We start from the raw sequence: 57,671 nt of genomic DNA, 5'->3' as shown, positions 1-57,671 counted from the left end.
CTTCAACACTTGGACAGTATCTTGGACCGATCCCTTCGATAAGTCCTGAATACATAGCTGATTTATCAATGTTATTTCTAATAATTTCGTGCGTCTTCTCGTTTGTGTAAGTTAAATAACATGAAATTTGCTTATCAAGTTTAACATTTGAACGCGATGAGAAAGCTAAATAAGTATCATTAAGTTCTTCTTTTTCAACTTTTGAAAAATCGATTGAATCAGCATAAACTCTAGCAGGTGTTCCAGTTTTTAATCTTTGTAAATCAAAACCTAACTTAGCAAGCGATCGTGATAATTTTGGTGTTGTTTTTTGATTATCAGGTCCTGAAATTTTAATTTCATCACCTCTAAGAATTCTTGAGTTCATATACGTTCCTGTTGTGATAACTAAAACTTTAGCATCTAAGATTGAACCATCTTCCATTTTGATCGCTTTAAATTGGTTATTATCATCAACAAGAATATCCTCAGCAACTCCTTCAATTAAAGTTACATTTTTGTGATTTTGTAACGCTTCTAAAATAAGTGCTGAATATTTTTCTTTATCAATTTGAGCTCTCATAGCTCTAACTGCAGGACCTTTTGATTCATTAAGCATCTTAATTTGAATCATTGCTAAATCTGAAAAGTAACCTTGAACTCCACCAAGTGCATCAATTTCACGTGTAATAATTCCTTTAGCAGGTCCACCAATTGATGGGTTGCAAGGCATCATAGCAACTTTTGAAAGATCAAAAGTGATAAGAGCTACTTTGTGCCCCATATTCGCTAAAGCAAAAGTTGCTTCAACTCCAGCATGACCTCCACCTATAACTATTGCTTCAAATTCTTTTTTGTTCTCTAAAATACCTTTATTATTCATAGTTTCATAATTTTAATTTATTTTTTAATTTTTAAAAATCATAAAATTAGCTTATTTTATGGTCTAAATCCATGTTTTTCATTAAATATCTCAATTAAAATAACAAAATTAATTAAAAAATGAGCAGACTTTTAAATCTGCTCATCTAAATAATTTTAATTAATTAATCATCATACTCATCGACGATTTCTTCATCTGATTCACTTGGAAAATCATCTGGCTCGATGTTTCTTGTGAATTTACAGTTAGGGAAGTTTTTGCAAGCAATGAATGGTTGATTTTTCTTGTTATATCTTTTAACTAAGATACCATCATCTTCAGGACAAGTTGTATCCAATTGTTCTAACTTGAATGTGTAAGGTGTAATTTTACCTTGTGCATTATCAAATTCAACAAGGAAGTTATCTCAAAAATCTTGCATAACTTCATTTTTAGTGATTTCATCTTCAGCAATTTGGTCTAATTCTTCTTCAACGTGTGCTGTATAACTTTCATTAATAATATTAGGAAAAGCAGCGATTAAGTTTTGTAAGATAATTTCACCAAATTCAGTAGGATGTAATGCACCATTGTTCAATTCAACAAAACGTCTGTCTTTAACAATTTGCACTGTTGAAGCAAATGTTGATGGACGCCCAACTTTGATGTTATCAAGCGCTTCAATAAGTGTCCCATCATTATATCTTGGTGCTGGTTTTGTTTCATGATCACATAAGATAAACTCATCAACTTTAACTTCTTGATCAATTTCGTAATTTGGATCAACTTGTTCAGATTCTTTACCTGTTACAACATAGTAACCATTAAATTTAATTGTTGAATAAGAATTTTTAAATGTGTATTTATCATTTACATAAGTATATTGAACACTTGTTCTAATTGGTTGCTTAATTAAAGCTTGAAGTGTTGTATCATAGATTAATTTGTAAATTCTTACATCATTATCTTCCATTTTTGGATAGTGAATTTGAACTTGTTCAGGTGTTAATGAAACATCTGATGGTCTAATAGCCTCGTGGGCATCTTGATCTCCACTGAATCCTTTAATTTCATCAGCAATATAATCTTCACCTCACTTATTTTTGATAAATTTATGTGCATCATCAATAAACGATTGAGATAAACGTGTTGAATCTGTTCTCGGGTAAGTAATTAAACCGTTTTCGAAAAGTTTTTTAAGAATGTTCGTTGTTGAATTAGATGAAAATGGTGATTTTTTATATAAAACAGCTTGTTTGAATGGTTGAATTGCTCCAACTTTTCTATCAGAAACTTTTTTGTTAGTTACTTTTAAAACTTTAGGAGCTGACTCAAAGTATTCTTTGATTACATCAACTTCTGAACTGTAAATTCAGTTTTTTCTATCTGATTCATTAGCTTCATTGTGATATGCAGCTAAAACAGGATTCTTATTTAATTTAGCATCAAGAGTAAAGTATTTTTCAGGAATAAATGCTCTGATTTCTTTTTCTCTATCAACTATTAATTTAAGAGCAATTGATTGAACTCTTCCTGCTGTAGGTTGACCTGGTGTATTTTTGAATTTATATCTTAATAAATAAGATAATCTAAATCCAATAATTCTGTCAAGCATTCTACGACTCTTTTGAGCATTAACAAGAGCGTCATCAATAATTGTTGGATTATCTAAGGCTCTTAAAATAGCATCTTTAGTAATCTCATTATATTTAATACGTGAGTATTTTTCTGTGGGTATTTTTAAATAATCAACTAATTGGTACCCTATAGCTTCTCCTTCACGGTCAGGGTCAGTTGCTATATAAACGTGTTCTGCTTCATTTGTTGCTTTTTTAAGCTCGTTGATAATATTTTTCTTTGTATTATCAGCTGTATAAAGAGGTTCTCAAGTATCAAAATCGATACCTAACGAATAAAGACCAGAAATCTTCATTCTAAGGAAATGACCTACAGATGCAATAACACTGTATTCATCTCCAACATATTTTTGAATTGTCTTAACCTTTGTAGGTGACTCGACAATAATTAATTTTTTCTTCAAGGTTGTTGCACTCATATTGGAAAATATATACTTTTTTTAGAAAATCAAAAGCATTTAAATTATTCTGCTTATATTAATTATTAATATTTTAATAATTAGGAAATATAAAAATTTTTACATCACACAACAATAGAACAATCTTTTAAAACTTTAGATTTTTTATATGTTAAAATATACTAACTATGGAATTAACTATGTATAACTCTTTAATGCAAATTAAAAATAAGCATGATGAATTAGAAAAATCTTTACAAGATCAGGAAATAATTTCTGACATTAAAAAATACACAAAAATTAATAAAGAAATTAACTCAATTAAAGATATTGTTGAAGCATTTGATAAATACCTTGAAGCTGAAGCTAACTTAGCAAATGCAAAAGAAATGTTAGGTGAATCAGATGAAGAATTGGTCGCTCTTGCAAAAATGGAAATTAATGAAGCTGAAAAAACAATGGAAGCTTTATCTGAAGATCTTAAAATCTTAATTCTTCCAAAAGATGAAAACGATGAAAAAGACGTTATTGTTGAAATTCGTGGAGCAGCTGGTGGTGATGAAGCTAACATTTTTGCAGGTGACTTATATAGAATGTACACAAAATGAGCTTCACAAAATGATATGAAAACCACACTTTTAGATGCATCAGCATCTGAAGCTGGTGGATTTACTTTGGTTACATTTGCTGTAAAAGGTGACAGACCATATTCAAAACTTAAATTTGAATCAGGTGTTCACAGAGTTCAAAGAATTCCTGCAACCGAGACTAAAGGTAGAGTTCATACTTCAACAGCAACAGTTACAGTTATGCCTGAAATTGATGATGATATTCAAGTTGAAATTAAATCTGAAGATATCAGAATTGACGTTTACCGTTCATCAGGAAACGGTGGTCAATCAGTTAACACAACTGACTCAGCAGTTCGTATTACACACTTCCCGACTGGAATTGTTGTAACTTGTCAAGAAGGTAAAAACCAAATTCAAAACAGAGAAATCGCAATGAGAGTTCTTAAATCAAAACTTTACGACATTGAGTTGCAGAAAAAACAAGCAGAAGAATCAGGTTACAGAAAATTAGCTGGTTCTGGTGCTAGAAGTGAAAAAATCAGAACATATAACTATCCTCAAGATAGAGTTACAGACCATAGAATTTCATACTCTACAAGTTTACTTCCTGTTATGGAAGGAAAACTTAATCCTATTATTGATGCATTACTTACAGAAGAACAAAACGAAAAAATCAAAGAAGCTGGAATTTAATGCCTACAAGAGAAGATTTATTATTAGAAAAAAGAAGATATGGTTTAGAACAAACTGTATCTTCTTTTGAATTAGAACAACTTCAAAAAGGAATGCCAGTTCAAAAAATAATGGGTTATGTTGAATTAGCAGATGTAACTATTGATGTTTCTAAAAAGGTTTTAATCCCTAGATACGAAACAGAAGAACTAGTTATATTAGTTAATTCAGAAAATAAAAAACAAAATTTAGATGTTTTAGACTTATGTACTGGTTCAGGTTTTATTGCAATTGCTCTAAAAAAAGCAAATCCAACTTGAAATATAACTGCATCAGATATAGATTCTGAAGCGATTGAGCAAACTAAAATAAATGCACAAAAAAATGATGTTACAATTAACATCATTCAATCAGATATGTTTGAAAACATCAATCAAAAATTTGATTTAATTGTTTCGAATCCACCTTACATTCAGGAAACTGAAATATTAGATAAATCAGTCACTGATTGAGAACCACTTCACGCATTATATGCAAAAGATGATGGATTTTATTTTTATGATCTAATAATTAACAATGCAGAAAACTACTTAAAACCAGGTGGAAAAATCTATTTTGAAATCAATCCATTTCACATTAAATATTGAGAAAAATTACAAGAAAAATATAAAATTACTATACATAAAGATATGAGTTCTAAAAACAGGTTTGCTGTTATAGAATTTGACTAAAAGGAGAAAAAATGAAAAAAACAGTATTAATTGTTATTGATGGTTTAGGTTTAAGAGAACAAACACAAGGTAATGCATTTGCATTAGCTAACACACCAACATTTGATAACTTATTTACAAATTATCCAAATTCACTTATTCAAGCTTCAGGTCAATATGTAGGATTACCAGCAGGACAAATGGGAAACTCTGAAGTAGGACACTTAAACATTGGAGCTGGAACAGTTGTTTACACAGGGCTTTCATTAATTCAAAAAGCTCTTGATGATAATACATTTAAATCAAATGAAGCTTTTGTAACTGCATTTGATGATGTTAAGAAAAATAATTCAACATTACACTTAATGGGGCTTTTATCACCTGGTGGAGTTCACTCACTTGAAAACCACTTATTTGAATTAATTGAAGCAGCACACGAACACGGAGTTAAAAATGTTTCAGTTCACGTTTTTGGAGACGGTAGAGACGTTGCTCCTAAATCAATTATTCCTTCACTTGAAAAATTAGTTGCATTATGTGACAAATATGGATACCACATCGCATCTATTTCAGGAAGATTTTATGCAATGGATAGAGACTCAATGTTTGATAGAGTTGATAAAGCATACGATGCTATTTTAGGTTTATCAGATGTTAAATTTAACAATGTAATTGATTATGTAAACAAACAATATGCAGAAGGAATTACAGATGAATTCTTTGTACCTGCTATTAATCAAACACTTCCAAAAAGTGACTTTGTAAAAGATCACGATTCAATTATCTTCTTTAACTTCAGACCTGACAGAGCAAGACAATTAACACACTTATTTATTGGTTCACCATTATATCCAAACAAACCAGCTCATCCAGTTGTAATTAACAAATTTGTCTCAATGATGAAATATGAAGGAATTGACACAATTGTTGCATTCAAAGAAATGGAAATCAATATGCCAATTGGTAGAGTTTTAGAATTAGCTAACTTAAATCAATTAAGAATTGCTGAAACTCAAAAATATGCTCACGTTACATACTTTATGGATGGTGGAAACGATATTGAATTTAAAAATTCAAAACGTATTATGGTTGACTCACTTAAAGTTGAATCATATGCTGATGCACCAGAAATGTCTGCAGAAGGAATTACAGACGAATTATTAGCAAATGCATTAAATTATGATGTAACAATTATGAATTACGCAAACCCTGATATGGTTGGACACACAGGGAACTTAAAAGCAGCTATCAAAGCAGTTGAATTCTTAGATTCACAAATTAAAAGAGTTATTGAATGAGCTGAAGCGAATGATGTTACAGTATTCATCACAGCTGACCACGGAAACGCTGAAATCACAGAAGATGAAAATGGTAAACCAGCTACAAAACATACATCAAGTCCAGTTATGTTAATTTGTACAGATAAAAACGTTAAATTAAAAGATGGAAAATTAGCTAATGTTGCACCTACTGTTTTAGATTACATCAATATTTCTAAACCTAAAGAAATGGATGAAGAATCTTTATTAGTTAAATAATTAAATTAAAAAAGTTTAATTAACTACTCTATTGTTATGTCTATAATTAGATATACTCAGTAAGCTTAATAAAACTTTTACGCCTATATAACACACTTAAAAGTACATTTAGCACAAATCTTAAAGGTACTAAATGTACTTTTTATTTGATTAAATTAGTTAATTTTAGTGCTTAATCACAATAACAAAAACAGAAATAATTCATATAAAATTTACACACAAAAAATAGAATAACTATTTTGATAAATAAAAGCTAGACTAAAATAAAATAAAATACTTATAAAATAAAATTTTAATTTTATTTTAGTAATAAACAAAAAGAAAGGATGATTATGGCTGACAAAAATAGAAAAAGAAAATTCATTATTGGTCTAATACTTGGTGGTGTTGGTGCTGCAGCATTAATTGGTACTGGAGTTGGATTAGGATTAAGCAAAAAAGAAGCTCCCACTCCTGCTCAACCAGTTGACAAGCAACCTGCTAAAAATATTGTTGCTAATTTATCAAACTTAACTCAAGTAAAAAAAGATGCAATTTATAAACAAATTAATGATACTGCTGATAAAACTACAATTGATAATATTGTAAACAACTCAAGAGACTTAAATGAATTAGCTGCTAAATTAAATGAAGCTAACGAAAAGCAAAAATCTGAAGCATACACAAATGCATCAGCTGAGCAAAAACAAAAATTTAACGAAGCTAAAAAGGCTCTTGAAGATGCTATTGCTGCTAAAACTGATTTAACTACACCGGTTGAAAACAAACAAAGCTTAATTGATGCATTAAATGCTGCTAAAGAAAAATTAAGTTCATCTACTTCATCAGAACAACCTACTAACCCTGGAAATAGTGATGGTGGTGCAACAGGTGAAACAAACCATGGAGAAAATCCATCTAATCCAGATCAAGAAAATCCAAGTTCAGGTGAAAGTGGAGGAAGCAATGAAACCCCAAGTAACCCTAATGGAGATGAAGGTTCAACAGGTTATGAAGAACCAGCAACTGGAGAAGAAACCCCATCACAACCTACTACATCAGAAAGAATTCTAGAACCTGAATATCCACCAGTTGATATGTTAAGCGAAGAAGAAACAAACCGTTTAACTGAAAATGCTAAATTCACAATCACAAACCAAGGTTACTTCCCAGAAGAAGGTAAACCAGTTGTATTACAATTTGTCGCTGGAAATGAAGAATTAAAACCAGAACAATTCAAATGATATTCAAATGATAGTGAATTTAGTGTTACTGATAAAGGTACTTTAGAAGTATTTAATAACCAAATCGGTATTGATTCTAACTTCGAACTTGAAGTTATTGGAACATACAATGGTAAAAAATACGTTAAGAAACTTAATGTGGAAATGGTTCACAAAGTTAACCCATTACAAAATGTAAAATTAACTGCATCAAATGATGGATTATTAATAAATAACGCAGCTACAGTTACAGCAAGTAATGTTGATGGCGTAGATTGAGCTAACTCATCTTGATACAGATATACAACATTAATTGAAAATGAACATTCAACTACATTAAATGTAAACAGAGATGGAGACTATTCATTAGTAGTTAAAAATTCAGCTGGTGTAATGTGAAGATTAAAACCAGTTACTATTTCAGCATTACCACTTGCAAATAATACTCAACCATTCAGATCTTTACTTTCAAACAGATTAGACATTGTTTCATATACAGACAAAATCATTGATAGAAAAACCAGACCTTCAATCCAAAAACAAGTTTACGATACAAAATTAAACCAAATGTATTCAAGTTATGGATTCAGATACCCTGGATACGATTTTAACTACGAAAAAGATAACAGAAACTTTGCTGATCGTGCTTTCTTTGAAGTAAATGGTAAAAAACTTAGTATGGGTGAACTTGTTTACAACGAAAGAGTTGAAGGTGTTATTGGTGTAGATGGTTTCACAGGTGAAGGTGCACGTAAATATAGTGATGCAAACTTCATTAAAGAAGAAATCGCGAATAACCGTCTTAAAAAACACCCTGCTGCAGATAAATGATTCGAAAGAGTAGTTACAGATGAAACTCAAACAGTTACAAAAGAAATTTCAATCAACACATCGATGACAGGATACAACGTTATTGGTTTATATGCTCCAGCTGGAGAAGTTATTGAATTTGAAATTAGTGAAGACACATATAAAATTCTTAAAGAATTATATGGAACACCAAATGAAACTACAGGTATTTACAGTGAAGTTCCGTTTGATTTCTATGTAAACAAAAGCTACTGAGACAACTACCCAGCAGACAACACAGGGAAAATTTCTAACCGTTACCCATTTGTTCTATCAAGATTTAGATTTAGATTTAACGAAATTGACCCAGTCACAAGAAGAGTTAAACTTGGTTCACCATTTGGTGGAGCATTATCAATTAACGTTGGTGTAACTCTTAGAGATCAAAATGGTAACCCTGCTCCATTTGACGTTAAAGTTTATAATGCAGTTGAACAACTTCACTATGTTTATGGACAAACAACAAAAGCAGAATGAGATGCACAAATGGCCGCTGTTAAAGCAGGTACAATTAATGCACCTATTATGACAATTCAATCAAACTACACAGGTATAGCAATTCCTTATACATCATCAAGTGCTATTGCTCATGTTAAATTTGATGATATTATCTTCCCTGAAGAAAAAATGCACAAATGAGACAGTTTCTATGAAATGTCATACTTCTGATTCGACTACAACGCACCTAAGTTAGCACTTAACTACTGTGATGACGTTTGAGGAGGAGCTGGTGCTTGAGGTGGTGGATACAATCTTTGAGCTCCAATCGGATGAGCATCACCTTACTTAAAGGGAGCTTCTGACTTTGGATTTGATGATTGAGGAAACTACCACGAAATTAACCATAACTTTCAACCTCACCAAGATCCATTCAATGTAAGAGACCATGGATGAACAAACATTCCATCAGTAATTAACTTATCATTTATTAATGATAAAACAAGACTTCGTGGAATCACAAACCCATCAGGAGACTTTGATGTATACTGAGCTAGATTAGCTAACTCATATTCAATTAACCAAACAAAAGCTGACTGATACGCACTTTACTCAAATATGATTTACACATTAGGACCGGTTAACTTTATTGAATGAGTTAAATCATCAGGAAGAAATGGTTTATACGATAAGAAATTGAAGACAACTTGATACTTATCTAAATACTTCAAATTAAACTTCTACTACGCATTAAAACAATACGCAAGCACAATTGAATCATTACAACGATCAGTACCAACAGTTGATATTGCAAACGACCATAAACCAGAATTTGATGCAGCTATGGCTGAAGCTAATAAAGCTACAGCTGAATTTAAAAAAGTTCAAGCTGACTGAAAAGACTGAAGATTTGAGGGAAGTAAAGAAATTGATCCTAATGGTTACTATGGATATAATGATGCTGACAGACCTCGAAACTTAACAGAAATGGATAAACAATGAGCTCAAAAAGAAAGAGACGCCATTGCTAAATTAAAAGCAACTGGAGATAAAATCAATGAGCTTATGGCTAAATATCCAGATCAAGAAAACATCGAAAGAATGCTTGATATGTTCCAATGACCATCATTTGATTTTGTCGCTAACGTTTTTGCTTGTGGTCAATTCTTATACAACAGTGAGCTAGACAGATTTGAATATACTTCAGATACAGCTCCAGCTTACCAAATTCCAGCAGGACAAGACTTTACATTTGACTTTGCTAATGGAATTAACTCACTTAACTCTAACTTTAGAATTAAAGAACTTAAATTCCCAGCAAGAACAAAATTAGGTGGAAGTTTAGAATTTGATTCATCAGATCCTACAAGAATGAAAGTTATCTATAGAGCAAATCCAGATAAACTTGCAGAAATTGATGAATTTGATATGGAAGTTATTCCGGCTGACTTTGAAAACAAACCAAAAAGATATGTACCTGCTTACAGATACAAAATTAAACTTAGAAACGTAGTTAATCGTCCAATCTTAACAACTTACCAACTTACAGATGTTCAAGTTAACGGATTAAGAACAATTTCACAAATTATGAACTACGTTAAAACAAATAACATTCAACCAAAAGATACTTTTGTTGAAGACTTTGAACAAAGAAAACTTCAAAATCCATTCACAGGTAAAAAACAATTAGTTGAATCTAAGGCAAAATTCATCGCACCTGAAACAGGATCATATAATATTAAAGCTTACTTCTCTAACTGAGGATACATTAAGATTGGTGATGCATTCGAAGGTGAAATTAACTCATCAAATAATGCACTAAAAGAATTTGGTACAGTAACATTACAAAAAGGACAAGTTTACGACCTTACAATCGCTGCTTGAAATGATATTGCATACTCAAGAAGAACATTCTGATTGGAAAAAATCAATGATACAGGTTCAAATACAATCTACGAAATTAACAACTATGCATTAAGTCCAAATCTTCCAGAAGATTGATACGATACACCAAAAAAAATCCAAGAATTATTAACTGGTGAACAATGACAATACAAACCAAGATTTATGCCTACTGATACTAAGAGCGACCTTCAAATTACAAAATTCGCTGGTTCATCTCAAGTTACAAACCCTGTTGCATTAAGCATTAGAGGACCTTCAAATCGTTATATTAATGGTAATACAGACTATAAAGCAATTTACGATCAAATTTACAACACAAAAATTGAAACTTGACAAACAGATAAATTAGACTTTAATATCAAGTTCCAAAAACCTGCCACATTAAGCTTTATGGATATTATTGCTAAAGCTGACTTCCAAAAACAATACCGTCCAACTCATTACACAATCGAACTTAAGAGAACTGAAAAAGTTGAAGTATTCGAAGGTGAATTTATTGATATGCCGGTTGTGTTCAAAACATTAAACTTTGTAGTTGACCCTACAAAAGATACAGAAGGTCTTCCATTAACTAATAGATTAGACTTTGGTGCTATTTATGATGGAATTGAAGAAGTTCATATTACAACAATGAGAGAACCGATCAATGACGACGAAAAAACAAGAAAGCTTAAAGTTACAATCATTAGAGAAATTAAATTTGGTCTTGATACTCAAAACAAGAGAGTATTACCAATTAACAACTCTGAAATTCAATTCTATGGAACATCTTGAGAATTTTTAACAAACGAAAATGATCAAATCAACAACGCAATCAATGGTGTTTCAGCTAAAGTTTCAAAAGCTAACGAATACTTTGAATTTACATTCAACTCAGACGCTATTGACTTATTTGGAAAAACAGGGCCAAATATGTCATCATTTGACGTATACATCGATGATGAATTAGTTCTTGAAAATGTTTCAGCAGTTACAACTGAAGAAACATACAACCACTGTTTATTAACATTATTTACACCTGAAAAATATGACTTAACAAAAGATCACAAAATGAAGATTGTAAATAAAGAAAATAAACCATTATTCTTTAACTACATTTTAACCAAATAAGATGTAATCACATAATTTAGAAGATACCTTATGGTGTCTTCTTTTCATTTACTTTTTTTGACAAAAAATAAAAGAAAAAACCTTCACCACTAGAATGAAAGTTTAAATTTAAAAATTATTTATTTACGTTTTCTACGTTTTTTGTAGAAGACAAATCCAGAGATTGAACCAATTAATGCAAGTAGTCCTGATACACCACCTGCAATTGGACCAACTAAGTTTGAACCACTACTTGTGTTTTCTTTTTTATCTTCTTCTTTAGCAGATTCTTCAGGTTTAGTTTCTGGTTTAACTTTACCATTAAGGGCTTCTGTAGCTTTTTGAAGTACAACTAATTTTTCAGATAAATTAGGAATTTCTGTAGTAAAGTCTTCTTTTGCTTTAATTTCTTCAAAAGCAACTAATGCATTATCAAATGCATCTTTAAATTGTTTATCAGCTTGAATGTATTGCGTTGTTTCTTTCATCGCTTCAGCATTCTCAATAACATCAAATGCACTGTTAACTTCTTTTACATTATTTTTAATACCTTTAATTTTAGAAACTTGATTTAAGCTATTTACTGCTTTTTTAGCAACTTCTTTTTGAGTATCTGATAAGTTTGAAGCAGCTTCGATAGCAGTAAGCGCTTCTTCTTTAGCTGTTTTCAATCTATCAGCACCATTGAGAGCATCGTGAGTTAATTTTAATGTATCTAACTTGTTATCTAAGTTAGGATATAGTTCATCAAAGTCCAGTGTTGTTGTTAAGTCGTTTAAAGCAGTAACTGCATCATCAAATACATCTTGGTTTGAAGCTTGAGTGTATTTGATTTCTGATTCAATTCCTCTAGTAGATTCAACTTTAGCAATCGCTCCATCGATGCTTGAAGCATTTGAAACTACTTTATCAATTCCTGCTTTATCTGATTCAGCTTCTACTAATTTGATAGCTTTTTCTTTTTGAGTTTCTGATAATTTAGGTAATGAGTTAATTTTAGCTATAGCATCTTCTTTTTGAGTTTCAAGTAATTTTTCTTCAACATCAGCAATTGATGTTTTAGCTTCAACTTCATTTTTAGCAGCATCTTTTTGAACTGATGATAAGTTTTCAAGTCCCTCAATAGCTTTAATTACTTCACCTTTTGCAGCATCTAATCTATCTTTACCATTTAATGAACTCTTAGCTTCAGATACAGCTTGTAATTTAATATCTAATTGGTCAAACGGTGTTTCAAAGTCTGTGTAGCTTGATAATCTATCTAATGCAGTTATAGCATTATAAAAGTTTTCTTTAACATCATCTGATGCTTGTTTGTATTGAATTTCTTCTTTTATCACAATTTCATCATTAAGTGTTCCAATACCACTATTAACTTTTTCTACATTAGCAACAATTGCATCAATTTCATCTTTAGTTGCTTTTGAGTTAATTAAAGCTTTAACAGCTGGTTTTTGCACATCATCTGATAAGTTTGATAATGAGTCAATTTTATTTGATGCATCTTGTTTTTTAGCATTTAATAATTTATCAGCAACATTAGCAATAGTTGTTTGTTTTTCAACTTCAGTTTTTGCGTCTCTTTTCTCATCATCTGATAAGTTAGGTAATGCATCAATAGCAGATTTAGCAGCAGCTATTGCAGCATCTAAGTTTTGTTGACCATCAAGTGAGTTGATTGCATTTTTCAGTTCTTCTGATTTGTTTGTGATTTGGTCAATTAGATTTGTTCTAAAGTCCATAATTGACTCAACACCTGATAAGTTGTCAAACGCTGTTTGAGAAGCTTGTTTTTTATCTGCAGGTGTTGTTGATGCTTCTGTAAATTGTGGTTTTAATTTAACATCATTAAATCTTTGAACTTGTTCGATAGCAACATCAACATTTGTTGCATTTGTAACAATGTTTTTTGCTCTTTGAACTGTTGTAGCAGCATCGATTTGACTATTTGCTTCTCTAATTTGTTCTTCTAATAAGTGTGTTAATTTAGTCAATTCAGATTTTGCAGTTTGTCTTGCTGCTTTTAATTCGATTAAAGCATTATTAAGTTTTTCAGCATTGTTTTTAATATCTGCAACTTCTGAAATTGAGTTAGCTGAAGTTATGCTATTTGCAAAAGTATCTTTTTGTTCATTTGATAATTCACTTAAATTAGAAATGAAAATGTTAGCTTGTTCTTTTTCTTTTTTAAGTCTGTCTAATCCATTCAAGTCACCTTTTGAATTCTTAAGAGCTATAACATTTGCATCAAAGTTAGCAGGTAATGTTGAAAAATCAGTTTGCGATTTTAATGGTAATAAACTGTCCAATATAGTATCAAAGTTTGTTTTTCTAGAACCTTCAGCTTCAGTGTAGTTTATTTTTGATTTTTCATATTCAGCTTCTTTAATTTTTGGAAGTGCAGAATCAACTTTTGAATAGTTTCATTGAATTGCATCAATTTCAGTTTTTGTAGTTTTATTATTAATTAATTCAGCTGCTTTTTCTTTTTTGGTTTGTCCTAAGTTAGATAATGAATTAATTTTGTTGATTGCATTTTGTTTTTGAGCTTCAAGTAATTTTAAATTAACTAAATTAATTGTGTTAGCAGCATTGATTGCATCTTGTGCAACTTTTATTGGTTCTCCAGTTAAATTAGTTAATTTATTCAACTCATTTAATGCAGTTGTTCTTGCAGATGATAGTTCAGAATCACCATCAAGATCCTTGATAGCGTTTTTTAAGTTAACTGTTAATCTATCAATATTAGAAATTGTTCTTGTAAAGTCTGAATTTGATTTGATATTGTCTATTGCACTTTTAGCAGAATCAAATGTTTGTTTTTTATTCTTTGCAGCTTCTGTATATGCTGGTTGATTTAATTTCGAATCAGCAATTGAAAGTTGTTCTAATGCAGCATTTAATTTTGTAGCATTAGAAACAATTAAATTTACATCATTTACAGTTTGCGCATTACTAATAGAGGTTTTAGCAGCTGGTTTTTGAACATTGTCTGATAAGTAAGTTAACTTATCAATATTTTTATCAGCATCTGCTTTTGCAGTATCTAATCTTCTTTGACCATCTAAGTTGTTTTTTGCTATCTGCAAGTTCGGTATTGCAGTATCAATATTCTCAATTTCTCTATCAAATGTATTTGAATTTTTAACTGTATTAGCAACTATTTCTGCATTATCATAAGCTTTTTTAAGATCTGTCGATGCTTCTATATAGTTAATTGATGACTTTACAGAATCAAAATTCTTGAGTTGAGCATTAAAGTTGTTTAATTTAATTACATTTGAAACTATTGAATTCACCGCAACTCTATTTGCACATTGTTCAATTGAAGTTTTTGCACTTGATTCTTGTGTATCAGTTAAGTTAGATAAACTATCAATTGTTTGGTTAATAGCTTGATGTTCAAAATTATTTAATTGCTCAACTGCATTTTGCAATGCAGTTGCGTCTGCATAAGATCTTTTTTGGTTAAGTTCGGCAAATTTTTGATCAATAACGCTTTGCTCTAAATATTTAGATGACAAAATAGATTGTCTAATTGAATCTAAATTAGATTGTCCATTTAACATTGAAATAGCAGATTGCATACGTTGTTCAATATCATTAATTTTTATTTCTTGAATTTCTGAAAGTGTTAATTGCTCATTAATTTCAGTAATTAATTGATCAATTTTAGTTGCTCAACCACTATTATCAAGTAAGTAATTGATTTGTGTTTTTTGTTCTTCACATTTTTGTAATGCAGCTCTTAATCTTTCTCTATATAAGTTTTGGTGATATTGTTTTTTCAAGTCTTCAAGTGATTTAATAATTTTAGAGCATTTATCATAATGAGTTTGTAATCTGCTTTTTACATTCGCAAAATCAATAGTTGCATCATTATTAATTGTTTCTTTGATAATAACTTGAATAGATTGAATATTTTGGTTAAGTTCTGCTTTTTTATCTTGGTAGTTAATTTGTAAATTATCTAAATCTAAGTCAGTAACTTTTTGATTGAATAGTCCTAAATAATCCTGAAGATCATTCAAGATTGTTTTTAATCCAGCTAATTTATTTTTCTTCTTGATGTAAATGTTAAGAACATTTTGATATTCAGGTAATTTAGGAATTGTTGTAATTACATCTTGAAATGCTTGATAACTATCTTCTGATAATTTAGATTTGTCAGCAGTTGTTATAAAACTTAATTGAGAATTTCTAAATGGAACTGATGATTTAAATGTGTTTATATCCGTTTTAAGAGCTTCATAAGCATTTTTTAAGTTTGTGATTTTCTTTTGAACTTCAGTTTTATCTGAATCAAATAAGTCAGCTCATTCACCTCTTTGGTCAGTCATTGGTTGAATGATATATGAATTAGCTACACTTACAATTTCATTTTGAATATGAAATCTAATGAAATTTTGGTAAGTTGTATTAGCAAGAGTATCTGAATATGCCACATAACTTCTCCCTATGCTAAGAAGTTTATTTACATATTCTTGATTTCTAGAAACCGTAAGTGTTCCTTCAACATTTAAAATTCTTTTTGGAGTTGGATAGTAAATGTTTGTTGGAGTTTCTTTGTAGAAAACTAATTTGATTGAATCACCTAAAACAAATTTATTAGCTAACTGAATTCTTGTATTTGTATCAGTTATCTTTTTCTTTTCTAAAAGATTATTACCTTTGTAAACTTCAACAAAGTAATCTTTCATCGGTTGGTTTAATTCAATAATCGATGTATTGTCAACTAATTTAGTAACAGGAATCGCATTTAATTGTCTTCCTAAAATTCCACGTTTAATTACTCTTTGACTATACATATAGTTTTTACGCACTATAGCTAATGCAAGGGCATCTCCAGGGAAATCCATTGGCACAATTCCTAAATGTTCTCATTGATCTTCTTTTTGTTGAAGTTTTTTAACAAGTCATTTATTTAAAGCTTTGCTAGTTCATCAAGGTTGCTCACCATTAGATCTTGAAAGGAAGTTAGTCATTATGTCATTGTGAAAATCATTTAGATCTTGATACATGTTTGCCATAGACTCAAATGTTCTCATCTTTACATCTTCTGTTGAATCATATGTATCTTGTCAAATATTTCAGTTATTGCCGTGATCAATGAAAATTCCATAGTTATTATCTGAATAAACTTTGTGGTGAAAGTTATTTACAACAAAAACTTTACCTCTTAGTTCATTAAGTGTTGGGTTCAGATTATTATTACGAGAATCATTTTTGAAGAGAAAATCTTTGAATTTATAAAGATTATCGATTATTGAGTTTCTTCATTTTATACAATCTGTAGCAGATAAATTGCCAACATCTACATTTTCATCTTTTATACGTAAAATGATTGTTTCACTTGAGTGTGCAGTTAAGAATTTTTTACACTCATCTAACACATTTTGTAGATATAAGTTATTCGAATATGCTCCACCGTGATTAACTAAATTGTTTCTATCTAAACGAATATCAAAATAACGAATACCCATTTTCAATTGGGTAGGTAAATTTTTGTACTGTGTTCTAGCTCAAGCAGAACCGAAAAATCATTTAACACCTCTACCATCATACATACCACTATCGTGAGTTCCTGGTATAGAAAGCTCTGAAAGCAATTTATCCCCATCAACATCAGCCATTCAATCACTTAAATTCAATTGTGTTTGTGTATCATCTGAATAAGCTTTATTTTCATCTGTTCAAGAAACACTTTGTTGAACAATTCCTGAAATTGCAGTCAATGAAAGAATCGGAGCTGCTCCGAGAGTTAAACTTGTTATTAATTTCTTAATTCTTTTTTTCACAAATGTACCAACTAACTTAAAATTTGATTAATACTAATAAATTTATAAATAAATTTATTTTATTTTATCTGTCTATTTTAACAAATTCTAAACATTGTACACAATGTCTGATTGTTAAATTTCAAGATTTATTAGCTTATTTAAATTTGATTTACATTTTTTTACTTTTAAGTCTAGTAGACTATTATAAAAGTAAAAAAAATAAGATGCAATTGCATCTTATAAATATGATTTTTTGATTGGGAATTTTTTAGTTAATTCTAAAACTTCTTGTTTAAGTTCATTTAGTTTATCAATTCCATTTTCTGAACTTAACATTTCATAATTTCTAAGTGTGTAATCAATTATGTCGGCTAATTTATCTCATTCTGTGAAATCTCTACTTGTCATAGCAGCAGTTCCGATTCTGATACCACTTGCTACAAACGGTGAAAGTGTATCGAATGGAATTGTGTTTTTGTTTAATGTAATGTTGATTTTACCTAAGATTTCTTCAGCTTGTTTACCGCTAATGTTGTATGTTGATAAAACATCAATCATAAATAAGTGATTGTCTGTTCCACCTGAAATAATTTTTGCACCTTTGTTAATGAAGTTATTACAGAACTTAGTTGCATTTAATCTAATGTTTTTTGCATATTCTTTAAACATAGGTTGCATAGCTTCATAAAAGCTTACAGCTTTTCCAGCTATAGCGTGGAATAATGGCCCACCTTGGTATCCAGGGAATACTCATCTGTCGATTTTTTTAGCAATTTCTTCATCATTAGTCATAATTATTCCACCTCTACCTCCACGTAATGTTTTATGTGTTGTAGAAGTGATAATATCTGCATAACCAACTGGCGATGGGTGTTCTCCAGCAGCGACAAGTCCTGCAATGTGAGCTATATCAGCAAGTAATTTTGCACCACATTTATCAGCGATTTCTCTGAATTTAGCAAAGTCAATTGTTCTTGAGTAAGCTGAATAACCACAAATAATTAAGTGTGGTTTTTCTTTTAAAGCAAGTTCTAAAATTGCATCATAATCTAAAATTCCATCTTTACCTAAATCATATGAAACTGATTCATAGAAAATTCCACTAAAACTGATTTTGTACCCGTGTGTTAAGTGTCCACCTGAACTAAGTGAAAGCCCCATAATTTTTCCACCACTAGGTACAACTGATGCAATAGCAGCAGCATTTGCAACTGAACCTGAATAAGGTTGCACGTTAGCAAATTTAACACTAAAAATAGCTTTTAATCTATCAATAGCAGCTTGTTCAACTACGTCAACATTTTCACATCCACCATAATATCTTCTATTTGGGTAACCTTCACCATATTTGTTTGTTAAAACACTACCTTGAGCTTTAAGCACATCTTCTGAAACATAGTTTTCACTAGCGATTAATTCAATGTGATCTTCTTGTCTTTTTAGTTCATTGTTAATTGCATCTTGAACTAATTTATCTTTTAAACTAATATCTGAATACATAGGTCTCCTAGTTGTTAAAGTGTGAATCTATTTTCTCAATTTGCTCACTTGAACCTGTAATTCTAAGTGTTACATTGTGTGAATTTTCTTTTTTGTAATCATCAATTTGGTCAATGCCGAAACAATCTGAAACTGATTTAATTTGATTAATTTTATCTTGAATGTACTCACCATTTGCAAGTTCAAATGTAAGGTCAAGTGTTTTGTATGGTTCAGTATTAACTGATTGGAATTTTGTTGCTGCTTCGTTGTTTCTCATGTTTTTAATCAGATCTGTGAATAATTCTGCATAGAATGCATTTGTCTTATCAATTGATGGATGAATTTTACCTAATCAACCTAATTCAACTTGTGCACCTGTGTTTTCGTCAATATAAACAATTTTTGCAGATGCATTTGGATGAACTAAAGCATTGTCTTTTAAAGGGACAAATTCTAAATCTAATTTTACAAAATTAATAATATCTTGTTTCATTTCAAAGAATGATTTAGTTGTTGAAGCGAGACCTAAAACTTCATTAGAGTTCCCGATCATTCCTACTTCAAAAATGTTAATTGAGTTTAATTTACGTTTTTGATTGTAATCGACAACTTCTTGCAATGAAACAATAATTGAATTACGTACGTATTCTCTTTCTTTAGAAACGAATGTTAATAAAGGTCCAACAGTTTCTTTTAAGTCTAAAACTTTAAAGTCTGCTTTTTCTTTAGAAACAAGTGTAAATGTTCTAACTTCTGAATAACCCATTCCACTAATAATATTTTTTGTTCTATCTTTTGATTGTGTAATTAATGGAACGTTTTTAACAACTTCTTCTTTAAACTTGCTGTATGAATAGAATCTGAATAATTCTTCCATAACATCTTCAAATAAGTTAACATCATATCTATAGTTAGGAACTTTAACAGTGTCTACTTCAAAGATAAATCCTAATTTACTTAATTGATCTTTAGCTTTGTTAAATTCAACTAATTGATTGTCTAGTTTATTTGAGTAAACTTTTAATTTTTCATTATCAATTTTTATTTCTTTGTAGCTATCAAATTCAAATTCACCAATTGTATTTGAGACTTGTAAATCATTGCAGTATGATCTGATGAATTTAACTGCTAAACTTGCTAATTCGGGTGTAATTGTTCTTGCACCTTGTGCAGCTGAGTTTGAAATTAATTTAAGTTCTTTAGATGAATGTCTAACATCTGTAGACTTAAACACTCCAACTTCAAATAAATAATCATTTGTTTGCTCTGTAGCTTTCGTATCTTCTAGACCCATAGCACAAGCAACTGAAACAGGTTTATTGTTAGCAAAAATTGTTAAAACATTATTTAATTCAACTTCTTTATTTCCTAAAATAACTAATTTTCCTGAATAATAATCTGCACTTAAATTGTTTTCTAATTTTGCAGCATCATAAACGTGAGAAGGCACACCATAGTTAATTAATGTTAAGTTTGTTAAATTAACTGCTCAGTCAAATTTTGTATCGATACCGTGTTTTGCAAGTAACATTTTTTCATATAAAGTTGTTTCTTTTTTACCTTTAATTTCTGTAAATGATAAATGTTGTGCTTTGTTTTTATTAACTGTAAATTGTGTTGTAAATGAACTTGGTGTTTCTTTTAATACGCTTATAAAGTCAGTATCAAAATATGAAGCTAATTCTCTAGCTAAAACATAATATGAGTTCGCATCATTTCTGTTTGCTGTTACTGAAATTTCGATAAGTGTGTCATTAAGACCTAAAAGTTCCATTGCATCATCTTCAAGTGTAGCAAAATCGTTTGGTAAAACTAAAATTGAGTCAGTATATGATAAAAGTGAATTATCATATCCAATTTCAGATCATGCACCGAACATTCCTTGTGATAAAACTCCTTTAATTTCTTTGTCTGCGAAAACAAAATTTCCTTTTGATGCACCTGTTGGGAAGCAAATTGTAAGGTCACCTGGTTTTAAAATTCTATTATTTGTTTGAATTGTGTATTCACCTTGTTTTGTTAAAACTTTAACTACATCTAATTTGTCTGAATTAGGGTTAACTGAAACTTCTAAAACTTTTGCAAATACTAAACCTTTAACGTCAGAGAAAGGTGAAACTGATTCAACTTCTAAACCTAAGTTGTTCAATGCTTTTTCTACTTCTTTTGCATCTAACTTAATATTTGGTAAATATTTATTTAAATGTTTTAAAGATAAAATCATAAATTACTTTCCTCCTTTAGTTAAATCTCATTCGATTGGTTTTACATTATTTTGTTTAAGTTTTTTATTAATAGTTTTAAATAAGTGTGAATCTGCAAAACCTTTGTTGTAACTATATGGACTTGGGTGTGCAAGTTCAACTAAGTTTTTAGGATTAATTGCTATATCTTTAATGAATTGTTGTGCTTTTTTACCTAACGCAACTACAATAACATTAGGGTTTTGCACAACTACTTCCTCAACTACTTTGTGTGTGAAAGTTTCTCATCCTATTTTGAAGTGTGAAGCAGGCTTGCTTTGAGCAACTGTTAAAACTGTATTTAATAATAAAACACCTTGTTTAGCTCAAGAAACAAGTGAAGTTGTTTCTAATTTTGTTTTAGGATAATCTTTTTTAAGTTCCTTAAGAATATTATTTAGTGATGGAGCAAATTTGTCATCGTATGTTGAAAATGCTAATCCATCAGCTAAACCTAATGTGTGGTATGGATCTTGACCTAAGATAATAACTTTAGTTTCATTAACTTGGAAGAATTCAAATGGTTTAAATAAATCCATTTGGTGTGGAAAAACTTTAACTCCATTTGTTTCTTCTTCTTTTAATTTATCTAAAATTTTTGTAAAGTATGGTTTTTGACCTTCTGACTGTAATATTTTTAAAAAACTATCTTTCATTTTTAAATTGCTCCATTATTCTTAAATCATTTCTGTATAAATCTCTTATATCTGTAAAACCGTATTTAATCATTGTGATACGTTCAATTCCAATACCAGCTGCAAAACCGTTAAATGATGAATCAAAACCAGCCATTTCTAACACACTTGGATGAAGCATACCGGCACCTAAAATTTCAATTCATCTATTTTTGTAAAATACATCAACTTCAACACTTGGCTCAGTGAATGGGAAGTAACTTGGTCTTAATCTGATTTCAACGTTTTCTTCTAAAACATATGAAAGTAAATCTTTAAGAGTTCAAATTAAGTTAGAGAATGAAACTTTCCCAACTGTAACAAAGTCAATTTGAGTAAATTGGTGTGAGTGAGTTGCATCATCTTCATCATTTCTGTAAACTTTACCAATAGCAAAAGTTGAAAATTCCTTATTAGGATTTTCTTCAAGAACTTTTGCAGTAATACCTGTATTATGTGTTCTTAATAAAGTTTGTTCTGTAATGTAAAGTGAGTCATGCATTCCTCTAGCAGGGTGATCATCTGGAATATTTAAACGTTTAAAGTTATATTCATCAGATACAATTTCACCATCTTTACGTTCATAGTATCCGTGTTGGAAAAATCAATCTCTTAATCTTTCTTCAACAAGTGTGATTGGGTGTAATGCTCCAGGTTTTAAAACAGAAATTGTTACGTCAATAAATTCTGAATTAATTTTCTTTTCAATTTCAAGTTTTTGAATTCTTTCTTCAGCTAACTTAAAGAAATCTTCATATTCTTTTTTAAGAATTGTAATTTTTTGTCCGATTTCTTTCTTTTGTTCAACTGGGGCTGTTTTTAATTCTTGTTGAAGTTTGTAAATTTCTCCTTCGTTTGAAAATACACTTGCTTTTGCTAATTTAAGATCTTCTAATGAATTAATGTTTTCTAATTTTAAATTCATCTAATCCTCCTTAATTGCTTCCTTGATTTTTTGTCAATATTTTTTGTATTTTTGTTCGTTTTCATTTAATCCAGCAAAATAAAATTCTGCTTTAGATAATTCTTTTGGTAAATATTGCTGATTGACATAATTGTTTCAGTAGTTATGTGGATATTTGTAATCAACTCCATCACCTAATTTAACCGCTGATGCATAATGTGAATCTCTTAAATGTTTTGGTATTTGATAAATTTGTCCTGAATCTAAGATTTCCTCTGTGTTTTCGATTGCAATGTATGTTGAGTTACTTTTTGGTGCCAGTGCAATATCAATAATTGCAAAAGCAATTGGTAATTTTCCTTCAGGCATTCCTAGCCGCTCAAAAGCTTCAATTGCATTTAGCACTCTTAAGCTTACATTCGGTGAAGCGTGACCAATATCTTCATATGACGCACAAATCATTCTCCTGAATAATCCATCAACATCTCCACTTTTTAAAATTAACATCCCATAATATAGTGCAGCATTTACATCTGAACCTCTAAGTGATTTGTGAAATGCAGATAAATTGTTGTAATGTGCGCTTGAATTCAAATCACTGTAGAAGTTAATATTTGGAATAACTTGTTTCAGTTGCTCTTTAGTAATTTCTACACCTGGATCAGAACATAAAATGAGCATATGTAAATTGTTAATACTTAATCTTAAGTCTCCTGAAGAAAATCTAGCTAAGTTTTCTAGAACGTCCATACTAATTAAATAGTTAGGAAAACTTTCTTTAACAATTTGATTAAGTTTCTCTCCGATTTCATCTTCTGAAATCTTAAAAAACTGCACAATTTGCATCCTACTTCTTAGAGCAGGCACAACTTTAAAGTAAGGGTTTTCTGTTGTAGTTGCATAAACAATAATCTTGTCAAATTCTAGATAAGATAACAAAATGTCTTGCTTATCTTTATTTAATCTATGTATTTCATCAATGATGATTACATCATTATTTTTCAAAATATTAATTAATTTATCTTTATTATCAACTGATGCGTTAAATAAATCATACTTAAGACCTAATTGGTTAGCCAAAATCATTGCACTTGTTGTCTTACCGGTTCCTGATTCACCAAAGAAAATAAAACTTGTTGTTATTTTGTTTGCAACAACTTTTTCAAGTAATTTAACAACGTGCTTTTGTCCGACAATGTCTTCTAATTTAGTTGGTCTGATTAAATTTGCTAGATTTTTATTGTTCATAACACCCTTTTAGTTAATTAATAAAATAAATTTTATTAATTATACATTTTTATTTTTTTAAAGATTGCACTTTGTTGTTTAGTTTATAGTAATAAAAGTTTAAAGTAGCAAAACTTTTATAGCTTGCACACTATTATAAAAATAAAAATAACTGCTTTGTAGCAGTTAAATTTGGTCAATTACATATTGTGATATGGTACATTAGTTTTAACAAAAATGAATTTATGATTTGGAAGCATTTCTTGAAGTTGTTCATACATATCAAGCGCAAATACTTCTTCATCTAAGTGTGGAACTTCTAAAATGTTTGTGTTTGTTTGATCAAATACGATTCAGTCACTTCATCTAAAGTCGCTTGAAATGATTAAGTCACATTTTGTAGCTAAATCATTAATTTGTCCAATGTATCCACTTCCACTTAAGATTGCAACTGTTTTGAATTTTTTATCGTAGTTTTCAGGAGCAACATTAGTTCTAAATGAGTGCAATCCTAATCTTTTTTCTAATAATTCTTTAATTTGGTTTAATGATAAATTAGCATCAACAACTGATGAGAATTTTTGTGTTAATTCTTCATTTTGTTTTGCTTCTATACCCATATATCTTGCAATTTGGTATGAAGTACCTTTTGGATCACAGTCGTAATTTGTATGCATTGAGAATGCTGTAATTTGGTGTTTTCTAAGTAAATTTAAGATTTCTCTTTTGTATGGTGCTTTGTAATCTTCATCAATTCATCTTCTTTCGAATTTGAATGGGTGGTGTGTTAAGATAACGTTGCAATCATTATCAATTGCTTCTTGAAGCACTTCTTTTGTAAGGTCGATTGCTAAAACTGCACCTTTGAATTTTTTAGCTTGAACTGTTTTAACTGAGTACCCTGATGGATCTCAAATTTCTTTGTTTTCTAATGGGTACATTTTGTTTAATAATTCAATAAAATCTTTAATTTTTAAACTTTTTTCTCTCATAATATCAATTTTCCTAATTTTGTTTAATTGTTGTTTTTAGTTTCTAATAAAGTCTTTTAAGTTTTTACCGTGTTTTTGATCTGATTTAAGTTTACGTAAGATTTTATTTTCAATTTGTCTTACACGTTCTTTAGAAACTCCTCCACGGTCTAGTGCTAATTCTTCTAATGAGTGCACTCTGTATTTATTTCCATTTTCATCAACACCAATACCAAAACGTTTACAAATAAGTTTTTTATCTTCTGGATCAAGGTTGTTAACCATATCTAATAAGATTTCTTCTAATTCTTCTTGTGAAGCATAATCAACCGGTGAAACAATGTTGTCATCTTTAACAAAGTCACTGAATGATGAATCGTTTTCTTTACCGACTTGTTTATCTAATGAAATAGGGTCGATATTAATTTTTCTAATGTATCTAACTTTAGCAGCATCATATCCATTTTGGTATCTTTCTGCAATTTCCTCATCAGATGGTTCTCTTCCTAATTCTTGTTGTAATTCACGTTCAATTTTTGAAATTTTGTTAATTGTTTCAACCATATGAACAGGAACACGGATTGTTCTAGCTTGGTCAGCTACAGCTCTTGTGATAGCTTGTCTAATTCATCAAGTAGCATATGTTGAGAATTTAAACCCTTTATTAACGTCATATTTTTGAACAGCTTTTAAGATACCTGAGTTACCTTCAGAAATTAAGTCAATAAATGTAAGCCCTCTGTTTTTGTATTTTTTAGCATTGTTAATAACTAAACGTAAGTTTCTTTGGATAAGTTTATCTCTTGCTCTTTTTCCTCTGAAACCACCTTTTTCCATTAATTTAGCTAAGTGTTTTTCTTCTTCTAAAGTTAATAATTCTCCATATTTACCGATTCAACGCATATATCATTTAACAATGTCATTTGTTTCAGTAAGTTTGTTTGATAAGTTATATTTAATTTTTGTATCGTCAGCTAATTCAATTGGTTCATCGTAAGTTTCAAAAACTAAATCCATATCATCAAAACCTGAATCAATTCCTGCATCATCAAAGAATTCATCGCTTAATCTATGAACTTCAGTTTCTTTTTCTTCGTCTTCCTCTTCTTCTTCATCAGCTTCTATTTCTTCATCTGGAATTGTGTAGTAATCTTCGTTTTCGTCATCTTCATAATACTCATCATCATCCATGTCATCAGAATCAAAGCCACCGTCAAAGTCAGGTTCCTGATCATCGAGGTTAGTTAATTTTTCGAAGTCATAGTCATCTAGACTTTTTTCTTTTGTTTTCTTAGATTTTTTTGATTTTGCAGGCGCTACATCTTCAAAATCAGCTTCTGTATAGTCATCATTGTCACCAAAGTCAACATCATCAATAATAATATTGTTATCTTTTAATTCTGACATAAAATCATCAATAGTGTCTTCATCAATAGATAAACCTTTTGAACTTAAGATATCAAAGACTTCTTCTTGAGTTAAGTAATCTTTGTGGTGCTTTTTAAGCTCTCTCTTCATATAATTAATAATCTCTTCAAATTTATACATAAATTATCTCCCTCTCTTCTTATCAGGTTTATTTGAGTTAAGTTTTTTCAAGTTATTTATTGTGTCAACAAGATATGGTGGCAATGCATCTCCCTTAGGTAAATCTGCAATTGTTTGTTGTATAAATGGTTCTTGTTCTACTATATATGAATTAAACGAAAGCATACTTGTCTCTGTAAAGAAAGTTGTTTCTTCATATAACTCGTGTAAATAATTTTCAATAATTTCTGAATTAACTTCAGCTTCAGTCATTCCACAATTTTTAAGTAAATATTGCTTGAATATGTCTAAATAATTTTCATTTAAATATTGTGTGGTGTTTTTCATGACTTCTTTGTATAGTTTGCCAATTTGAGTTGGGTAGCTAAAAACAGCACCAATATGTTCAGTTTGTTTTAAGATATCCAAAATATGAGGGTTCATCATAGCCTGAGTTAAGATTTTCAATCTATTTTGAATACCTAAAGTGGTGAGCTTGCTGTAAAAATCTTTTTCATCAAACCTAACATTGTTAAGTGCTTGAACAAACCCATTATATGGATCAATAGGTGCATATGGGTCATTTGCAACAAATTCATCATACTTGACTTGTTCTTGGGTTTGTCTTTTAGAAACAATTTTTAGTTCGTAATTAAATTCTCTTTGTAATTGTGATTTTAAATATTGTTGTTCTTTTTCACTAAATAAATCAAGGTATTTATTAAGTTCAATGATAAACAAGTTAAAGTGATTAAAATCATAATTATCAGCGCTGATTTGATGTTTGATTTTTAAACGATCGTAAAGAAAGTCAATAGCAGATATTTGTGAATTGTTAATCAAGTCAACTAAAGTTTGTGCGCCGTATTCATTTAAAATTTCGTCAGGGTCTTTTGAATAAGTGTTATTAATAATAGAAACATTAAAATTGTGTTCTAATAATCTACTTAAACTTCTAAATGTTGCTTCAATTCCCGCTTTATCGTTATCAAGGAACATTAAAACTTTTGTGTTTTTGATAAGTGCTAAATGTTCTTTAGTAAGTGCAGTCCCCATAATTGCAACTACATTTTCAATTCCTGCTTTATAACAAGCGATAACATCCATATAACCTTCAACAATTACAACTTGTTTTTTAGTTCTAATTGAATCTTTAGCATTATGGTAGTTATATAAAATTCTCGATTTGTTAAATGCAACAGTTTCTGGAGAGTTAATGTATTTAGGCGAATTAGGATCATTGTTATTTAATTTTCTTCCACTAAATCCAACAATGTGTCCATGTTCATTAGCAATACCAAAAGTTACTCTATCCCAGAATAACTCGTGCATATCTGCATTAACTAATCCTGCTTGTTGCATTTGATGTGTTGAATAATTTAAATTAGTTAAATAATTAACCAAAACATTTTTAGGTGCATAACCAATGTTGAATTTTTCTCTAATTTGATTGTCAATTTTACGTTTAGCTAAATATTCTTTAGCAGCTTGATTGGTTAAATATTGAACTTTGTAAAATGAGTTAACAATGTCTAAAACATCAGTTATTTCAATTGCTTCTTGAGAATAATTTATTGTTTCAGTTTGCTTATATTGTTCAAAATCAAGTTCAATATTTACTCTTTTAGCTAAATATTCTAATGTGTCTACATAAGAAATGCTTTTGTATCTTTTCACAAACTCAATTACGTCACCAGCAGTTTCGCAAACAAAGCATTTGAAAATTTGCTTAGCTTGAACAACACTTAAACTAGGTTTAGTGTCTTGGTGAAAAGGACATAGTCCAACATAACTATTTCCCTTTTTATGTAATTGAATAAATTCAGAAATAACATCAACAATATCATTTGCATGCTTAATTTGATTTGTTATTTCAGAAGTTAATCTTGCTGACATTATTTCCTCCTTTGAATTAATTTAGTTAGTTTTATTTTTGAATAAATGAAATTACTTGGTCAATTGATACTCTGACTTGTTCCATAGTATCTCTGTTTCTTAAAGTAACTGCGTTATCTTCTAACGTGTCATAGTCAATTGTTAAACATCAAGGTGTTCCAATCGCATCTTGACGACGATATCTTTTTCCAATTGAACCAGCTTCATCATAAGTTACTGAAATTCCGGCAGCAACTAAATTGTTAAAAATTTCTTTTGATTTTTCATTTAACTTTTTAACAAGTGGCATAACAGCAACTTTGTAAGGTGCAATTTCGTAAGGGAAACGTAAAACAATTCTTGAATCATTATTTTCTAATTCTTCTACATCATAAGCACTTGTAATTACAGCTAACATTAAACGATCTAATCCGATGCTTGGCTCAATTACATATGGAATAACTTTTGTATTAGTTTCAGGATCTAAGTAATCAAGTGATTCTCCTGTTGCATTCATATGTGACTTAAGATCGTAATCAGTTCTGTTAGCAACCCCAAGTAATTCACCTCAACCAAAAGCAAAATTAAATTCAATATCACTTGTTCCTGCTGAATAGTGAGCTAACTCTTCTGGATCGTGAGCTCTAACTCTGATTAAGTCTTTTGAAATTCCTAATTGTTGTATAAAGTTATAAGCTTTGTTTACATAGTAGTCAAATCATTGTTGTGCTTCTTCTGGTTTTGTAAAGAATTCAAGTTCCATTTGTTCAAATTCCCTTGTTCTGAAAATGAAGTTTCCTGGAGTAACTTCATTTCTAAAGCTTTTTCCAACTTGTGCTACACCAAATGGTAATTTAGCTCTCATTGTTCTTTGAACGTTTTTGAAGTTAATAAAAATACCTTGTGCTGTTTCAGGTCTTAAGTAAACTTTTGATTTAGCACCCTCAACAACTCCTTGAGAAGTTTCAAACATTAAATTAAATTTCTTAATGTCTGATCAATCTGTTTTATCTCCTTCATATTCTTTGATGTGCTCTTTTACAAAAACAACCATTTCATCAAAGCTCATTTTTTCAGGAATTAAATCAGGATTTACTTCTTGAATTAATTTGTCTGCTCTATATCTTTTTCCATTAACTTTGTTTTCAATTAAAGGGTCAGAGAAGTTAGAAACGTGACCACTTGTTACTCAAACTTGTGGGTTCATTAAAATTTTTGAGTCAATTAAGTAGTTATTAGTTTCTTTGATAACAAATTCACGTTTTCAAGCTTGCTCAATGTTATCTTTTAAAAGTGAACCAAGCGGTCCATAATCTCAAGTATTTGACAATCCTCCATAAATTTCACTTCCTTGAAAAACAAATCCAGAGTTCTTCAAGTGATTAACAATATCATTCATTTTATTTTCTCTATTATTTAGCATAATTGTAATTTTATCACTAAACGCTTAATAAAAAATTTATTTTTTATTATCATAATTTGATTAAATTCAAAGAAAAAAGCAAAAATTTTTGAATTTTGTTACACATTTGATTTTTACACTTTGCTATTAATTTCAAAATATGTTTATCCCTTACACACTATGGAAAACATCTAAAAAATAGCTATTTTTTCTTAATTTTTGCGAAAAAAAAGCAAAAAAATACCGTTTTTCCCTAAATTATAGGGATAGAAGTAGACAAATATATCATCATTATTTGTAAAAAAGCATTTATAATTAAGAGGAACGAAAGTTTATTTTATATAACGTTATACAAAATTACTTATTTAAACAAAGGAGATATATGAAACGTTTACAATGTTTATATAGACCTAACAAGGATAAAAACTACCCTTGAGCTCTTAAACACCCAAAAGTTGAAAGTCCTTTAGCTCTATTCAAAACTCGTAAAGACGCTATGACCTGATTCTTATCATTAGGTTACGAGTGTGCAACTTGATTCCAAACAGATAAAAAAATCTGAGGAGGAATCGTTATCGAATTTAATGATGAAGATTCAAAAGGAAATATCATTCCTGAATTCGAACTTAACGTTGATAAATTCGACGGTGGTTTAGATTACGAAGAAACAGTAGAAGAATTAGCTATTGATCCAAAATCAATGAAACGTGATGACAAAGCAGCTAAAAGAAACTTAAAAGAAGTAGTTGATTTCAAAATCATTAAAGATCACGAAACATACTTCCCAGCTGATGATGATTACGTTTACGAAAGAAAAAAATCTGCTAAAGACTTAGAAATTGAAAAATTACAAAATGAATTAAGCAAAAAAGAACAATTAGAAAAAGAAGTTAACGAACTTCAAGAAAAATTAGCTAACTCAGTTACAAAAGAAGTTTTAGTTGAAAAATTTGTAGAAAAAGATGTTGAAGTTTTACCAGTGTGTGAAGATAAAATTACAGAATATGCATACATTAGAGACTTAATGATTTCAGACCAAATCAAAGTATTAGCAATCTACGCTAGAAAACTTCGTTTAACAGCTGCTTCATTACCAGAAACATTAACATCAATAGAAGACATCAAACGTATTGAAACAAACTTTGAAAATGTTTTAAAAGCTGCTAAAGCTCTTAAAAAAGATGTTAAAGGAAATGAAGAATACAAAGAATTATTAGCTGCTATTGTTGCTACTATTTCTAAAGCAATGCAAGAATTTGCTGACAAAGTTAAAGGAAGCGAAGAAATCGAATTCAATGCTGAAACAGAAGTTTACTCAGTATGTGAATTAGTCGGAAACATTACTTTAGCACAAAAAACTTCATACGTATTATTCAACAACTTACACGTTGGATTTGTTAAAAAAGACAGCTACGACTACTCAATCTTCTTAGGTGAAGAAGCTCAAAGACAACATTTCTTAGTATTTGAATCTGTATTATCAGATGGTGTTGTTTCAGCTGAAGGCCAAGTCGTTACAACACGTTCAAGAGCTAGTCTTTTAGCAATTTTCTTAATTGTTTTAGGATACTCAATCTTAATCGTGTTAGCAATCTTATTAGGATTAGGATACATCATTTAGTTTTAATCCAATACGCAAGGCTTAAACGCCTTGTTTTTTTATTCTCTGAATGTGTTAAAATTTATATAAATATAAATTTAAGACAAGAAGGTGTAAGATGAGACTATCATTAATTTCATTAAAAAATAACTCAGTTGAAAAAGTAAGAGAATACTTAGAAAGATTAAAAGATCAAAGTGCACAAAACTTTGAAGTTATTCTTTGTTTAACTGAAAACTCAAAAGCAATTTTCAAAGTTGCTAAAGATTACTACCAATTTTTCGGTAACAGACTTATTATGATTTTCAACACAAAAAGCACTTCATATCAACACAATTTAATTAGTGCATTTAGAGTTGCAAAAGGTGAATTTATTACTGTTTTAAATTCAGATTCAACATTTAGAGACAGTTATGTTGAAAACATTTTAGAACAAGCACAACGTTGAAATGTTGATGTTTTAGAGTTCAAACCAAAACTAATCGGTTCAGTTAGATTCAAACCAAAAGAAAGAGCTGAAATGAGCCAAATGTTTGATTTAACTAAAAATTCATTACCATTAGCATATAGTTTTCCTTTCATCTTCAACAAAGTTTTCAAGAAATCATTAATTAAAAAATTCATTAAATATAGACCTCAAATTTCAAACGATTCAATTATGTGTATTGAAGTTACATACAGTCTTTTAATGAACGCTAAAAAATATAAATACCTTGATTATAAGGTTAAAAGAGATTTTATTTCATCAGACATTTGATTGAACACACAAAATTATGTTAAATCATTTGACATAATTAAACAAATAGCAAAGAATCAGAATTTAAAGATTAATGAAGAATTAGAATACGCAAAATACTACTTCTTAAAATTACTTCTTTCAGGTTTCTTAAAAGCAAACTACTTCTTCTATAAATTATTCAATGTTCAAGATGATGAAGTTAGCGAAAAACGTAGTTCATTCCTAAATGATAAGCACGCTGAAATAATTAAGAAAATCGAAGATACACCAGATTTTAAAACATTTTTAACAACCAACTATTATGTTCTACTTGATAATGATGAAACTAAATTACTAAAATCTAAATTCTCTAAATTAAAGGCAGATAAATTATTAAAAGGACTTGAATAATTAACTTTCCATATGAGCTTTCTCATATGGTTTTTTAATGCAAAAAGTCAAAAATGCACCATAAAATTACTAAAAATTTTATTTATCAATAGATGTGCTAAAATTTATATATATTAAAATATATATAAAGGAGAATTTACAATTCAAATTGTAATCAAGTACAAATGTATAAAAATGCATCTTTTTTTAAGAGGTTTTTTTCAAATGTCTTCGACAACTTTTTGTTTATATCATTTTCTACAGTTATCTTCTTGATAATGCTAGATCACGCTAATCAAACATTAACTCACAGAATTGTTTCTGTTGTCTTAGTTTGCGTTTGAATGAATGTTTATTTCTTGATTTTACCTTTATTACTAAAAGGCCAAACGCTTGGAATGAAACTATTTAAACTCAAGCTCATAGACACAAATTCAAAGCAATTTAGTTATAAACTCATTTTCAAAAGAAACATAATAGGAATATTTATGTTGCAAGTTATCTTCTTACTCACAATTATTCCAATGTGTCTTCAAAAAGAAATGACAATCAAGGAATTTGAAAAAACAAATGAATTTAAATCATCCAGTGCATTTATATCTGCACTAATGACAGCGTGATTAGCAATTCACACAATAGGTTACACAATGTTAATTTTTTACAAGAAAAAACTAACATTACTTGACTTAATGTTTAATACAAGGATTGTTGAAGATAAGCAAATACAACAAGTGCTTGAAGAAGAAATTGTGCTTTTACCTTTCTATAATAAAGGACGTAAATATCGTTACGTTAATAAGGAGGAGAATTTATGGGATTAATTAAACCTGATTTATTAAGTGACTTAAACGAACAGCAACGTGAAGCCGTTGAATATTTTGACTCACCTTTAAGAATTATCGCAGGTGCTGGTTCAGGTAAAACTAGAGTTCTTACAAGAAAAATAGCTTACTTAATTAATGACCTAGGTGTAAGCTACAAAAACATTTTAGCTTTAACATTTACAAATAAAGCTGCAAATGAAATGAAAGAACGTGTTTTACAATATTGTTCAAAATCAGTTGATAGCGATCAACTTAAAATCTCAACATTCCACTCATTTTGTGCAAAATTATTAAGAAGAAAAAGTAAATTAATTGGATTTAGAGAAAACTTTATTATCGTAGATGACCCTGACAAAATCCAAATACTTCAAGGTATTTATGAAAAAAGAGGAATCACATCTCACGATATTAGTTATAAAACAATGATTGAGTACATTTCTTGAGCTAAAAACTTCCAAATTCAATCAGGACCTGAATTAGCAAAAATGCTAAACAAGTCGCCTCAACACATCCTTGCAGTTGTATATCAAGATTACTTAAACGAATTAACTTCAAAAGGTGCTGTTGACTTTGATGACTTAATCATCTTTACAAAACTTTTATTCGATACACATCCTGAAGTAGTTGAAGAACTTAAGAAATTATTTGAATATATGCTTGTCGATGAGTTTCAAGATACATCAAAACTTCAATATGAAGTTATTAAACAAATCATTGGTCCAAATACACACTTTACAATTGTTGGAGACCCTGACCAAACAATCTACAACTGACGTGGTGCTGATGTTAACTTAATCTTAGACTTTGATAAAGATTTTGAAAACGTTAAAACAATTGTGCTTGATACAAATTACAGATCAAGTAAGAAAATCTTAGATGCAGCTAACAATCTTATTATTCATAACTCAAACCGTGTTCATAAAAATTTAATTACAGAAAACGAAGAAGGTTTAGAAATTGAGTACTACCACGGATTCAATTCAGAAGCCGAAGCTAGATGAGTAGTTCAAAAAATTAATGAACTTAAAAAACAAAAACAACAATTAAAATCAATTGCAATCTTATATCGTGCAAACTACTTATCAAGACCAATTGAAGATGCACTTATTGCAGAAAACATTAACTACAAAATCTTTAATGGAATTAAATTCTTCCAACGTGCTGAAGTTAAAGATGCACTTGCATTCTTGAAAGTTTTAGCAAACCCTAATGATGATATTTCATTCGAACGTGTTATTAATGTTCCTAATAGAGGAATCGGTCCTGCTACTCTTAAAAAACTTAAAGACTACGCAGAAAACATTCACGATAGTTTATTCAACATAATGATTAGAGATATTAAAATTCTACCTATCTCAAAAGAATTGATTGTTAAATCAATCTTCCCATTCTTATCAACTATTCGTAAATACCAAAAAGCTTTATTAACAAATAAAATAAGCTTAACTTTGAATAAATTCCTTGAAGAAATCAAATACTATGAACACATCGAAATGAATAAAAACCTTAGAGGATCAGCTATTGATAACGTTAAGGAATTAATTAACTCAATTCAAAACTGAGAAAGCAACAATCCAGATAAGTCTGCTATTGACTACTTAAACGAAGTTGGGTTAACATCAATTGAAGATGAATATGATAACCTTTCTAACTACGTTTCACTTATGACGATTCACTCTGCTAAAGGATTAGAATTTGATAACGTTTTTGTTATCGGTATGTCTGAAGGAGTTTTCCCTAACAAACGTGCTTTAGATAGAGAGAAAAATAAAAAACAATCAGCATCTCCATTAATTGATAAATACAACGATACATTAGAAGATGAAAGACGTTTAGCTTATGTTGCAGTAACCAGAGCAAAACAACGTTTATTTCTAAGTGACTCACGTGGAAAACTTATTTCATCTGATATTGATAAGAAACCTTCGAGATTTATTGGAGAAATGGGAGTTGATATTTCAGACTTTATTATCAACTACCACGGAAGAAAATTTGATGACCCTACATTCTCACCTGATGATGAAACACCTACAAACAATAATGTTGTAGTTGGAGACATTATTTCTCACGTTATGTTTGGTGAAGGTGAAGTTGTTGAAGTTAAAGGAACAGAAATTGTTATTGACTTCATTAAAGATAGAAAAATAAGAACCCTTAATAAAAATCACCCTTCAATCAAAGTAATCACAAGATAATGAATTTAACAGCTATTATTGCAATTTCAATAATCTCATTAATATTACTCTTTGTATTATTAATGGGATTTTGATTAATTATTTACTTATATTACATAAGATCAACAGCTGGAATAATTTTGTTTGAAATTGATTCAGTTAATAAAAAAGTTCTTAGATTTTCAAAAAGAAATCAAGCATTATCAACTTTATTTGATGCTAAAAAATTAGGTTTCAGAACATTTAATTTCATTACATTACAAACCTTTTTTAGCTTCCTTGATGAAGGAAGTAGAAAAAAACTAAATGAATTCTTTGACTTAGTTAGTGATTCAGTTAAAACTTCTTTCGAAATTAAACTGAATCCAGAATTTAACACATCAAACCTTACGTTATTTGAAAAAATAGCTTACTTGCTTGATAAATCAAATAAAAGACTTAATTCATCATACATTCTTAAAATCAAACCTATTGAAAACAAAAAATTCATTTGTACTATTAAGTGAGAAAAAAATCAACTTAAATACAAATTTAATCATCATAATTCAGAGCAATCATTAAAAGAATTCGAACAAAAAAACTTCAAAAACAACAAACATTCTGTTTTAGCTTTTGCATTTAAACCTTACTTTATAAACAAAGAATTTGACAGCATCCAAATTAAATCAATTTTTGATAACTTAAACATTTCAATATCAAAAACACCTTTCTATATTATTGATGGAATTCTGTTTATTGTTAAGAATAAATTGTCAAAATTTGGACACAAAAAGTATCTTAAAATGATTAATGAAATTAATGATAATAGGATGATTAATAAATTCTTCTTATGTGCTTCATTAATTAACGAAAATAAACTAAATAATAAAGCTGATAAACTTAAATTAATCAATAAAGTCAAATTCTCATTATTTAATTTAACGATTAATCCTAAAGCAAAATCAACATATTCAAATATTCCTGCAACAATTTCTCAAGATCCTAAATTCACAGAATTTGTTAAGAGATTAAATGAATATGTGCAATGAAACAATACTTTAAGTTCTAAAAATGCAACAATTAAGAGTACAAACATCTTTGTTTATGAAACTAAAAAAGCTTCAAACATTGTAATCAACTCATTGCAAAAAATAACTAAAGACGACCAAGATAAATATTGAACTGACTTCTTTCTAAAAATCCCACATTTAAATTACTTATATGAGAAAAAATGATACGACTTCATCACACAAAATACTGAAAAACTTGATGAAACTGGTAATGTTAAAAATATGCAGAGATTGATAAAAATATCTCAAGAGACATTTTTACAATCTAACTTCATTCTTGAAGAAAAGAAACCAATTTGTCTTATTTATGCATACAATAATACATTTGACACATATCATTTAAGACAAAAAATCAGTAACAACTACAAGAAAAAAATACCTACAGCTTTATACATTGACACCATTGATAAATCTCTTATCAATATCATCAACGATACAAAACTGCAAGCTATTGTGATTGGAGAAAAGATTTCAAAACAATTAAACAATACAAAGGTATTTTTGAACTGTTTTAATATTGTGAACTTAGCCACGAACAATAACATTAAGACTATTTATGAAGGTGCACCTGATTATTTAGACCCACTTACAATTAAAAAGGCTAATGTTAAAATTTCATATAAGAATGATAATTAAAATATCCTGATCAGGGATATTTTTTGTATAAAAAAAATCAGCTTTTAAAGCTGATAAATTATTTATCTGACTTGTACACTATTAAATTAGGATTTTCTCTGTACCCTCTTCCTTCTTTAGCTTCAGGATTGCCATTTAAAATAGTTGCGTCAGCTGAGAAAGAATTGTTAAGTTTGAAAATGCTTTGACCAACTCCATAATAGTCTACAGGGACATTTAATGATTCAAATAATTCTATTTTTTCTGAGTTAAATCCAGATGAAACAACTATTTTATAGTTAGTTGCTCCTGCTTTATCTAATGCTTCACGTAATCTTTTAATTTGTTCTGGATTAACTCCATATTGCTTTTCTTCATCATTATCAAACATATGGTCAATCATATTCTTTGAAGTGTCAATTCTAACGCCTCAAACAAGATTTCCGAGTTCATTTCAAAGTTTAAGAGATTCACTAATAATATTATTATGATAGTCTACAAGAGCTATAAGTTTATTTTTAGGGAAAAGTTTATGATAAGCCTTAGTTGCAGCGACTGTATCACCTGCAAAACCTTGAATTAATACGTGAGGCATACTTCCAAAAACATTTTCGTCATTAACTTCGTTTTGATCTTTTTGAGCTAATGTAGAAACAGCTTTAATTCCACCAACTCTAACTGCATAACCATCCATTTCTTGATTAATGTAGTGGTCTGCTCTGTCTCCCATAAAGATAACTTGTTTATCTTTTGCAGCTTGCACACAGTGGTAAGCATTTGTAGCAATTGATGTATTTCTAGCTAAAATACCATCAATCATACCTTCTCAAATACCGAAATCTTGATAGTGCCCTTCTAATTGTAAAACAATATCTAAATTATTAATTTTTGAACCTTCAGGTAAGTATTTAATTGTGTATTTTGATGTGTCCGTTTGTTCTTCTAAAAGAGCAAGAACTTCGTTAATTCCACATAAAATTGAGTTGTCTTTTCTTTGAAAAAATTGCATAACAATCTTGTTGTTAGGTTTAAAAGTTTCTAAGATTTGTTTAGTTTTTTCAAAGTAAGATGCAATATAGGCTTTTTTATCTTTGCGCATTTTTACCACCTGTATAATAAAACAAAACTACAACAAATAGTTTGTTGTTAAATTATTTTTGCTTATTAAGTTTTTGTTCTTTTCTAAGTTGTTTTACTTTTTGTTTTTTAGCTTTGTATTCTTCTCTTTGTTTGTTTAATTGCAATTTTTTAAGTCTAATTGCTTCACTTACTTTTGGAGAAATAAAGTAAATTTTAGGAAGCGCTTTTTGACCTGGTTTTAGGATTCTGAGTACTTTTCTTAAGAAGAATCCTAAGGCAGGTGCCGAAAACATAGCAAAGAGTAAAAGCATAATGTCTAAAACTACAATAACTAATGTTGAATTACCTTTGTAGTTAAATGGATGTAAATATGAAACAACTGAATAAATAGCAACACCACGTTCTAATTCAGTTCCTCCAAATTGCATAAATTTGTGCCCAAATGCATAAATTGCAAATGTGAAAAATAAGTAAGCAATTGGATAAATCATAAAACTTCAAATTGACGCATTTGAAATTCTGATACGTTTTCTTTCTCAACCAACAAGAGTTAAAAGTCCCAAGAATGGAGCAGCACCGTGCATAATTGATGTTTTAACTCATTCAAAAGTTTGTGAGTCACTCATTAGTGTTGGATCAGTTGCTACACCACCTCAATAAACTGCGACTACAATAATAATGTAGACCATTGAAGCAAAGTAAAATCTTTGTGCCTTTTTAGATGTTCTATAAAAAGGATATAAGAACATTGTTACACCCATAAGCAAATTAGACATAAATGTAAATCAGTAAGTTGATCCACCTCAGAAAAGTAAGGTCGCATTAGGGTAAATTAATTTTTGAAGTTTAGCACTATCAACATTAGATTCATCTAATGTCCCTTTAACTTCTAAGAATGCTTTTTCAACTGCAATGCTTCTGAAGTGTCATTCAAGTAAGGTTACAACTAAATAAGTAAGAATTAAAGTTAAACCTATTGAAAATGTAATTCAATCTTTTCAATCAAATAAATTAAATTTTGCCTTTAAAACTCTAAAAGACTTTTTCAATCCAATCACGACACCTCCTTCAAGTTAAATTATTTTAAATGCAGCTAGTAGAATAATACCTATAATAACTAGAACAAAACTAATTCCACCAAGAATAAATCATTTTGAATATTTATTCATTAAATATTTTTTCTTTAGTCTATTGAACACAAATCTATTTTCAGGTAAATATTGATCTGGAATTTTGTCTGTTTCTAATTCCTTTAGTAATTTGTTTAATTGTAAAAAATATTCAACAGTGTATTTGTTTTTTTTCTCATATGACTTGACGTTTTGTTTTTTATTTAATTCAGCACGAACTTCGTTAATAAAAACTCTTCTGTATATTGCATAAGAGTTTTTATTCAAATCTTTATAAGTTCTTCTCATTAATAAAAATCTAATAACACTACTTGAACGTTTTTAGGTTTCTTATCAATTAAAGATTTCACACCATTTTCAATTTGTGTGATTAATTCTTTAATTGTTGAATATGGTTCTTTATTTTTTTGGTTTTTAATTTTAATATCTACATAAATTTCAACGTTTGAATGTTTATCGTCAAAACTTAATCTAATTGAGTTTGAAGCTTTAATATTTTTGTATGAACTAAGCGCAATGTTTACAACGTCTAAAATTGCACTTTCTTGAACTATGTAATTTTGATTTGAATTGTAAGATACATTAATTCAATTCATTATTTATTTGCTTTTCCAACGTATTTTCCAGTTTCTGTTGAAACAGAAATAACGTCATTTTCTTTAATGAACATAGGTGTTTCTAATTCAAAACCAGTTTCCACAGTTACTTTTTTCTGAGGGTTTGTTGTTGTGTTACCTTTAACCGCATCAGGTGCTTCTGTAACTAATAAATCAACGTGAGCAGGTAATTCGATATCTAAAACTTCTGATTCAAATTTTCTAATTTGAACTTCTGAACCTTCTTTTAAGAAGTTTAATTCTCATTCAACTACTGTAACAGGAATTTCAACTTGTTCATATGTTTCATTATCCATTAAAATAATGTTTTCTCCATCTGAGTATAAGAAGTTCATTTTTCTTTTATCGATGTGAGCTGGTTTAACTTTATCTCCACCTGTGTATGATTTTATGGTTGTTGAACCTGTTCTTAAGTTTTTAACTTTAGCTTTAACGTTTGCTTGTCCACGTCCTTGTTTTGAGTGTTGAGCATCTAAAACTACAAAAATTTCACCTTCATCTTGGAAAGTAATACCTGGTTTAAATTCATTAACATTAATCATAAAATTCTCCTTAGTAAATTATTTGTTTAATTATATTAAATAATTAAAAAATTGCATTTAAATAGTTTAAAAATTCAAATTTTGCTTAATTTGACACGGAAAAACTAAAATTTACTAAATTAACCAGTGTGCTAGGTGTAAAAAATATTTTTAAAGGTGTGTAATAGTCTTAAAAGTTTTTGGTTAGATTTTGACACTCTTGTATAATATACAAGAGTATATAAAGATACTCCTTGGCTATAAGATTTTTAGCCCAGAAACGACCATAAGGAGAGAAAATGCAAAAATACGAAATTATGTCAATCGTTAGTCCAAAAGCAGACGTTCAAGTTTTAGTTGACTTATTAAACGAAGTTTTTGGAAAAGAAAACATTTCTAAAGTTGAAAAACTTGAAAGAAATGAATTAGCTTACGAAATCAACAAGTCAAAACACGGACAATACGTTTTAGCATTTGTTAATGCTAAAGGTTCAGACATTGCTGAATTTACACGTCGTTCAAATATTATTAAAGATATCTGAAGAGCTTTAGTAATTAATTTAGACACAGAAAAAGGTCTTAACGGAAAAGAATCTGTTAAAGAAACTAAAAAACCAGTACGTAGAACAAGAAAATCAGCTGCATCAGCAGAAGAAAAAGTTTCAAAACCTCGTACAAGAACAGTTAAAGCAAAAGCATCTGAATAATTAAATGCTTAAAAGTTTAGTTATTCACAGGGGGTATTATGTTTAATAAAATTACAATAGTAGGCCGTATAACATCAGATAATGCGATAGCACATACATCACAAGGTGTTCCATACGTACGTTTCACAGTGGCAGTTAATAGAAGAAACTTTTCAGCACAACAAAATGAAGTTACTGACTTTATCCCAGTTGTTGCTTGAAGATCAAATGCCGAGTTCATAGCGAGATATTTGAATAAAGGGTCTCTTGTTTTAGTTGAAGGGTCTTTACATTCAAATCAATATCACAGTAACCAAACAAACCAAATAGTAAGAACGTTAGATGTTACTGCAGATCAAATCGTCGCTCTAGAGTCAAAAAGTGTCAGAGAAGCTCGTGGTGGTTCTTTAAACGCAACTCCTTCTCCGGTGTCTGCGCCCCAAACGTATACTCCGACTTATAAAGCATCACAAAGTGATGTGAATCGTAATAAACCTGCGAATGCTACATTTGAAAATACTAATCCAAAAACCGGTGCTACTAAATTACATGATTTAGAAGATCTTTTCGCAGCACCTGAGGATTTAAATTAAGGAGATAAGAATGGCTTTTTACAAAAACAAAAAAGGTTTTATTAACAGAAGAAGATCATGTGAATTCTGTGATAACAAAATGACATATGTTGATTACAAAAACGTTGATTTATTACACAAATATGTAACGGCAACAGGACAAATTAAAGCTAAAGCTGCAACTGGAACATGTGCTAAACACCAAAGAAAAGTTGCTAATGCAATTAAAAGAGCACGTTTCATCGCTTTAATGCCTTACCACGTTGTTCGTCCACGTATTCAAAAATCAAACTAATTTATATACTATTACACCACTTGTGAAAACAGGTGGTTTTCTTTTACCAAAAACAAAAACACCACTCCTGTGGTGCTTCAGGTTAAATTGAATTAGATTTTCTCTTTATTTTTTTATTGCGTTTTTGTTCAATTTCATTAATGTAGTAATAGTAGATATCTTTATAAATTTCTTTATTGTCGTTTCCTACAAATTCTTCAATGTCATCAAAGTTATACAAGAAATAACCTATGTCTTCTGCATTCTTATAAATGCGTCACGTATTATTTATGTAAAAATACTTTTTCTTGGTTTTCTTTTTATTTTCAAAATTATTATCACTTGCATCTACATCTCATGATGGAATTATTTTTAACTTCTCTAACTTAATATCAACTTTATTTTTTATTTTTAAATTGTTATCTTTTTTGAATAACTCACATTCATAAGTTCAATTTATATCTTTAAAATTATTGGTTATTTGTTTTAAAAAATCATTTCAATAACTAGAATATTTTATGAAAAAATAACGTTTTCTAGAGATACTGAAACAACTTCCAAATGGTATAGATGATACAACAAACCATACAAGAGGAAATGGAAAACCGATATCTGATTCCTCTTTTTTAAGAAAATTACTAGGAGGATAGATTCATGCAAAAAAGAATGATAAAGAGATTAGAAAATAAATTAAGCTAAAAAATGAAAGAATTGACAATGATGTTTCATATCTTTTGTATAAGGTTTTTAATGCTAAAAACCATCTAAATACTTTTTATTAATTGTTGCATTATTGCGATTTCAATATTTTAATTGCTTTCACCTGCAGTTCTCAACTTTGCTAAAATTTCTACCTATTGGTAAATAGAAACAGTAAAATATAATCAGAGAAGATAGAGTTAATAAAACCCCAATAACAATTCATAGAATAAAAATTGTTCAAACTCCTGTAGAATTCATTGTCATTAACCTTGATTAAAAATGTAATTTTCTTTTTTATTTACTGTTCTTCTATTATTCTTCATCAATACCTCTAATTCACTTTAAATTACTTATGTATTTAAATTATAAAACTAAAAAGCTTACTTTAATAAAATAATAAAAAATGAATACTATTATAGTATTCATAATTTTAAACATTACTTATTTGGTTTAGTGATTAAGAAATTAATGTTTTTGCCAAGTGAAGATCATTTTTGCTCATATCCTGTTTGAACATTAGTTTCATTATACTTTGATGAATGTAAATCAGTTGTCATATCAATGATCTTTCAATTATTTTCATTCAATGATTCTATTGAAAATTCAAATAACTTATCATTATCAGTTTTAAAGTATAAGCAACCTTTTTCAGATAATAATTGTTTATATTGGTCTAAAAATGTTTTGTATGTTAATCTTCTTTTTTCGTGAGCTTTTTTAGGTCACGGATCTGAAAAAGTTAATCAAATCGTGTCTATTTTACCTGTAAATAATTCAGTTAAATTACTTGCATCTTTAGTGATAATGAAAAGATTTTTTAAATTAAGTTCATTAATCTTCTTAAGAATTTTATTAGCTACTGTTGGGTATTTTTCAAAAGCATAATATGTAATATTAGGATTTTGAAGAGCTAATTGAGCAATCATTTCGCCTTTACCTGCTCCAATTTCTAAAACATCGTTTTCTTTTAAGTTAACTGGAAATTCTTTAATTAAAAAGTCGGAATTTGCTAAATTTGCTTCAGCATTTTTATCATATCTCAATCTCATGGTTTTATTATAATGTATAATTTAAAAATCACTATATGAATAGTTAAAAAGAATTTTTATAAGGAGCTAAAATGAGAATAATAGCAGGTAAATTACGTCACTTAATAATAGAACAACCAGATTCAAAATTCACTAGACCTACAGGAGATAAAGTCAGAGAAGCTGTCTTTTCATCAATTCAATTTGAAATTGAAGACACAACTTGTTTAGACTTGTTTTCGGGTTCAGGAGCTTGAGCTATTGAAGCTATCAGCAGAGGTGCGAAACACGTTGATGCAGTTGAAAAACAAAGACAAGTTTTTACTGTAACTAGAGCAAATGTTGCTAAAACTAAAACAGATAATCAAATAAGTTTATTTAATGATGATGCTTTACATTTTTTAAGTAAGACAAGCAAAACTTATGATTTTATCTTTATTGATGCTCCATTTGTTGAATATGAATTAGTCAATAATTCACTTTTAACAATTTCACAAAAAGGTTTACTAAATGAAAATGGCGAAATTATTTTAGAAACTGATAAACCTAATTTAATTGTATTACCTGACAATTTACAAGTTTATAAAGAAAAACAATATGGAAAGGTTTATATCTTAAAAATATGTCTAAAATAAACAAATATATCTTACGACAAGAGTTAAAAGTTAAATGCAGTGAAATCAGTTACGAAGGTTATGGCATTTATAGAGATGAAAATAACTTTCCTATTTTCATAAGTGATTTATTACCTAATGAAGAAGCAATTATCAAGATAACAAACTTATATAAAAATTATGCATTTGGATGCATTGTTAAACATTTGACTTTTTCTGATGATAGAAACTCTGAATTTCAATGAACTCCATCAGCACCATTAGTCACTTTAAAATATCCTGCTCAAATCAAATTTAAAAATAACTATTTCTATAATTTACTTAAAAGAAACTTACAAAACATAAATTTAAATGAAGTTTATTCTAAATTTACTCAATCTCTAATTCAATTTGAATATAGAAATAAAGTTTCTTATAAATTAAGCGTTCAAAATAATCAGTTGACTATCAATGAAATTAATCAAAAGTCTAATGAAATAACAGATGCTAATAATTTATTTTTAGTTAAACCAATCATAAAAGAAACAATCAGTCACATTTTAGATACAATTCAAACATTTTTAGAAAACACTAGCAAATTAAAAAACTTGAAAATGTTTGAAAAAATCACATTAAGAGCAAATTCAAAAAATCAAGTTGATGTTTGTTTATCAATTCACTCTGATTATGATTTACCTAATAAATTAGTTAAATCACTTCATGAAATTACACAAGTTATTTCACTAAGTATAAACAAAAAGCATAGTGTACAAGTCTTATTTGAAAAAGAGCAATTCAAAATGCAGTTGAATGATAAAGAGCTCATTTGTAGCATTCAATCTTTCTTTCAAGTAAACGATATTGTTGCATCAATGATGTTTACTAAGATAAAAGAGTATGTAAATAGCAAAAATAATGTTAAAACTATTTTAGATGCATATTGTGGAGTTGGTACAATTGGTCAAATTGTTGCTAACAAAAATAATTATGTATATGGTTCTGACATTGTCTCAAGTGCAATTAAAAATGCAAATAATAACAAACTTTTAAACTCTATTAGTGGTGAATATAAAACAATATCTTCTGATGTTTATTTCACTAAGAATGTTTCTAATTTAGAGGACAGCATTTTAATTTTAGACCCACCACGTAGTGGAATAAGTAAAGAATTCATCGATTGAATAATTGAAAAACAAATCAAAAATATTGTTTATATGTCTTGTGATGTTAAGACATTAACAAGAGATTTACAATTAATTTTAGAAGCTAATTCTTATAAAATAACTTACATTCAAGGTTTTGATATGTTTCCTAATACACCGCATATTGAGGCGCTTGTTTTCATCGAAAAAAAATAGTCTTGCGACTATTTTTATTTTGCGATTGCATATATTCCTGAAAGCATCATTGAAATAAGAACATATGTTGAAACGACTATTCCTGTATACAATAAGTTTTTATACCAAATCTTTTTGTTTGTGTGCAATGAAGTAAAGAATGAACCAGCACAAACATAGATGTTTGTTGGGAATGAAAATTCTTTAAACACTAGTGTAAAAGCTAAAAGTGCTACATAAGTTGTTAATCCAGCTATTGTATCAGCCATAACATATGAGCTTAAGTTTTCTGTTATTGTATGTTGAATAGTAAATAAGACTGATGCAAATATAATGATTTGTGTTACATCTTTGAAAGTTGAATAAGTCTTGATTGAAGTCTTATTCATATTTGAAACTTGAAGTTTCTTATATTTTCTTGATATTAAGCCTCAGATGTTTCCTGAAACTATCGAAGCAAGTACGTGTGCTAAAAATAGCAAGAATAAGTTGAGGAATAATATTGTTTGATTATTTAAGTTTTTGTTAAATAAGTAAATAAAAACATAAAAAAGAGATACAACTGGGTTTATAACAGGAGGAACTTTTTTACTAATGTCATTGTATAAATCATTTTCAAATTGGTAGACAAGTACTCTGAGAATAAAGTATGAAAGCAATCCTGCAGTAAATGTAGCTAAGCCATATGTAAATGGAAATATAAATTTTAATTTAGCATATTTTTTGCCTACATAAGTTAGTAGAAGTGACATGGTTGATAAAAAATGTAACTGCTAAAAACTCTGCAACAAATAGTTCTCATAAAAACTTCTTTGTTAATATAAATTCCACTGTAAATCCTTGATATGTTCACTGATATTTGATTTTAGTTTATTTAAATTAAATTATTGTTTATTTACTTCTTTTTTTGATTGTTCAATTTGTTCTGGTTGTTTTTCTTCAACTACTTTTGTTTGTGTAGTTGTAACTGTTTCTGTTGTTGTAACTAATTTAACAGCTTTAAATGGTTTTCTTACATAGAAAATTCCTGAAAGAATTGCAAATACTAAAGCTACGTAAATTGGAATGTTTAAAATGTATCTAACCATTTGTTCGTGTGATGCTACATTTGATGCTGCATAATGCAATCCAACTGTAACAGTTAATGTGATTGTAAGTCCAATAGCTAAAACAAACGTTTTAATTTTTCCTCATTTACCTGCTGATACATCGTATCCTTTTGATGCTAAAAATACTCTAACACCATCTACAATAATATCTCTTAATAAGAAAAGTGCCATAGCTCAGAAAGGTAAAACATTAATTACGGCTAAATAAACAAGTGTTAAGTTAACCATTAGTTTATCTGCAATTGGATCTCAAACTTTTCCAAACGCAGATACTAAATTACGTTTTCTTGCAATTGCTCCATCAAAGTAGTCCGTGACCATAGCTCCAATAAAAATTGCAAGGATTAATAAATTAATAATTGTAAGTGCAATTTTGTATCCTAGAACGCTACCTAAATTTTGTAAATTTTCTAATGCAAAATATGATGCACCAGCTTGGCCAGTTCCTAAGTAAATTAATAAAATGCTAATTGACATTAATAGAAGCATTGGGACAACTAAAATGATTCTAATTAATGTAAGTAAGTTTGGTAAACTGATTTTTTTCTTTTCTTTTACAACTTTTACTTTTTTAATTTTCTTTTCCCTTGTTGAACTCATTTTTAAAAATCTCCTCCATTTTGTTGTGTAATTCGGCTTCTTCTTTATAAATTTGATTAATTGAAGCTTCATTGTATTTTTTAACTTCTGCAAAAGCTTTTTCTTGGTTTGTATTAAAGTATTCTAAAACGTTAGGGATTTTTTTAGCTCATAAGTTTGAATTGCAATCTCTAAGTTGTTCTAAGTTTTTAATAAAAATTTCGTGAGCAGGGTTTTTGAATAAGAATTCTCTAAATTCAGGTGATTTAAACACTTTAACAAGAATATTTCTAGTGTTATTGTTAATTTCTGACATTGTGTATTCACCAATTGATGGTACAAATTCATCGTGTTTTACTTTGTTAAGTTTGATTAATTTGTTAACCATAACGTTAAGTTCATAAACATACACGATTGCTTCTTGTGTAAATTCAAAGTGCGCTTGTCTTTGTTTTTTCTTTGCAATTTTGTCCTTAATGAACTGGTACAAGATGTATGATGCTAAAGCAAGTAAAACAACACCAAGGATGACTCAAATTGCTATATTTAATGTATTATCAGGCATAACATCTCCTTTCTATTTTGTAGTTATTTTTAATTTTCATTTAGGTTCTTTCGCTACTACGTATTCTTTGATTAAATCATCTAATTCTTCAGGCGTAAAAGTTCTTCCTTCTAACATCGATTGATGTAAGAAGTTTCCGTATCCTCTGTAGTCAAATGAATTAGCAGGTTGATATAGTACGTATGAAATTTTTCCACCAGTTGATAGTGTTCTTGAAATTTCAATGTCTACATCCTTTAGTTCTTCTTTGATTAATTTTAAGTTTTCATTTGCTTCTTTTTTAGCATTCACGTAGTTTTCTGCTAATAAAACGATTTTTTCAATATCAATTGTTTCGTGTTGCATAAATTCTCCTTAAATTCAATGAGCACTGTGAGCTATGAAAAGAACTAAAATGTTAAGACCAAAGAAAATCAATGTTGATAAAGCATCTGATAATGTCGCTAAAATTGGAGCAGACATAACAGCTGGGTCTTTTTTAAATTTAATAGCTACAAGAGGAATAATTGTTCCTAAGAATTTAGCAAAGATAACTACAAAAAATAGTGATAATGAGCTTGCTAAAATAACAAATGAAAGAACTCCTCAACTTGCTGTTTTACCATCACTTTCTCTAAATGATGGAATTGCAAAGTAAATATAAAGTCTGGCTACATTGACTACGAACATAATCGCACCAATAATAGCACCAATGGATACTTCACGACCAACTACTTTTCACATATCTTTAGTTCCAATTTCACCTAAAGATGCTGCACGAGTAATTGTTGTGGAAGATTGAGAACCTGCATTTCCAGCAGCTCCTGAAATAATCGGAATAAGTCCAACTAAGATAGCAGAAGAAATTGCAACATTAATTCCGTTAACAAATCCTTCTGAAACGTCAGTGAATTTTTGAATGATAAATTGAGATAAAGTAGCTGAAATCATTAAGATAATTAATCATAAAACACGAGATTTAACAATTTGCATAATTGTTGTTTTAAGATAACTTTCTTCAGCAGCTTCAGGGTTAATCCCGGCAAGCTTATACATATCCTCTGTTGCTGAATCTTGAATAACATCAATAACATCGTCAGCTGTAATCATACCGATAAGGTATCCATCAGCCGTAGTTACTGGAAGTGTTGATCTATCGTGGTCAGCAAATATGTTAGCTGCATTTTCTTTTTTATCATTTGGATGAACTGTTGTAACAACGTTGTAAAGTTCATCTAAAGTTTCTTTTTCATCATCTGCAAAGACTAATTCTTCAAGTGTGATGTCTCCAAGTAATTTCTTTTGGTCATCTACAACATAGAAGTTGTGTGTAAGTTCAATGTTGCTTCTATAGTCTTTTTTGATTTTTGAAATAGCTTTTTTAACTGTTCAATCAGATTTAAGAATAGACATATCAACGCTCATAATACTTCCGATGCTGTCATCATCGTAAGATAAAATGTTATTTAATTTTTGTCTTTTTTCTGCATCTGTTTTAGACAAAATGTATTTTGTAATGTTAGCTGGTAATTCTTCAAGAACGTCGGCTAACTCGTCAGTTTGAAGTTCTTGTAAAACTTCCATACCTCAATCTTGAGTGAATGATTGAGCTAAATTAACTTTTGTATCATCATCTAAATAAGCAAAAACGTCAGCAGCATCTTCAGTTTTAAGCACCCTTAAAATGTAAAGTTGCTCGTTGATTGTTAATTCCCCAAGTGCTTCAGCAAAGTCTGCAAGAGGATATTTTTCAAGCAACAATCTAACGTCTTTAATTTTTTTAGCAGCAATGAGAGTTCTTAAATTTTGTATTAACTCTAATTTTTGATCTTCTGTGAAGTTCATATTACTCACTTAAGTACTTAATTAAATCTTCTTGAAAATGATCTAATTCAGTATCTATCATTGCTCCGTTTTTGATGATTTTAATTTGTCCATTTTCTTCTGAAACTACAATTGTAGTTGCATCTGATTGTTCAGAAATTCCTAAAGCAGCTCTATGTCTTGAACCATAATTAGCTTCAAAACTTCTTTTTGTGATTTTGTAAAATGTAGCTGCATAGTAGATTTTATTATCTCTAATAACCACAGCACCATCGTGCAATGGAGATGTTTTGTTAAAAATCGAAATAAGCAAACTACTTGAAATGTTTGCGTTAACAACAACACCATCAGTTCTTAAGTTATCAATGTTGTCATTGTTTTCAATCGTAATAAGAGCACCAATTTTGTTTTTTGATAAGTAATCAACTGTTTCTCTTAATTGGTTAATTAAACGAATTTGACTACTTTTTCCTAATTTTTCATATTTTGATTTTCTGATTTTATTTCCAACAAATGTAGAAATCATTGGTTTTAAGAAGTAACCTAAAAGCCCTAGGATTGCTATAAAAGTTAAGCAACCTATAACTAATGAAATGATTGCAACAACATTCATTATGCACCTTTAACAAAATATGCGATTAGGATGATTAGCACCATTACAAGTAATGTGAAAACTATTCCTAGAATGTTAAAAGTTAAATCTTTTTTGTATCAAGGAAGAGCTTTTTGTGATTTTTTGTGTTCTAATGCTTCTTTTTCTGCTTGTGCTTTAACACGAGCGTTATTTATCTCATTTTTTCTAAATTCAACTAAGTCAATGAATTTTCTTTTTTCTTTAGTTTTCTTATCCATATTGACTCCTTTTGTATATTTACTTTTTTAATTTATATAATTTTAAATTGTTTTTTTTAAAAATAAAATTTTTAAACTAGTTAAATAAGCATTGCAGAAAGTAGTTTTAGTTAATTGACAAATTAATTTTTGATTTTGATATCAGCTAAATTAGCTAATTTTAAATTATGCAATTGCAAAAATTGCATAAAAAAAACAGTTCTTTAGAACTGTGAAAAATTAGCATAATTTTGTGATTAAAATATTCTTCAAAGACATCGATTATTTTAATTAAATCATACCTTTGTTTTTGAATCATCTACTTCGTTTTCGTTTGGAATATTGAAGTAGTTTAATAATTCTATAGAAGGATTTTCTTTTGATGCATCTGCGGCATCTTCTTCAACTTTAAGAATTTCTGTATCTTGAGTTTGTAACTTGATTTCTTGTTCAATAATAGCTTGGACATCTTCAAGAATAATTGTGTCTTGTTCGATACCTTCTAGCTCATTGATTTGTTCTATAACTTCAACTTTTTCTTCTTGCACATAGATGTTTTTGTAAACTTGTTCATCTTCACCTGAACCGATTACAGTGATTTTGAAAAATCCTGCATTGTGTGGTGTATTGATAATTTCTTGACCTATTTTGATAGCTTCTGATTCATTAGTTTCATCGATGTTTAGTTTTTTGTAAACACCCATAATTGCTTCTTGAATTTGAGCTGATGTCGTATTCTGGTCATATTGCAAGTTAATTAATAATCTCGAAGGTACGAATAATGGATAATCATAATAGTTTGGTTCAAAAAGCTTGTTAAGTGCTTTTGAAACTTTTGATTCTCCTGAACCTTGTGTAACGTTAATGATTGATTTACCTGAATTTGTCAATGCATTTTTAAAATCAGCAAAGTCAATGTTGATAAATCCTACTTTGTTTAAAATGTCATTAATTGCAACTACAATATTTTTTAAACTTACGTTAGCTAATCTGTATAAGTCTGCACTCGGAACTGATGGGTTCAATTCTGAAATTTTTTGGTTTGATAAAACCAAATATGCGTCTGTATTTTGTTTAAGATTTTCAATACCATTTGTAGCTATTTTATTTCTTGCTTTACCTTCATATGTGAATGGTGTAGAAATGATACCTAATACTAATGCACCTTGCTCCTTGGCAATTTGGGCAATTAATGGTGCTGCTCCAGTACCTGTTCCACCACCAAATCCAGCAGTTACTATTACAATTTTTGAACCGCTTAATTTTTCTTTAATATCTTCAATACTTTCTTTAGCAAGTTCTAATCCAAGTTCTGGATTCGAACCGGCACCAAAACCATTGTTACTTTTTCCAAGAGTTAATTTATTTTCACATTTACTGTATTCTAATGCTTGAGAATCTGTGTTTGCTGCTATGTAATTGATGTTTGGCAAATTTTCATCAATCATCATATTTACTGCATTATTTCCTGCACCACCAACGCCAATGATGGTGATTTTAAAGTTCTCTCATTTTTTATATGGACTATTTTGGGTTAATTGATCCATTTTTTAACTCCTTATTTATGGTTAAAAAGGTTTGTAAAAATTCTTGCAAAGATATTTCTTTTTGATCTTGAATAATCTATTCTACTAATAATAGTGTTGTTTTGATCTTTTTCAATAAGCATATTGTTACTTTGTAAAATAGCTTGCTGAATTAATTTGTTTTCTAAAGTAAATAAAGTAAAAGCGTTGTCAGCTAATAAATTTTGAACACGTAGCTGATTGAAATTGTTGCTAAATGATTCTTTTAAATCATTTGCGATAAATTCATTTTCTGAATTTACAATTAAACTTTTTAAGTTTGGTAAATCTAAATGTTTTCTATTTAGATTGTAAAAATCTAAAACTAAGTTTGATAAGTGTTTTTTAAATTCATTGTATTTTGCTACAACAAATTTGTAAACTTCAGCATCTTCATCAAATCCATTTGAAAATTCATCTAATTTTGTGTGGTAATCAATCATATTGGCAACTAGTTGATTATTTACCTTAAGATGATTTGCTAATTTATTAACTAAGTAATTTAATGAAATATTGTCATATTTTTTGTAGTTGAAAATTTTTCCATTTTTAACTACAAAAAGTGATAAATAATTTTTGTTTAAGTCTACAGCAATACTTTGAACAGCTGTATCTGTAATTCTACTTGCAACTAATTGTGACTTAAGATAGAAAGTAACTCTTAAGTTTGTTCCTGAATAAGGTTTAACGAACATTTCTTTTAATGTTTCTAAGTTTTTTCTATCTAAACCTGTGTCAAATAATGAAAATACTTGACTAATTTTTGTGTACTCTCTATCTGTAGGTACATTTGCATATTCTTTGCTAATATCACCTTTAACTGTTGTTCAGTTAATTGTTGGTGAAGAGATGAAATTCTCTAAGTTTGAGAATTTAATGTGTTTTTGCATTAAGTTTTCAAGTGATTTTTCAACCTCTGAAGAGTTAATTAGATTGTTGTTATTATCTAATTGGTTGATAAATCTTGAAAATGATAAGTTTTCAAATAAATTGTCATCAAAAATTACATTTAACTCTAGCTCACTATCATTTACAACTGTTTTTGTTGCTACACCAGCTTGCTGATATCATGCGTCAAAAGTTATAATGTCAAATGAGTTATATTCTGAAGTACGACTTAAAACATTGAAGTAATTATCGTTTTGATATTTAACAAGTACAAATTCTGCATTTGTATCTGTTATATGATAGTTTGCTATGTACTTGCTCATAATTACTCCTTTATTTTAATTTTTTAATAATTCTTAGTTTTGCACTTCTTGATCTATTGTTTTCTTCAATTTCTTGCTTAGAAGCTTTGATTGATTTAGTTATAAACTCTTTTTGTTCTTGAATTGGCATTTTTGATGGTATTTTAGATTTGGTAACTTCTGCAAATGCGTTTTTTACCATTTTATCTTCGATAGAATGGAATGTAATAATGCTTAAAGTTCCGTTTGAATCTAACATACCAAGTGCATTTTCAAGTAATTTTTTTAATGAATCAAGTTCATTGTTAACTTCAATTCTGATTGCTTGAAAAATTGCTTTAGCTGGATTTTTTTCTCTAAGTAATGCAGCTGGATATGCACTTTTTATGACATTAACTAACTCTAATGTAGTATTAATTGGACGATTATTACAAATGGCCTTCGCAACTTTTTTATTAAGTTTTACATCAGCGTATTTTCATAATATATCAGCCAATTTATCTTCATCATAGTAATTAACTACATAATAAGCATCAAGTTCTTGCGCTTGATTCATACGCATATCAAGTTTTGCATCCTTGTTATATGAGAATCCACGTTCTGCTTGATCAATTTGTGGTGATGAAATTCCTAAGTCAGCAATAATTCCATTGACTTTAAAGACATTTTGTTCGTGTAATTTTGAAACAAAATCTTTAAAGTCACTTTTAATAAGTGTGAAATTATTACTTATTTTTTCAAGTCTTGCTTTTGATTGTTCTAAAGCATAATCATCTTTATCAAAAGCATATAAGTGACCTGTTGTAAGTTTTTTTAATATCTCTGATGAGTGACCACCCATTCCTACAGTTAAATCAACATAAATTCCATCTGGTTTTATATCCAGCGAATCTACTGTTTCCTTTAATAGAACTGAATAATGTAATTTACTTTGTTCCATGACCTGAAAGAGTTTGAGCGATATTTGCTATATCATCAAGAGAGTATTGATTGTTGAATTCATCGTATTTTTCTTTTGATCATAGTTCAGCAATTGAACCTACACCAATGAAAATAACTTCTTTTTTGATGGATAGTTTGTCAATGATAATTTTTGGTAATGAGATACGGTTTTGATTATCAAGGTCGATTTCGTAAGTGTTTCCTAAAATGTATCTTGCGAGAATACGTGCATTTCTATCAAAACGATTATTTTCTTCAATCATTCTGATGTAAGCTTTGTATTCTTCGATTGATCTAATTTCAGCATTACCATCAAAACCGATGGTAACAAAAACTTTCGAACCGAGTTCATCTCTGAAGACCGGTGGAATGACCACACGGTTCTTATCATCTATGTTTCTTGAGTATTCGCCGTACATATTTACCACTTCCTCCCACTATCCACCATAATTCTACACCAAATTAGACAAGCATTTAAAAAATATTTATTTTTTTAGCAAAATTTTTTAGATTTTTCATAAATGTGAAAAATTCAAAAAAAATCAGACTTACTCAAAATCTGATTTTTTTGAATTTTTGATAGTTTTTATGGAAAAAAATGCACTTTTTCCATTTTTTACTAATTTAATACATTAAATTAATTGAGACAAAATTGATGAAAATTAGTCAAAATTTGCAAATATTTAACAATTAGCTAGAGGAACTTTAAGAAAAAAATATTCAGCTTAATAATAAGTTGTGATTTTCATGAAAAAGTTGAAAAAACTCTGATAATTTGTCCGATTTTTCTCAATGAATTTAACTTGCTTTAAATGGAAACATAAATAACTATTTTAAAAAGTTTAAAAAAGAAAGTTTAAGGTGGTATTTTTTAATTTTTAATAAAAAAACCTGCGCAATAAAATTGTGCAGGACTTTGAATTATTATTAATTTGATGGAGTAGTTATTTCGTTTGAAGATGAGTTTGCAGCTTGTTGCTTTTTACGTTCCTCTTCTTTTCTTTTTGCTACTAATTCATTGATTTTGTTATCTAAGTAATTATCTATTTGATGAACATATTCATTAGTTTCAAAATCGATTCTACCATCATAGTATGGAGTTAAATCAATCTCTTTAAGTGAAACTTTGGATAATTGAACACTCATTTCCCTATATTTATCTAAAGGTTTTTTGATGATGTTATCCTTGATCATATTTGTATGTTCACCATCTAACAACTCATTGAATTCATATGTCTTGTAGAATGAAGAATAAATTTTTCTAACAATATCATTAATTGAATAATTTACGACTGCAATCATATTTAAGTTGTAGTTCAGAATGAATTTAATCTTTTCGATCATAGGTGCGTATTCAGCCTCTTTTGGATTATTAATTAATGAATCTGAATATAAATTAGCTTGACTTAATAACATATTGTTGTATTCATTAAATTTTTCTTGTTCATCTTTCTTTTGTAAGTCTTTAAGAATTTTGTGTGAATATTTCTTTTGCTTAATTTCTTCATTAATTCGATCAAATTGAGCTTTGTTTTCAGGATTATTGGTAAAAACTGCATCAATATTCTCTTGATTATTTAAAAATTTAGAAACAACATAAAGGTTATTTGCAATGTTATTAATTAACTCTGTTGCTTTTGAACCTTCAATATTTGTATTTACATATTCATTTATTAAATCACTAACTTCAGTAACATAGTTTCATTCTCTTGGATTTATACCGTAAATATATAAATAAAGTCCTAGAACAGGAAACTCATCAGATCTTGCTAAAGTTGGTACTTTTCTAAAAAGATCTGCTTGTACGTTAACTTGATTAATTTTAGCTTTAATTGTAGCTGTTCATTTTTCATATTCAATAGCAGCAAATGTTTCACCCTCATCTCTTTTTTTAGCTAATCTTTCTTTAACAACTTTATATGAATCATTTGCATTTTGCACAGCTTTTAATAAGTAGAATAGCTCAGTTTGGTTTTCATTATTTACTTTATTTTCAAGATATTTTGCAAGATCATCAAATCTAGAAACTTTATATTCAAAGTCATCTACTGAACCACAAGAAACTGATGCAACAATAGGAAAAGCAACAACTGGAGTTGCTAATAATGATAAAAATAATTTATTTTTCTTTTTTAACATAATTTTAAATTGTATATTATTTGAAATTTAATTTAAATAAATTAAAGTTTTGATTGCTAATATTAAAAATATGATTTAAGTAAAATAAAATAGATAAATAAAATTAAAAAAGGAATAAAATATAAGCATATTTCATTATTACAGTTTTTTATATAAGGAGATTAAATATGGCTAAATTTAAACGTGTTTTTATGATTGTTACAGATGGTTTAGGAATTGGACCAGATAAAGATCAAAAACGTTTTGGAGATGATGGTGCAAACTCAATTAGATCTGCATCAATGGTTGATGAATTCAAAATTGACACTTGAAGAAAATTAGGTATTGGAAACATTACAGACTTAAATGGTGATTACAGACAAAAAAACCAAATGGGTTATGTTGCTAAAATCCAAGAAGTTTCAAATGCTAAAGATACATTAGCAGGACACTGAGAAATGATGGGAATTAAAACATTAGTTCCATTTCCTACATTTGCAGAAAATGGATTCCCACAAGAATTAATCGACGAATTATCAAAAGCATTTGATGGACGTCCAATTGTCGGAAACAAAGCTGCATCAGGAACAGATATTATTAATGAATTAGCACATGAAGAAAAAGAACGTGGAGCAATCATTGTTTATACATCAAATGACTCAGTTCTTCAAATTTGTGCTCATGAAGAATGAACAGGTTTAGATAACTTATACAAATATGCAAAAGCTGCACGTGAAATTTGTTCATCACGTCCAGAATGAAACGTAGGTAGAATTATTGCTCGTCCATACATTGGAGAAGAGGGTAACTACACAAGAACATTCAACAGACATGACTACGCAAACCAACCACGTGAAATGATTTTAAATGAATTACAAAAAGCAGGTGTTGAAGTTATTTCTATCGGTAAAATTAACGACATTTTCGTTGGACAAGGTATCTCAAGACACATTCCATCTGGTTCAGATGAAAAAGGAATGGATGCTACAATTGAATTAGCTATGCAAGATGGAGAAAATCAATTTATCTTCACAAACTTAGTTCAATTCGACTCACACTTTGGACACAGAAGAAATGTTCGTGGATACGCTCAAAACATTGCTGACTTAGACGTTAAATTAGG

At 29.0% G+C, this 57,671-nt stretch carries 46 protein-coding genes (1 of these 46 running past the window's edge); 15 read left to right on the top strand and 31 right to left on the bottom strand.

What is annotated here, in order from left to right; genetic code table 4:
* Together mnmG and topA are read right to left on the bottom strand one after the other, a co-directional pair.
* Window positions 1-862 carry the start of a tRNA uridine-5-carboxymethylaminomethyl(34) synthesis enzyme MnmG gene (gene mnmG, locus VBM88_RS00785; protein ID WP_323176401.1) on the bottom strand. The gene continues 989 nt to the left of window position 1, outside the view, so the window shows 862 of its 1,851 coding nt (coding positions 1-862); the start codon lies at window positions 860-862; its stop codon lies off the left edge, out of view.
* A 163-nt stretch (window positions 863-1,025) separates the two neighbouring features.
* Entirely contained in the window at window positions 1,026-2,897 is a 1,872-nt protein-coding gene (gene topA, locus VBM88_RS00780) for a type I DNA topoisomerase (protein ID WP_323176402.1), read from the bottom strand.
* Window positions 2,898-3,076: 179 nt separating this feature from the next.
* Here topA and prfA point away from each other — a divergent pair, with 179 nt between their 5' ends.
* The 4 genes from prfA (at window position 3,077) to VBM88_RS00760 (ending at window position 11,872) form a co-directional block, all read left to right on the top strand.
* Complete coding sequence (prfA, locus tag VBM88_RS00775; protein ID WP_323176403.1) at window positions 3,077-4,141, top strand: peptide chain release factor 1; 1,065 nt, start codon at window positions 3,077-3,079, stop codon at window positions 4,139-4,141.
* Window positions 4,141-4,851 (top strand): peptide chain release factor N(5)-glutamine methyltransferase, encoded by a 711-nt coding sequence (gene prmC, locus VBM88_RS00770; protein WP_323176404.1) that lies wholly within the window; start codon window positions 4,141-4,143, stop codon window positions 4,849-4,851. Before prfA ends, prmC begins: the two co-directional genes overlap by 1 nt.
* An 11-nt stretch (window positions 4,852-4,862) precedes the next feature.
* Window positions 4,863-6,368: a 2,3-bisphosphoglycerate-independent phosphoglycerate mutase gene (gene gpmI, locus VBM88_RS00765; protein WP_323176405.1), complete on the top strand. Its 1,506-nt coding sequence runs from the start codon at window positions 4,863-4,865 to the stop codon at window positions 6,366-6,368.
* Between the two features lie 332 nt (window positions 6,369-6,700).
* The gene (locus VBM88_RS00760) at window positions 6,701-11,872 is read left to right on the top strand and encodes a M60 family metallopeptidase (RefSeq protein WP_323176406.1); all 5,172 of its coding nucleotides are present in this window, start codon (window positions 6,701-6,703) and stop codon (window positions 11,870-11,872) included.
* Between the two features lie 119 nt (window positions 11,873-11,991).
* Here VBM88_RS00760 and VBM88_RS00755 read toward each other — a convergent pair whose 3' ends face one another.
* From VBM88_RS00755 to VBM88_RS00710, 10 genes are all read right to left on the bottom strand, one after another.
* The gene (locus VBM88_RS00755) at window positions 11,992-17,649 is read right to left on the bottom strand and encodes a phosphatidylinositol-specific phospholipase C domain-containing protein (RefSeq protein ID WP_323680213.1); all 5,658 of its coding nucleotides are present in this window, start codon (window positions 17,647-17,649) and stop codon (window positions 11,992-11,994) included.
* A 219-nt stretch (window positions 17,650-17,868) separates the two neighbouring features.
* Window positions 17,869-19,131, bottom strand: coding sequence for a serine hydroxymethyltransferase (glyA, locus tag VBM88_RS00750; RefSeq protein WP_323176408.1), 1,263 nt, complete (start codon window positions 19,129-19,131; stop codon window positions 17,869-17,871).
* A gap of 7 nt (window positions 19,132-19,138) precedes the next feature.
* Complete coding sequence (locus VBM88_RS00745) at window positions 19,139-21,337, bottom strand: phenylalanine--tRNA ligase subunit beta (protein ID WP_323680212.1); 2,199 nt, start codon at window positions 21,335-21,337, stop codon at window positions 19,139-19,141.
* Between the two features lie 3 nt (window positions 21,338-21,340).
* Window positions 21,341-22,012: a uracil-DNA glycosylase gene (locus VBM88_RS00740; protein ID WP_323176410.1), complete on the bottom strand. Its 672-nt coding sequence runs from the start codon at window positions 22,010-22,012 to the stop codon at window positions 21,341-21,343.
* Window positions 22,002-22,955, bottom strand: coding sequence for a phenylalanine--tRNA ligase subunit alpha (gene pheS, locus VBM88_RS00735; RefSeq protein WP_323680211.1), 954 nt, complete (start codon window positions 22,953-22,955; stop codon window positions 22,002-22,004). Before pheS ends, VBM88_RS00740 begins: the two co-directional genes overlap by 11 nt.
* On the bottom strand, window positions 22,956-24,182 hold the full coding sequence (locus VBM88_RS00730) for a replication-associated recombination protein A (RefSeq protein WP_323680210.1): 1,227 nt from the start codon (window positions 24,180-24,182) through the stop codon (window positions 22,956-22,958). It lies immediately after the preceding gene.
* Window positions 24,183-24,361: 179 nt separating this feature from the next.
* Complete coding sequence (locus tag VBM88_RS00725; protein WP_323177506.1) at window positions 24,362-25,153, bottom strand: Nif3-like dinuclear metal center hexameric protein; 792 nt, start codon at window positions 25,151-25,153, stop codon at window positions 24,362-24,364.
* A 36-nt stretch (window positions 25,154-25,189) separates the two neighbouring features.
* Entirely contained in the window at window positions 25,190-26,680 is a 1,491-nt protein-coding gene (locus VBM88_RS00720; protein ID WP_323680209.1) for an RNA polymerase sigma factor, read from the bottom strand.
* A 3-nt stretch (window positions 26,681-26,683) separates the two neighbouring features.
* Entirely contained in the window at window positions 26,684-28,555 is a 1,872-nt protein-coding gene (gene dnaG / locus VBM88_RS00715) for a DNA primase (RefSeq protein WP_323680208.1), read from the bottom strand.
* Between the two features lie 31 nt (window positions 28,556-28,586).
* Window positions 28,587-29,957 carry a glycine--tRNA ligase gene (locus tag VBM88_RS00710; RefSeq protein WP_323176416.1) on the bottom strand — a complete coding sequence of 457 codons (1,371 nt, stop codon included), beginning with the start codon at window positions 29,955-29,957 and terminating at the stop codon, window positions 28,587-28,589.
* Between the two features lie 361 nt (window positions 29,958-30,318).
* Between VBM88_RS00710 and VBM88_RS00705 the strand changes: the two genes are divergently transcribed.
* The 5 genes from VBM88_RS00705 (at window position 30,319) to VBM88_RS00685 (ending at window position 37,327) form a co-directional block, all read left to right on the top strand.
* A complete protein-coding gene (locus VBM88_RS00705) occupies window positions 30,319-31,557 on the top strand; it encodes an MAG3090 family protein (RefSeq protein ID WP_323176417.1) in 1,239 nt (412 codons plus the stop codon).
* A gap of 97 nt (window positions 31,558-31,654) precedes the next feature.
* On the top strand, window positions 31,655-32,665 hold the full coding sequence (locus tag VBM88_RS00700; protein ID WP_323176418.1) for a glycosyltransferase: 1,011 nt from the start codon (window positions 31,655-31,657) through the stop codon (window positions 32,663-32,665).
* 164 nt (window positions 32,666-32,829) lie between these two features.
* The gene (locus tag VBM88_RS00695; protein WP_323176419.1) at window positions 32,830-33,465 is read left to right on the top strand and encodes an RDD family protein; all 636 of its coding nucleotides are present in this window, start codon (window positions 32,830-32,832) and stop codon (window positions 33,463-33,465) included.
* Window positions 33,456-35,663 (top strand): ATP-dependent helicase, encoded by a 2,208-nt coding sequence (locus VBM88_RS00690; protein ID WP_323680207.1) that lies wholly within the window; start codon window positions 33,456-33,458, stop codon window positions 35,661-35,663. The genes VBM88_RS00695 and VBM88_RS00690 overlap by 10 nt, the downstream gene beginning before the upstream one ends.
* Window positions 35,663-37,327 carry an MHO_4530 family protein gene (locus VBM88_RS00685; protein ID WP_323680206.1) on the top strand — a complete coding sequence of 555 codons (1,665 nt, stop codon included), beginning with the start codon at window positions 35,663-35,665 and terminating at the stop codon, window positions 37,325-37,327. The genes VBM88_RS00690 and VBM88_RS00685 overlap by 1 nt, the downstream gene beginning before the upstream one ends.
* Before the next feature lie 58 nt (window positions 37,328-37,385).
* Here VBM88_RS00685 and VBM88_RS00680 read toward each other — a convergent pair whose 3' ends face one another.
* The 5 genes from VBM88_RS00680 to efp are packed head-to-tail and all read right to left on the bottom strand — an operon-like array spanning window position 37,386 to window position 40,675.
* Window positions 37,386-38,405: a nicotinate phosphoribosyltransferase gene (locus VBM88_RS00680; RefSeq protein ID WP_323680205.1), complete on the bottom strand. Its 1,020-nt coding sequence runs from the start codon at window positions 38,403-38,405 to the stop codon at window positions 37,386-37,388.
* Between the two features lie 52 nt (window positions 38,406-38,457).
* Entirely contained in the window at window positions 38,458-39,435 is a 978-nt protein-coding gene (locus VBM88_RS00675; RefSeq protein ID WP_323680204.1) for an MAGa3780 family membrane protein, read from the bottom strand.
* 24 nt (window positions 39,436-39,459) lie between these two features.
* Entirely contained in the window at window positions 39,460-39,804 is a 345-nt protein-coding gene (locus VBM88_RS00670; RefSeq protein WP_323680203.1) for a hypothetical protein, read from the bottom strand.
* A complete protein-coding gene (locus VBM88_RS00665; protein ID WP_257089681.1) occupies window positions 39,804-40,112 on the bottom strand; it encodes an MMB_0454 family protein in 309 nt (102 codons plus the stop codon). The genes VBM88_RS00670 and VBM88_RS00665 overlap by 1 nt, the downstream gene beginning before the upstream one ends.
* Entirely contained in the window at window positions 40,112-40,675 is a 564-nt protein-coding gene (gene efp / locus VBM88_RS00660; protein ID WP_257089679.1) for an elongation factor P, read from the bottom strand. Before efp ends, VBM88_RS00665 begins: the two co-directional genes overlap by 1 nt.
* Before the next feature lie 278 nt (window positions 40,676-40,953).
* Between efp and rpsF the strand changes: the two genes are divergently transcribed.
* The 3 genes from rpsF to rpsR are packed head-to-tail and all read left to right on the top strand — an operon-like array spanning window position 40,954 to window position 42,207.
* On the top strand, window positions 40,954-41,361 hold the full coding sequence (gene rpsF, locus VBM88_RS00655; RefSeq protein WP_323176425.1) for a 30S ribosomal protein S6: 408 nt from the start codon (window positions 40,954-40,956) through the stop codon (window positions 41,359-41,361).
* 38 nt (window positions 41,362-41,399) lie between these two features.
* The gene (locus VBM88_RS00650) at window positions 41,400-41,933 is read left to right on the top strand and encodes a single-stranded DNA-binding protein (protein ID WP_323176426.1); all 534 of its coding nucleotides are present in this window, start codon (window positions 41,400-41,402) and stop codon (window positions 41,931-41,933) included.
* Between the two features lie 10 nt (window positions 41,934-41,943).
* Entirely contained in the window at window positions 41,944-42,207 is a 264-nt protein-coding gene (gene rpsR, locus VBM88_RS00645; protein ID WP_257089673.1) for a 30S ribosomal protein S18, read from the top strand.
* An 82-nt stretch (window positions 42,208-42,289) separates the two neighbouring features.
* On the opposite strand, the gene VBM88_RS00640 is transcribed toward rpsR, so the two are convergent.
* Both VBM88_RS00640 and trmB read right to left on the bottom strand, forming a co-directional pair.
* Entirely contained in the window at window positions 42,290-42,904 is a 615-nt protein-coding gene (locus tag VBM88_RS00640; RefSeq protein WP_323680202.1) for a hypothetical protein, read from the bottom strand.
* 421 nt (window positions 42,905-43,325) lie between these two features.
* Entirely contained in the window at window positions 43,326-43,937 is a 612-nt protein-coding gene (gene trmB, locus VBM88_RS00635) for a tRNA (guanosine(46)-N7)-methyltransferase TrmB (protein ID WP_323680201.1), read from the bottom strand.
* Between the two features lie 71 nt (window positions 43,938-44,008).
* Here trmB and rsmD point away from each other — a divergent pair, with 71 nt between their 5' ends.
* Window positions 44,009-44,551, top strand: coding sequence for a 16S rRNA (guanine(966)-N(2))-methyltransferase RsmD (rsmD, locus tag VBM88_RS00630; RefSeq protein WP_323680200.1), 543 nt, complete (start codon window positions 44,009-44,011; stop codon window positions 44,549-44,551).
* Window positions 44,539-45,867, top strand: coding sequence for a 23S rRNA (uracil(1939)-C(5))-methyltransferase RlmD (gene rlmD, locus VBM88_RS00625; protein WP_323680199.1), 1,329 nt, complete (start codon window positions 44,539-44,541; stop codon window positions 45,865-45,867). Before rsmD ends, rlmD begins: the two co-directional genes overlap by 13 nt.
* Before the next feature lie 14 nt (window positions 45,868-45,881).
* Here rlmD and VBM88_RS00620 read toward each other — a convergent pair whose 3' ends face one another.
* The 12 genes from VBM88_RS00620 to VBM88_RS00565 all read right to left on the bottom strand — a co-directional run bounded on the left by VBM88_RS00620 (window position 45,882) and on the right by VBM88_RS00565 (window position 56,569).
* Window positions 45,882-46,598 (bottom strand): hypothetical protein, encoded by a 717-nt coding sequence (locus VBM88_RS00620; protein ID WP_323680198.1) that lies wholly within the window; start codon window positions 46,596-46,598, stop codon window positions 45,882-45,884.
* Window positions 46,599-46,730: 132 nt separating this feature from the next.
* Window positions 46,731-47,555, bottom strand: coding sequence for a CDP-diacylglycerol--glycerol-3-phosphate 3-phosphatidyltransferase (gene pgsA, locus VBM88_RS00615; RefSeq protein ID WP_323680197.1), 825 nt, complete (start codon window positions 47,553-47,555; stop codon window positions 46,731-46,733).
* Complete coding sequence (locus tag VBM88_RS00610; RefSeq protein WP_323680196.1) at window positions 47,527-48,099, bottom strand: MHJ_0274 family protein; 573 nt, start codon at window positions 48,097-48,099, stop codon at window positions 47,527-47,529. Before VBM88_RS00610 ends, pgsA begins: the two co-directional genes overlap by 29 nt.
* A gap of 12 nt (window positions 48,100-48,111) precedes the next feature.
* Window positions 48,112-48,444, bottom strand: a complete 333-nt coding sequence (locus tag VBM88_RS00605; protein WP_323176433.1) for a hypothetical protein — start codon at window positions 48,442-48,444, stop codon at window positions 48,112-48,114.
* Window positions 48,445-48,453: 9 nt separating this feature from the next.
* Complete coding sequence (gene mgtE, locus VBM88_RS00600; RefSeq protein ID WP_323680195.1) at window positions 48,454-49,923, bottom strand: magnesium transporter; 1,470 nt, start codon at window positions 49,921-49,923, stop codon at window positions 48,454-48,456.
* Window position 49,924: 1 nt separating this feature from the next.
* Window positions 49,925-50,515 carry a diadenylate cyclase gene (locus VBM88_RS00595; protein WP_257089643.1) on the bottom strand — a complete coding sequence of 197 codons (591 nt, stop codon included), beginning with the start codon at window positions 50,513-50,515 and terminating at the stop codon, window positions 49,925-49,927.
* Window positions 50,515-50,754 carry a hypothetical protein gene (locus VBM88_RS00590; RefSeq protein ID WP_323176435.1) on the bottom strand — a complete coding sequence of 80 codons (240 nt, stop codon included), beginning with the start codon at window positions 50,752-50,754 and terminating at the stop codon, window positions 50,515-50,517. Before VBM88_RS00590 ends, VBM88_RS00595 begins: the two co-directional genes overlap by 1 nt.
* 266 nt (window positions 50,755-51,020) lie before the next feature.
* Complete coding sequence (locus VBM88_RS00585; protein ID WP_323680194.1) at window positions 51,021-52,280, bottom strand: cell division protein FtsZ; 1,260 nt, start codon at window positions 52,278-52,280, stop codon at window positions 51,021-51,023.
* An 11-nt stretch (window positions 52,281-52,291) separates the two neighbouring features.
* Complete coding sequence (locus tag VBM88_RS00580; protein WP_323680193.1) at window positions 52,292-53,509, bottom strand: MAG3720 family protein; 1,218 nt, start codon at window positions 53,507-53,509, stop codon at window positions 52,292-52,294.
* 10 nt (window positions 53,510-53,519) lie between these two features.
* Entirely contained in the window at window positions 53,520-54,428 is a 909-nt protein-coding gene (rsmH, locus tag VBM88_RS00575) for a 16S rRNA (cytosine(1402)-N(4))-methyltransferase RsmH (protein WP_323680192.1), read from the bottom strand.
* Window positions 54,415-54,849, bottom strand: coding sequence for a division/cell wall cluster transcriptional repressor MraZ (locus VBM88_RS00570; protein ID WP_257089633.1), 435 nt, complete (start codon window positions 54,847-54,849; stop codon window positions 54,415-54,417). The genes rsmH and VBM88_RS00570 overlap by 14 nt, the downstream gene beginning before the upstream one ends.
* 508 nt (window positions 54,850-55,357) lie before the next feature.
* A complete protein-coding gene (locus tag VBM88_RS00565) occupies window positions 55,358-56,569 on the bottom strand; it encodes a hypothetical protein (RefSeq protein ID WP_323680191.1) in 1,212 nt (403 codons plus the stop codon).
* A 167-nt stretch (window positions 56,570-56,736) separates the two neighbouring features.
* Here VBM88_RS00565 and VBM88_RS00560 point away from each other — a divergent pair.
* Window positions 56,737-57,671 (top strand): phosphopentomutase (locus VBM88_RS00560; RefSeq protein ID WP_323680190.1); only part of this gene is annotated, 935 nt, incomplete at its 3' end.

Source organism: Mycoplasma sp. 1232, assembly GCF_034863345.1.
In the GTDB taxonomy this organism is placed as follows: Bacteria; Bacillota_I; Bacilli_A; order Mycoplasmatales; family Metamycoplasmataceae; genus Mycoplasmopsis.
This window is presented reverse-complemented; position numbering and strand designations above follow the sequence as displayed.